The following is a 57,252-nucleotide window of genomic DNA, read 5'->3' on the forward strand; positions in this document are numbered from 1 at the left end:
GACCTGCGGGAAGCCGTTCTGCGCGAGGACCGAGGAGAAGTCCGCGAACCAGGTGTCGGCCTGGTCGGGCAGCGCCCGCGAAACCCCCAGCAGGACCTTGGAGTTGCGGACTTCCTTGCCAAGCGTCGGCAGGGTGGTCACGGCCAGCGCCGAACCGATCAGCCAGGCGACCAGAAGCATCGCGACGACGTTGACCAGCGCCCCGCCGGTCGCGTCCAGGGCTCGCGCGGGGGACCAGACGATGTACCGGCGCAGCTTGTTGCCGAGGTGGGTGGTCAGGGCCTGGCCCACCGAGGCGCACACGATGACGACCATGACGGCGACGACGGCGGCGGTCGTGCTCACCTCGGAGTTGTCGGTCAGCGCGTCCCACAGCACGGGCAGCGTGTAGACGGCGACGAGACCGCCGCCCAGAAACCCGATCACCGACAGGATGCCGACGACGAACCCCTGGCGATAGCCCACGATCGCGAACCACACGGCGGCGACCAGCAACAGGATGTCCAGCACGTTCACCGGTTCGAGCCTCGCCTCATCACTTCGCGGTCACCCAGGTCCGCCGGGGGGCCGGTCCCCCGCGCGGCGGCGGTCGGATACGGCGCCCCCGGGAAGACACAGCACGACGGACACCCTGTCATGACCGCCAGTCGAGCGGGACCAGCTTCTCGTGGTCCCAGGGGCGCTCCCACCCCGCGTAGTGCAGCAGGCGGTCGATCACACCGGCCGTGAAGCCCCAGACGAGGGTCGATTCGACCAAGAATGCCGGACCTCGGAAGCCGCTGGGGTGGGTGGCCATGGCGCGGTGGGCGGGGTCCGTGAGATCCGCCACGGGGACCGTGAAGACCCGGGCCGTCTCGTTCGGATCGACGACTCCGACCGGGGTCGGCTCGCGCCACCAGCCCAGCACCGGGGTGACGACGAAGCCGCTCACCGGAATGTACAGCCGGGGCAGCACACCGAAGAGCTGTACGCCCGCAGGGTCGAGGCCGGTCTCCTCCTCGGCCTCGCGCAGCGCGGCCCGCAGCGGACCGTCGCCCTCCGGGTCACCGTCGTCCGGGTCGAGGGCGCCGCCGGGGAAGGAGGGCTGACCGGCATGGGATCTGAGCGAGCTGGACCGCTCCATGAGCAGCAGCTCCGGACCGCGCTCGCCCTCGCCGAACAGGATGAGCACGGCGGACTGGCGCCCGGCCCCGTCCTCCGGCGGCAGGAAGCGGCTCAGCTGGAGCGGCTCGACGGTCTCCGCGGCCCGCACCACGGGGCCGAGCCACTCCGGCAGTCCCTCCTTGGCCAGGGCCACACCCTGGGTGTCGCTCGCTCGTGTCATCGCCGCCCCCGTTCCGCACTGATCAACGCCCGACGCCCTCCACTTCGTTCCGTCATCCGGCGCCCAGCGGCGGCGCCGGCCGGCCGCCCGCGTCCAGATAGGCCTGCGGCGGATTGAGCCGCTGGCCGGGGAAGCCGCCCTTCTCGTACTTGAGCAGCTTCTTCGCCTTCTCCGGGTCGGTCTCGCCCTCGCCGTACGCCGGGCAGAGCGGCGCGATCGGACAGGCGCCGCAGGCGGGCTTGCGCGCATGGCAGATACGGCGGCCGTGGAAGATCACGTGGTGCGACAGCATGGTCCAGTCGCTCTTGGGGAAGAGCGCGCCGACGGCCGCCTCGATCTTGTCCGGCTCGGTCTCGTCGGTCCACCGCCAACGTCGTACGAGCCGCTGGAAGTGTGTGTCCACGGTGATGCCGGGGCGCCCGAACGCGTTCCCGAGGACGACGAACGCGGTCTTGCGGCCCACTCCGGGCAGCTTCACCAGGTCTTCGAGCCGGCCGGGCACCTCGCCGCCGAACTCCTCCACCAGGGCCTTGGAGAGCCCTATCACCGACCTGGTCTTGGCCCGGAAGAAGCCGGTCGGGCGGAGGATCTCCTCGACCTCCTCGGGGTTGGCGCCGGCCAGGTCCTCCGGGGTGGGGTATTTCGCGAAGAGCGCCGGAGTCGTCTGGTTGACGCGGAGGTCCGTGGTCTGCGCGGACAGCACCGTGGCGACCACGAGCTGGAAGGGGTTCTCGAAGTCCAACTCCGGGTGGGCGTATGGAAAGACCTCGGCGAGTTCCCGGTTGATCCGCCGGGCGCGCCGGACGAGGGCGGTGGGTGACTCACTCCTGGGTGAGGCTTTCACCGGAGCGGCGGCCGTCTCCTGGAAGGTCTTCTCCGGGACGGCCTTCTTCTTTACGGCGGCGGTCTTCTTCGCGGCGACGGCAGCCTTCTTCGAAGCGGCTGACTTCGTTGCGGCCGCGGACTTCTTGGCCGGCGCCGCCTTTTCGGCGAGAGCCGCCTCTTCGACCGCTTCTGCTTCCGCTTCCGATGCCACTTCCGCTGCCGCCTTCTCGCCCGGAGTCATCACCTTTGCCGGAACAGCCCGCTTCGTCACTTTCGCCGCCTTGCCGCCGCTTTCAGGGCCCTGTTCGCCCACAGCGGAACCACCACGTACTGCCACCCGCCCAGCCCCCTTGGCCTGTGCTCTCACCGGCGATTTGGACACCCGACCAGCCTAGAGCCCACCACCGACATCCGCCCCGGACCCCGAAGATCAGCCCCCAATTGGACCCCTGCCGCTTACCCCGGGACACCTGTGCGGCATCCTTGTGACAGATCACACTGTTTGGACCGTCCGGCAAGATGGGGAACACGGTCCCCTGATACCAAGGGGAGCAACCTCCCCTGAGCAGGTCGACAAGGAGAGAACTCGTGGACGACGTTCTGCGGCGCGCCCCGCTCTTCGCGGCGCTCGATGACGAGCAGGCCGCGGAACTCCGCGCCTCCATGAGTGAGGTGACCCTCGCCCGCGGGGACTCCCTCTTTCACGAGGGCGACCCGGGAGACCGGCTCTACGTGGTCACCGAGGGCAAGGTGAAACTGCACCGCACCTCCCCCGACGGCCGCGAGAACATGCTGGCGGTTCTCGGTCCCGGTGAGCTGATCGGCGAGCTCTCCCTGTTCGACCCGGGCCCGCGTACCGCCACCGCCACCGCGCTGACCGAGGTCAAGCTGCTCGGTCTCGGCCACGGCGACCTCCAGCCCTGGCTCAGCGCCCGCCCCGAGGTGGCCTCCGCGCTGCTGCGCGCGGTCGCCCGTCGGCTGCGCAAGACCAACGACGCCATGTCCGACCTGGTCTTCTCCGACGTGCCCGGCCGGGTCGCACGCGCCCTGCTGGACCTGTCCCGCCGTTTCGGCGTGCAGTCCGAGGAAGGCATCCACGTCGTCCACGACCTCACGCAGGAGGAGCTCGCCCAGCTGGTCGGCGCCTCCCGCGAGACGGTCAACAAGGCCCTGGCCGACTTCGCCGGCCGCGGCTGGCTGCGGCTGGAGGCGCGTGCGGTGATCCTCCTGGACGTCGAACGGCTCGCCAAGCGCTCGCGCTAGCACCGACGACCTCGAAGGGCCCTGCCGACCCCGGCGGGGCCCTTCGAGCGTCGCCCCGGAAATGGAGCTGCCCCCGCCGGCCGTCCCGGGCACAGTGATCCCATGGCCGAAACGCTGCACCGAAAAGGGCTCGACGACCAGGGCTACCTGGCCCGCGAGGGCTCCCTCGCGCGCGTGCCGCACGCCTTCCGGCCGGTGGTCGCCGCCGCGCGGGACCGACTCCTGGAGGTCTTCGGGGAGCGGCTGCACAGCGCGTATCTCTACGGGTCCGTGCCGCGCGGCACCGCGCGTGTGGGCCACAGCGACCTGGACCTGCTCCTCACGACCCACCAGGAGCCGACGGCGGCCGACCGCGCCGACGCCGGACGGCTCGACCGGGCGCTCGACGAGGAGTTCGGGCAGGTCGACGGCGTCGGCACGCTGCTCTTCGGCCGGGAACGGCTGCTGAGCGAACCGGAGAGGTACGACCTGGGCTGGTTCGTCGCGTGCCTGTGCACCCCCCTGCTCGGGGAGGACCTCGCCGAGTACCTGCCCCGCTACCGCCCCGACTCCGTACTCGCGCGAGAGACCAACGGCGACCTGGCACTGCTCCTCCCCCGCTGGCGCGAGCGCGTCGCCGGCGCCCGGGACACCGAGGAGGCCCGGCGGCCCCTGGTGCGCTTCATGTCCCGGCATCTCGTCCGCACCGGCTTCACCCTGGTCATGCCCCGGTGGAACGGCTGGACCAGCGATCTGCGGGAAATGGCCGACGCGTTCGCGCCGTACTACCCGGAGCGGGCCGGGCAGCTCCGCGCGGCGGCCCTCCTCGGGTCCGAGCCGACGGGGGACCCGGACGTCCTGCGGTCGTACGTCGACGATCTCGGCCCGTGGCTCGCCGGCGAGTACGCGCGCGTGCACGGCGTGAAGGCCCTACGCCCGGACTAGGGTTTCCGCTTCGCTCGCGCGGGGAACCCCGTCGCGTCGTCGGAATCGGCTGTGGGGGAAGCGCGTCGGTGCCACGCCCACGCCTGCCGCGTGCCGCCTGCCGCCTGCCGCCTGCCGCCTGCCGCCTGCCGCGGACGACGGGCGCCTGGGTAGCGGGGACTAGATCAGGCCGTGTCCCTTGAGGTAGTCCAACTGAGCCCGTACCGACAGCTCCGCCGCCGGCCACAGTGAACGGTCGACGTCCGCGTAGACGTGGGTGACGACCTCTTGCGGGGTGGTGTGGCCGTTCTCGACGGCCGTCTCGACCTGGGCGAGCCGGTGGGCCCGGTGGGCGAGATAGAACTCGACGGCACCCTGGGCGTCGTCCAGGACCGGACCGTGCCCCGGCAGGACCGTGTGGACGCCGTCGTCGACCGTGAGGGAGCGCAGCCGGCGCAGCGAGTCCAGGTAGTCCCCCAGGCGGCCGTCGGGATGCGCCACCAGGGTCGTACCGCGCCCCAGGACGGTGTCACCGGTCAGGACGGCCTGATCGGCCGGGAGATGGAAGCACAGGGAGTCCCCGGTGTGCCCGGGGGTCGCTACGACGATGAGCTCCAGGCCGCCGACCCGGATCACCTCCCCGGGGCCCAGCCCCTCGTCCCCGAGCCGCAGCGCGGGGTCCAGGGCCCGGACGTCGGTGCCCGTCAGCCCGGCGAAGCGGACGGCGCCCTCTGCGTGGTCGGGGTGCCCGTGGGTCAGCAGGGTGAGGGCGACCCGTCGGCCGGCCTTCTCGACGGTGTCGATGACGTTGCGCAGGTGCCCGTCGTCCAGGGGCCCCGGGTCGATGACGACGGCCAGGTCGGAGTCCGGCTCGGCGACGATCCAGGTGTTGGTGCCGTCCAGGGTCATCGGGGAGGCGTTGGGCGCCAGCACGTTGACGGCTCGGGCGGTGGCGGGCCCCGTCAGTGCCCCGCCCCGCGGCTGCCCAGGAAGCGCGGCTGCGTCGGTCATACGGGAAAACCTTTCTGCGGGCGGGATCCTTCGCGGCCCCGACCTACCGGAGCCATCGCGTCGGCCACACGGGGGCACTTCTTCGTCGGACCGGCTCCGGCGCGACCCCGGCCGACCGCGCCCGTCCCGTCAACCACCCCGCGGGAGCCCTTCCCCAGGTCACGCTTCTCTCGCCCCGGCCCCAGCGGAGCCACCTCGTTCGTCACGCCGGCGCTCCCCCCGTGGGGATGTGCTTGGTGAACTCCTCGTGGCCCGGCCAGGTCAGCACGATCTCGCCGTCCGCCAGGCCGGCCCGGGCGAGGACGGCCGTCAGGTCGCGCTCCGGGGCAGCGGCGAGCGCCTCGGCCGCGCTGCCGTACGGGATCAGCCCGCGCAGGGTCGCGATGGTCGGCGGCATCATCGTCAGCTCGCCCTGGTCGTACCCGGCAGCCGCCTCGGCGGGCGCGATCCACACCGTGTGGTCGGCCTCCGTGGAGGCGTTCCGGGTGCGCTGGCCCTCGGGCAGCACGGCGACGAAGAAGAACGTGTCGTAGCGGCGGGACTCGAACTCCGGGGTGATCCAGCGGGCCCACGCCCCCAGCAGGTCGGAGCGGAGCACCAGGCCCCGGCGGTCGAGGAACTCCGCGAAGGAGAGCTCACGGGCGACGAGCGCGGCCCGGTCCGTCTCCCACTCCGCGCCCGTGGTGTCGCCGACCACCGCGTCGGGGGCCGGCCCGGCGAGCAGGACGCCCGCCTCCTCGTAGGTCTCCCGTACGGCGGCGCAGACGATCGCCTGCGCGGCCGGCTCGTCGACACCGAGCCGGTTCGCCCACCACGCGCGCGTGGGGCCCGCCCAGCGGACCTGGTGGTCGTCGTCGCGCGGGTCGACGCCCCCGCCCGGATACGCGTACGCGCCTCCGGCGAAGGCCATGGAGGCGCGTCTGCGCAGCATGTGGACGGCGGGTCCGCGACCGGTGTCCTTGAGCAGCAGTACGGTCGCCGCGCGCCTGGGCGCGACCGGGACGAGCGTGCCCTCGGCCAGCGCGCGGATGCGCTCGGGCCACTCCGCCGGGTACCACTGCCCATTCGCCATGGGCGGAGGCTATCCCGTGGCGCGCGGATGTTCGAGAGGCAACAACGCGTGCCCCGGGAGCGCGCTTACGGCTGCGCCAGCTCCACCTGGATCTCGACCTCGACCGGCGCGTCCAGCGGCAGCACGGCCACGCCGACCGCGCTCCGCGCGTGCACGCCCTTGTCGCCGAGGACCTCGCCGAGCAGTTCGCTGGCGCCGTTGACGACACCGGGCTGGCCCGTGAAGTCCGCGGCCGAGGCGACGAACCCGGTGACCTTCACCACGCGCGCGATCCGGTCCAGGTCGCCGGTGACGGACTTGACGGCCGCCAGCGCGTTCAGCGCGCAGGTGCGGGCCAGTTTCTTGGCCTCCTCCGCGGTGACCTCACCGCCCACCTTGCCGGTGACCGGGAGCTTGCCGTCCACCATCGGCAGCTGGCCGGAGGTGTAGACGTACACACCGCTCCGCACGGCCGGCTGGTACGCGGCGAGCGGCGGGACGACCGCCGGCAGGGTCAGACCGAGTTCGGCCAGCCGGGCCTCGACGGCGCTCATGCCCTCTCCCGCTTGAGGTAGGCCACCAACTGCTCGGGGTTGTTCGGCCCCGGCACGACCTGGACGAGCTCCCAGCCGTCCTCGCCCCAGGTGTCCAGGATCTGCTTCGTGGCATGGACCAGCAGCGGCACCGTTGCATATTCCCACTTCGTCATACGGCCGACTTTAGCCGCTGCCCGATCACCGTCCGCGCCGCCTTTGTCCACAGCCTCCCGCTTGACTTGAGCGGGGACTGGTTACGCTCGAAGGCGTGAGCAGGTTCCAAGTCGTCAGTGGCAAGGGCGGTACCGGCAAGACGACGGTGGCCGCGTCCCTCGCGCTGGCCCTGGCCACGGAGGGGAAGCGGACGCTTCTCGTCGAGGTCGAGGGTCGCCAGGGCATCGCGCAGCTCTTCGAAACGGAGGCGCTGCCCTATGAGGAACGCAAGATCGCGGTCGCTCCCGGGGGCGGGGAGGTGTACGCCCTCGCCATCGACCCCGAACTGGCCCTTCTGGACTACCTCCAGATGTTCTACAAACTCGGCGGCGCGGGCCGGGCCCTGAAGAAGCTCGGGGCGATCGACTTCGCCACCACCGTCGCGCCCGGTCTCAGGGACGTACTCCTGACCGGCAAGGCGTGCGAGGCGGTGCGCCGCAAGGACAAGGGCGGGCGGTTCACCTACGACCACGTGGTGATGGACGCCCCGCCGACCGGGCGCATCGCCCGCTTCCTCAATGTCAACGACGAGGTGGCGGGCCTGGCGAAGATCGGCCCGATACACAATCAGGCGCAGGCCGTGATGCGCGTGCTCAAGTCGCCGCAGACGGCCGTGCACCTGGTGACGCTGCTGGAGGAGATGCCCGTCCAGGAGACCGCGGACGGCATCGCCGAACTGCGGGCGGCGCAACTGCCGGTGGGCCGGATCATCGTGAACATGGTGCGCCCGGAGGTCCTCGACTCGGCCGCCCTGGAGCTCGTACGGACCGTTCCGCGTACGGCCGTCGCCAAGTCGCTGTCCGGCGCCGGGCTCGGCGGGGCACGGCGCGGGGGGAACGCCGAGAAGCTGGTGGACCCGCTGTTGCGGCAGGCCGAGGAGTACGCCGCGCGGTACACCCTGGAGCACGAACAGCGGTCTGTCCTGGCCGGGTTGGACCTGCCGTCGCACGAACTGCCGCTGCTCGCCGAGGGCTTGGACCTCGCGGGCCTGTACGAACTCGCCACCGAGCTGCGGAAACAGGGGATTTCATGAGTCCGGACCCGGCCCAGAAGCACGACAGCGCCCACCGGCTCTCCTCCGCGCGCGTGCTCGACGTCGATCCGCTGCTCGACGACCCGAAGACCCGCATCGTGGTGTGCTGCGGCTCGGGCGGGGTCGGCAAGACCACCACGGCGGCGGCTCTCGGGCTGCGCGCCGCCGAGCGGGGCCGCAAGGTCGTCGTGCTCACCATCGACCCGGCCCGCCGGCTAGCCCAGTCGATGGGCATCGACTCGCTGGACAACGTCCCGCGGCGGGTCAAGGGCGTCGAAGGGAACGGCGAACTGCACGCCATGATGCTCGACATGAAGCGCACCTTCGACGAGATCGTCGAGGCGCACGCGGACGGCGAACGGGCCACCGCGATCCTCAACAACCCCTTCTACCAGTCGCTTTCGGCGGGCTTCGCGGGCACGCAGGAGTACATGGCGATGGAGAAGCTGGGCCAGTTGCGGGCCAGGGACGAGTGGGACCTGATTGTCGTCGACACCCCGCCGTCCCGCTCGGCCCTCGACTTCCTTGACGCGCCGAAACGCCTCGGCTCGTTCCTGGACGGCCGGCTGATCCGGCTGCTGACCGCGCCGGCGAAGCTCGGTGGACGGGCCGGCATGAAGTTCCTCAACGTCGGCATGTCGATGATGACCGGCACACTCGGCAAGCTGCTCGGCGGCCAACTCCTCAAGGACGTCCAGACGTTCGTGTCCGCGATGGACACCACCTTCGGCGGGTTCCGCACCCGCGCGGACGCCACGTACAAGCTGCTTCAGGCGCCCGGGACGGCGTTCCTGGTGGTGGCGGCGCCGGAGCGGGACGCGCTGCGCGAGGCCGCGTACTTCGTGGAGCGGCTGGCGGCCGAGGAGATGCCCCTGGCCGGGCTGGTGCTCAACCGGGTCCACGGCAGCGGCGCCACCCGGCTCTCGGCCGAGCGGGCACTCGCCGCCGCGGAAAATCTTGAGGAGCCCCGCATTGTCGATCAGGAGGGCGGGAAAGCTGGACTTCGTAACTCTCCCGACCTGTACGGCAGTTCAGATTCCCCAGCCAGTCCGCCGCCCGCTCCCGCCGAAGGCTCCCCCGCCCCCGCGGACGACGAGCGGTCCGACGCCGAACGCTCCGTCGACCGTCTCACCGCGGACCTGCTGAGACTGCATGCCGAGCGCATGCGGCTGCTCTCCCGCGAGCAGCGCACGCGTGACCGTTTCACGGCGCGCCACCCCGAGGTGGCCGTGACCGAAGTGGCCGCACTCCCCGGCGATGTGCACGACCTCACCGGTCTGCGGGACATCGGGAACCGGCTCGCGACCGGTCGGCCGGAGCTGCCCGGGACAAGCCTCTGACGCGTGCCGGTGCGTACCGGTCCGGCATGGCCGCCCACGCTGGAGCCGGGCACGGCGGTGAGCCTGCCGTACTGATCCCTGCCGTGCGGATCACTGCCATGCGGAACCTGCCGTGCGGACGCGCGCCGACAGAACGCGTGCCACCACGCGGACCCGGCACGAGCGACGCGGCACAGGCGGACGCGTGCCCCGAGGGATGTCCGTCCCCGAGGAGTGAGCCCGGGGGATCGGCCCTTGGGGGACGCCCAGGGGGATCGACCCCCGGGAATCGGCGCCCGGCGACCGGCCCTTGGGGCGGTCAGCCCACCGCCGCGTAGTTCTCGTACACCTCGTCGTCGTCGAGGGGCAGGATGCCGACCCCTCGTTCGTACTCCGTACGCGCGGTCTCCAGAAGCCGGCGCCATGAAGTGACAGTGGGCCGCCTGCGCAGCAGTGCGCGACGCTCCCGTTCCGTCATTCCTCCCCACACGCCGAACTCGACGCGGTTGTCGAGCGCATCGGCGAGGCACTCCGTACGCACCGGACATCCGGTGCACACTGCCTTCGCCCTGTTCTGCGCTGCTCCTTGAACAAACAGTTCATCCGGATCGGTAGTGCGGCAGCCCGCCTGCGCACTCCAGTCGGTTACCCAGCCCATACCGGCGCCGTCCTCTCCCGAATCGAGGCTCCCCCACGGCGGCAGCGGCATATTCACCGCCGCCAGTTGAGGACGTTACGGAAGGTGGGCACAGCGCAACACCCCCTTCGGGCCCAATCTTGAATGGCCCGAACGGACTATGGGTAAGCGGCAGATCACCCGGGGGAGTGAGCTGGCGACATATGCGACTTCCCTGACGTTTCGGGACAGTTGCCTTGCGCCACAAGGGACACCGGGTGACACAGAAGGCGGATTCGGACACGCCTCCCACAGAAAAACGGGAACGACCGGAACGATTCGGGGTCGCCGGACGTATTGATACGTGGCCGCACTGCTGTGACAGTTGGGAGCAGCTTAGGCCAAGGCATATACGCGTGTCCGGCGAATGAGAACGTAGGCTGCCCTCATGCCAAAGAAGCGCTCGGGCGGTGGCCTGTCGCCAACGCAGCAGGCCGCCAAGTTCCTCGGTGTCAGTGTGCTCGCCGGAGCCGTCATGGCCGGAATCGCCATGCCGGCCGCAGGTGCGCTGGGACTCGCGGCCAAGGGGTCGGTCCAGGGGTTCGACGACATCCCGGACAGTCTGAAGAGCCCACAGCTGAGCCAGCGGACCACGATCCTGGACAGCAAGGGGAACCAGATCGCCTCCGTCTACAGCCGCGACCGCACGGTGGTGGAGCTGAAGGACATCTCGCCGTACATGCAGAAGGCGATCGTCGCGATCGAGGACTCGCGCTTCTACCAGCACGGCGCGATCGACCTGAAGGGCGTCCTGCGCGCCGTCAACAAGAACGCGCAGAGCGGCGGGGTCTCCCAGGGCGCGTCCACGCTCACCCAGCAGCTGGTGAAGAACTACTTCGTCGAGGAGGCCGGTGACGACCCGACGAAGGTCGCCCAGGCCACCCAGCAGACCCTCGGCCGCAAGATCCGCGAGCTGAAGTACGCGATCCAGATCGAGGAGAAGCTCGGCAAGAAGAAGATCCTCGAGAACTACCTGAACATCACCTTCTTCGGCGAGCAGGCCTACGGCGTCGAGGCCGCCTCCCAGCGGTACTTCTCCCAGCCCGCCCGGAGCCTGAACCTCCAGCAGTCGGCGCTCCTCGCCGGCATCGTCCAGTCGCCCACCCGCTACGACCCGGTGAACGACGAGGCCGAGGCCAAGAAGCGGCGCAACACCGTGCTCCAGCGGATGGCCGAGGTCGGCGACATCTCCCAGGCGGACGCCGACAAGGCCAAGGCGACGGCGCTGGGCCTGAAGGTCAGCCAGCCGAAGAACGGCTGCATCACCGCGGTCAAGGGCGCCAGCTTCTTCTGCAAGTACGTCGAGAACGTCTTCCTGAGCGACCCCGTCTTCGGCCGGACCAAGGAGGCCCGCGCGAAGGTCTGGAACCAGGGCGGCCTGACGATCCGTACGACGCTCGACCCGCAATCCCAGGCCTCGGTGCAGTCCTCCCTCAAGGACCACATCTACAAGTCGGACAAGGTCGCCGCGGCGTCCACCCTGGTGGAGCCCGGCAGCGGCAAGATCCTCGCGATGGGCCAGTCGAAGCCGTACGGCTACGGCAAGAACGAGACGGAGTACAACTACTCGGTCAACGCCGACATGGGCGGCTCCAACTTCGGCTTCCCGACCGGTTCGACCTTCAAGCCGTTCGTGGCGGCGGCCGCGCTGGAGCAGGGCAAGTCGGCGACTCAGGAGTACTCCTCGCCGTACCAGATGGACTACCCGAGCCCCGTGCAGACCTGCGGCAGCACCCCGTGGAAGAACGACCAGAGCTACACGGTGGAGAACGAGAGCAACTCGGAGCACGGTCCCTACCGCATGAAGGAGGCGATGGCCAAGTCCGTCAACACCTACTTCGTGCAGCTCATCTCCGACATCGGGCTCTGCCCCGTGGTCAACATGACCGACAAGCTGCACGTGGTGCAGGGCAACGGCACCAAGCTGCCGGAGAGCCCCTCCATCGCGCTCGGCGCGGTGGGCCTCTCCCCGCTGACGATGGCGAGCGCGTACGCCACCTTCGCCGACCGGGGCATGTACTGCTCGCCGATCGCGATCGAGTCGATCACGCAGAAGGTCGGCGACAAGCAGAAGTCGCTCCAGGTGCCCAAGTCGACCTGCTCCCGCGCGATGAGCGAGACGACGGCCGACACGGTCAACACCCTGCTGCGCGGAGTGATCGACTCCGGCACGGGTACCCAGGCCGGCCTCACCGACCGCGAGAGCGCCGGTAAGACGGGTACGACGGACGAGCGCAAGAACGCCTGGTTCGTCGGCTACACCCCGAACCTGGCCGGCGCCGTCTGGGTCGGCAGCCCCAAGCAGAACGTGAAGATGGTCGACATCAGCATCGGCGGCGTCTTCAACCCCCTCGTCTACGGCGGTCAGGTTCCGGGCCCGATCTGGAAGGACGCCATGACCGGCGCTCTGGAGGGCAAGTCGGCGCAGACCTTCCACCTCGTCGACATCCCCGACCCCGGCAAGAGCAAGGGCGGCAGCGGCGACGGCAAGAACTCCGACAACGGGGGGAACACCAACGCCGGCACCGACACCGGCGGCGGCTTCATCGGCGGCCTGACGACCAACGGCACCACCACCGGCACCACGAACGGCGGCACCGACCCGACCCCCACGTTCTCCTTGCCCGACGGCTTCATCCAGGGCACGACGAACGGCGGAAACCGAGGCAACGGAAACGGCGGCAACCGGGGCTAGGGGCTGGTCCCGTCGCCCACCCCGTTCCGTTCACTTCGTTCTCTTCGTCTACGACGATGGGGGCGCCCCTTACAGCAGGGGCGCCCCCATCGTCGTAGACAACCCGCACGAGTCGCACAGGACGCACGGCTCGCACGCATCGCACGGGTCACATGGGAACAGGTTCGGGCGGGCGGGCGTGCCGGTGCCTGCCCCGGTATCTGTCTGGGACCCGGTGCCTGACCAGGAAAACGGGCTCAGCCGGCGAGCAGCTTCTTGACGACCGCGGCGACGCGACCGCCCTCGGCCTGGCCGGCCACCTTCGGGTTCACGATCTTCATGACGGCACCCATCGCACGCGGCCCCTCGGCACCGGCCGCCTTCGCCTCCTCAACGGCCTGGGAGACGATCGAGGTCAGCTCCTCGTCACTGAGCTGCTGGGGCAGGTACGCGGCGAGCACCTCGCCCTCCGCCTTCTCCTGCGCCGCCTGCTCGGGCCGACCACCCTGCGCGAACGCGTCCGCGGCCTCGCGGCGCTTCTTCGCCTCCTTGGTGATCACCTTGAGGACCTCGTCGTCGGAGAGCTCACGCTTCTCCTTGCCCGCGACCTCCACCTTCGTGATCGCGGTGAGCGTCAGCCGGAGCGTCGAGGAGCGCAGCTTGTCGTGCGCCTTGATGGCGGCGTTGAGGTCTTCCTGCAGCTTCGACTTGAGCGTGGTGGTCATGGCCCGATTCTCGCAGGTACGGGAGGACGGATGCCCGCCGATTAAAAGCGCGCGGGGATGCGGTGCAGTGGAGGGCGGAGTGCGGGACGGGGCCGGCGGAGGAGGTGGGCGCCGTGGGGCGGCGGCACGACGTCCGCCGGGAGACCGCGGGCTAACGTCCGCCCCGGGAACGGGATTTAAGGGGCACCGGGAGGTGAGCTCCGGCCCGGGTCTGACACGATGGCGGTATGCGCGCGCTATACGGAGTACCCCTGGGAATTGCGGCGGCCGGCGCCGCCGGTGTGGTGTATGCGGCGGGCTTCGAGGTCCGCTCCTTCCGGCTGCGACGGGTGACCGTCCCCGTCCTCCCGGCCGGCATGCGCCCACTGCGAGTGCTCCAGGTCTCCGACATCCACATGGTCGGCGGCCAGCGCAAGAAGCAGCGCTGGCTGCGCTCACTGGCCGGCCTGCGGCCCGACTTCGTGATCAACACGGGCGACAACCTCTCCGACCCGGAGGGCGTCCCGGAGGTCCTGTACGCCCTCGGCCCGCTGATGGAGTTCCCGGGCGCGTACGTCTTCGGCTCCAACGACTACTACGGCCCCAAACCCCGTAACCCCGCCCGGTACCTGTTCGAGAAGGCCGCGGGCCGCCACGGCCTCAACGGCAACGCACCCGCCGAAGGCGTCATCCACAACCCGTGGGAAGACCTGCGGGACGGCTTCGACTCGGCGGGCTGGCTCAACCTGACGAACACCCGGGGCACGCTGAAGATCGAGGGCGTGTCGGTCGAACTGACAGGCCTGGACGACCCGCACATCAAACGCGACCGCTACGCGCGCGTGGCCGGCGGCCCGTCCGAGTCCGCGGACTTCTCGATGGGCGTGGTGCACGCGCCCTACCTGCGCGCGCTGGACGCCTTCACGGCGGACGACTACCGCCTGATCCTCGCCGGCCACACCCACGGCGGCCAGCTCTGCATCCCCTTCTACGGCGCCCTGATCACCAACTGCGACCTGGACACCGACCGGGTGAAGGGCCTCTCCCGACACACGGCGGAGGGCCGCACCTCCTACCTCCACGTCTCGGCAGGCTGCGGAACGAACCGATACACCCCGGTCCGGTTCGCCTGCCCGCCGGAGGTCACCCTGCTGACGCTGGTGCCGCGGGCGTAGGAAGCCAGGGAACGGCGGGCGGGGGTACAAGGGGTACGGGGAACTGCGGGGAAAGCACGGGGCAGGCAGGCACAAGGGTCGCCGCAGCGGATTCAGAGTCCGAGTGGGGCCGCCCCCATGCCGGCCATGGAGCCCCTGGGACCATGCGGCGGCCCTGGCCCGTCGAGCGGTCACTCCCGCCTCCCGGGTAACCCACACGGCCTACCCATATCGCCCCTTTTGCCCGACCGCCCTAGCGTGAAGGCATGACGGCCCCGATACCCAGGGACATCCCGGACCTCCCCGCGCTCCCCGGAATGCCCTCGCCGCAGTCCTCATTCGTCCCCGCCACGGCGGTGGTGCCCCCCTGCGCCCGCCCGCTGACGGCGGTCTTCCGCCTCCTGGTGGCCCTGGCCGCCGGGGCGGCCGTGAGCATCGACGTGCTCCTCGGCAGCCCGGTCCGGGTACTGACCTACTTCACGATCCAGAGCAACATCCTGCTGGCCCTCGTCATGCTCCTCTCGGCCCGCCGGGCATGGACGGCCCGCCGCCCCCTCCCCTCGGCCGTCACCGGCGCCACGCTGCTCTACGTCATGATCGCGGGCCTGGTCTACCACCTGCTCCTGGTCCACGGCGCGAGCCCGTTCTCCCTCACCGGCGGCACGACGCCCCCGACCGGCTGGCAGGCGATCACCAACCAGGTCCTGCACACGGCGACCCCGATCGCGGCGGCGCTGGACTGGCTCCTGCTCACCGCCCCCGGCCGGCTGCACCTGCGCCAGGCCGCGAGCTGGCTCCTCTACCCCGTGGCATACCTGGCAGTCTCCCTCGTCCGGGGCGAACTGATCCTCCCCGGCACCCCCGGCCGCTACCTCTACCCCTTCCTGGACGTGGACCACCACGGCTACAAGCACGTCCTCGGCAACGCCCTCCTCCTCGGCCTCGCCTGCTACGCCCTCGCCATCCTCCTCATCGCCCTCGACCACACCCGCCCCAACCCGGTCCGCCACCGCGCCAAAACCGGATTTCGTCTCCAGCCACCAGTGGGCTAAAGTAAACGACGTCGCAGCGACAAGTTCCACCAGCAGCGACATCGGGGTGTAGCGCAGCTTGGCAGCGCGCTTCGTTCGGGACGAAGAGGTCGTGGGTTCAAATCCCGCCACCCCGACAGCTGAAACACCAGGTCAGGCCCGGTGCTGAGAGATCAGCACCGGGCCTGATTTGCATTCCGGGTCTGCTTTCGGAGCCGTTTGGGAACCGACTGCGGGGGCAGCCACCGGCGGCTCTCAACAAGTGGCGTTCCGCCTTCGAGTAGGCCGCGCCGGCGCCTGTGCCAGTGCCAGTGCCAGTGCCAGTGCCAGTGCCAGTGCCAGTGCCAGTGCCAGTGCCCCGGGAGCGTAAACCCCCACGGCTCATGCCGAGGAGTCCACGGACGGTACGACGATCGCCATGCACCCGTGGGCTCGTTGAACGCCCCGCAGCTCGCACTCCCGACCCGCTTCGGGGGCGTAGCCGACCGCGCCCGTCGGACAATCCCGAGCTCGCTCTCACCGCCCGCGCTCAAGGAGTGGCGCCTGATCACCATGTCCGAGCAGAGGGGGTGGCAGGGCGGAGATCGCTGACGCGGAACGTCTACCTGGGGCTCGGCCATCACCCGGACCCATCCCCCACGGGCCTCGGTTCGCAACCTGTCGTGCATGACCGCGGCCCCGAGCGGGGTCCTTCGGCACAGGTCCGTTGAGTGGACGGTCAGTCAGCTTCTCTCATCGGGCACGCACAACGCACTCCACTCGTCCGGATGACAGCTGGCTCTCGCTCAACCGGCGCGTTGCGATGGGGCGCATGTGGTTGCGGCGGAGTGACTCCGGGCCTCGGCTGCCCCCGTTCGGTCAGCTTCACGCCATGGTGGGAAGCGGATTCCGCAGCGACGCAAGATCACAGCTATCTTGCCGAGTCGTATCTGTTACCAGCGAGGCACCGTGAGTGAGCAGTCGAGCGTTGTTGCTCGCTGAGCAACGGGCCGTTCGGGGGAGGAAGCGGTGGCGGTCGACAGCAAAAGGTATGCGCAGACAACTGCCCCTGGGCTGGAAGCGGCCGCCGGGGCGATCGCCGCGTCGGGCATCGGGGCCTGCGCTGGAGTCGGTGCCGCCGTGGCGCAGGCGCTGCGGGTCGAGGGCGAGACGCTGACGACCTTCAAGAAGCGGGTCGATGATCTCCTGACCCAGCTGGAGGAGTCGAAGGCCGCCCCGCGCAGGATCGCGGGCGGTGCCCTGCCGACGGGACGGCTCGGGAGCTTCGACGAGGCCGACGCGCTGCACGCCTCCTACACGCGTGTGCACTCCCGCTTGGAACGGTTGTCCAAGATGCTGGCGCTGCAGATCGAGGGGCTGGTCGTCACGGTCGACGCGTCGAAGAGCGGCTACCACAACCTTGACGACGACATCCGCGACCGCTTGAACCGGATCCGGGTCGAGGCGGACGAGTTGATCTCCGGCGAGGCGGCTCCGGGGGCGAGGGCACACACCAGCGGCGCGTCGAACGGATCGGCCCGCGACCAGCGGGGCTTCCAGCCGGCGGATGAGGAAGCCCGTGGCCTGTGATGGCGGTGCCGAAGTCGGGGATGAGCGGCAACACGGTGACCGCGGCGGGGAAGGCGGGCCAACTTTCATGGCTGACTGGGGCAGTCGGGCCCGGCGGATGGTCAAGGAGACCCGGTTCGTCACCCACGATCCGGAAGAGCTGTGGGCCATGGTCGAGCCCGCGGACGGTGCGACGGCAACGGAGCTGGGCGACCTCCTGACTCAGGCCGCCAAGACGATCAAGGAGATCGGTGGCGACCTGCGCACGCACAGCAGGGCGGTCGAGTGGGACGGCGAGGGCGGCGAGGCGTTCCGGACGTGGTGCGACCACGCCGCGCTGGCCACGCTGAACCTGGGCGACTACAGCGAATCCGCAGGCAAGTGGCTCGGCCATGCCGCGGACACGCTCCACGAGGTCAAGCCCCAGCTGAAGATCCTGCGCAGGCAGAGCGCCACCGCACGGTCGGTGCTCGACGCGCACGCGGCGGAGGCGACGGGTGTCGGCAACCACGACGGCGGTCCCTCGGCCACCGAGGTGAAGACGGCCAAGACCCGGTACGCCAATGACAGCGCCGACGCCGCCGGCCTGATGATCAAGCTCGCCCAGTCGTACACGGCCTCGACCGAGCAGATCGACGCGCTGGAGGCGCCCGAGTTCCCGAAGCTGCCGGAGCGGTTCGTGCCGACCAGACTCCGCGGCGAGACTCCTGTCCCCGTTCCGGCCGGGAGTGGGGGCGCAGCGCGGGGTACGGTCACCGGAGGCGAGACGTCTGGGCGCAGTGCGGTCGTCAACACCCGCTCCAGCGAGCTCAGTTCGGTGCCGCACACCTCCACACCTCACCACCTGGCGCGTGTACCGGATGTGCCGGATGAAGTACCGGGCGACTATACGGACTCGACGAACACGGCGATCGACAGCGTCGGGACACTGCCATCCGCTCCAGCAGCGGAGGCCCCCGGAGTAGCTCCACCCTCCGGAACCGGTGGTCCGGAGGGTGGAGCATCGTCGCCGACTGGTCTGATCCGTCGTGCGTTCGAGGGTGCCGGGACGCTTTCGCCGAGCCCGGGTGTGGGCGCAGGCGCAGGCCGTACCTCCTACGGCGGCCGAAGCGCGCTGCCCATCGTGTCCGGGCAAAGTGCGTCCGGGAGCGCGCGCGCACCAGGCCTTGACCTGCCCACATTTCCCATCTCCGGTGCTGGCACGGGCAGTTCGCGTACGCCAGGGCGAGGACTGACCAGCCCCACGGGAGGCAACCCCGCGGGCGACAGGGGCGCCGGCGGCATCACCGGCGGCCGCCCCACCTCGCCTGCCGCGCGGCGATCCACCGGTGCGATTCCCCGCGGAACGGTCATCGGCGGTACCTCGAACCAGCAGCGGCCTCCCGTAGGCCGTGGTGCCATGACCGGAACCACGAGCCCAGCCGCCACGCCGGCGCGTACCGGACAACGCACGACAGCCGGAGAGGGAGCCGGGAGCGGACCGAGGCCACCTGCCCAGTCCGGCGGGATCGTCGGCGGGCAGCCGAGGCAGGCTCCGCAGCGCGGGAGGACCGCCTTCACGTCCGGGGGCGAGGGACTCGTACGGGGAGCCAACGCTGACGCCACACCGCTGCATGCCGACCACACCGGGCGCGGCGGCTCCCCTCCTGCCCAGCGTCACGCCGACCGCTCCACGCGTGACGAACGCAGCCGTATCCGTTCGAACCGTCCGGCGGAAGACGGTAGCGGCCAGGGGCCGGGCGATCGGCCCGTTACCCCACGAGCAACTGACTGAGCACGGCCCGTCCGACGAGCAGCCGCGACGAACATCCCCGACGAAAAGGACGACCATGCGCACCCGCAGCAAGCAGCCCAGACGACGTCATTTCGTCGTGCCAACTGTCGCAGGGATCCTGCTGGCAGGCGTCGCCGCGACGCCCGCGCAAGCTGACTCCATCCGCGACCGGCAGTGGCACCTCGACGCCATGCGGGCCGAGCAAATGTGGAAGACCAGCACGGGCAAGGGCATCACGGTCGCGGTGATCGACAGCGGCGTCCAGGACAGCATCCCCGACCTGCGCGGCCAGGTCGTGGCGGGCAAGGACTTCTCCAAACACCCCGGGGACGAACACACGGACTACGACGGCCACGGCACCGGCATGGCCGTCCTCATCGCCGGTACCGGCGGCCGAGGCGCCGCCGACGGCTCCTACGGTCTGGCTCCAGGCGCGAAGATCCTTCCGATCCGCACCCCGGACTTCATCGAGCAGAGCCGTACCGACGGCAACCCGGACGACTACCCCACCTACATGGCCAAGGCCATCCGGTTCGCCGCCGATTCGGACGCCCAGGTCATCAACATCTCGATGGGAAGTACGGCCCACTCGAAAGAGCTGACCAAGTCCGTCGCCTACGCCCTGTCCAAGGGCAAACTGATCTTCGCAGCAGTGGGCAACACCGGCGACGCCCTCGACGAGCTGGAGTATCCGGCGGCGACTCCCGGTGTCGTGGGCGTCGGGGCGATCGACAGAAACGTCAAGGCGACGAAGGAGTCGCAGCACGGCCCCCAGGTCGACCTGGTCGCTCCTGGCGAGGGCATGGTCGCCGCATGCCTCGAAAGCGAGACAGGGGTGTGCGAGACGCGCGGCACCAGCGATGCCACGGCCATCGCCTCCGCCTCCGCCGCCCTGATCTGGTCCAAGCACCCCGGCTGGACCAACAACCAGGTCCTGCGGGTCATGCTCAACACCGCCGGCAAACCCCAGAGCGGCAAGGAACGCACCGACTACCTCGGCTACGGCGCCGTACGCCCCCGCATCGCACTGACGCATCCCGGCGACCCCGGGCCCGCGGACAAGTATCCACTCGCCGACCTCGAACTCACGGCCGCCGGTTCGAACTCGCTTACCTCGAAAGCCTCTGAGTCCACAGGCACCGGTGCTCCGGCGAAGCACGACGGCTCCGCTTCTGCAGCCTCCGCTCATACGGAAGGCGGTACCTCATGGGTCGCGGTGGGCATCAGCGGCTTGTTGCTCCTTGGAGCCGCGATCACGGTCGCCGCTGTCGCCCGCAGGCGCCGGCCAGGACCTGGTGTCGTCTGAGTACAGCTACTCAGACGCACTGGTGGCCGATACGGATGAGGCCCGAGATGCGGTGACGCTACTGTGCTTCTCGATCACCAGAGCGTTGCGGTCGCTCTGTGTCAATCGCTGGGCGGCGTAGGACAAAAAACGGGAGGGTCACGCATGGCGTGGGAGGAGTGGGAGCAGCTCAAGGCCACTGCGCTCGACCGGCACTCCGCGCAGATGCGGCTCAACTCGCTACCGATGGATCGGGAAGGTGGCGGCACGAGTGGCGCCCGCACCCCGTCCCTCAAGTTGAGGTCCGACAGGAAGGCGTGGTCCGCGGCCGGCGAGGGTATCGGCGAGCTGCGGGACACCGCGGGCAAGGCGCGGACGGAGTTGGAGGACGGCCAGACCGGGCTCGACACGGGTCCCGGGTGTCTGACCGCGGCAGCCCAGAAGGGTGTGTACGACTCCTGGGAACGCCGGGTCAAGGACATCAGCGAGTTGTGTGACGGCCTCGCCGACGTGTTGGAGAAGGCGGGCAACGACCAGCTGAGGACCGACGAATCGATCAAGGCCGAGATCACCAAGCTGAGGGTCCGCTTCGAGGGTGGGTCCGTCGCCATGGGCCCGCGCAAGGGGCGGTGATCCTGAGCCATGGACCTCAAGACACTCAAGGCCGTCAAGCCGACCGAGTACACGCAGACAGCGGATGGATACCGCGCGGTCAGCGACATGGGCGACCTGGCCAAGAACCGCATCGACAAACAGATCACCTCGGCCCTGCAGAAGGCCAACGAGGGGGAGGCGACGGACGCGGCCCTGGAGCAGCTCCGCAAGCTGTCGGAGAACTTCCATTACGCCCAGGTCGAGTGCGGCCTGATCAGTGGAGCGCTCAACGGCTTCTCATCCGAGATCGTCGCCCCAAGACGCCGCTTGCTTGAGGCACTGGAGGACGCCAGAGCGCTGTCGTACACCGTGGAGGCAGACGGCCGCGTCGCGTACCCCGCTGGGGGCGAGAACGGGTTGACCGGTGACGAGGTCCCCGGCGGGACGGTTACGGGCGTCACTGGTCGATACAGCCCCGGACTGAACGCGGACACTCCCGGCCTGCACAGCGCGAACCCGCACCGTGCGAAGGCCCAGGACATCGCCGACCGTATCGCTCACGCCGTACAGGAGGCCACGGAGATCGACGACCGGTACGGCAAGGCGCTGGTAAAGCTCAAGGCGGCACCGGGACTGACGGTCAGCACCGGGACGTGGACGGACGTGGCTGCCGATGCCGACGTGGTCAGCTCCGCCGCGAGCGAGTACATCAAGGATCGCATCCCGCTGGACAAGTCACCCGCTGGCCGAAAGAAATGGTGGGACAGCCTCAGTGATGAGGAACGCGACGAATTCAAAAAAGCGTTCCCGGAAATTATCGGCAACCTGGACGGTATTCCGTCCAGGGTACGGGACGAGGTCAACCGCGATAACCTGGATATTTTGATCGGCAAGCTGGCGGGTGAAGGCGACGAAAAGGCCAAGACTCAGCTGGACGCTCTGAGAAGCATTCAGCAACAGTTGCAGGGCAACGCCGCAAAGCAGTTGGTGGACCCGAAAGAGCCACCCATGTTTCTGTTGGGGATCGGTGACACAGGGCAGGGTCGGGCCATTGTCGCGTTCGGGAACCCAGATACGTCGAGGAATGTGTCGGCGTACGTCCCCGGTCTCGGCACCGCTCTGGACACGGACTTCGCCAGGAATGATGTGAAGCGAGCCTATGACACGGCAGTCGATGCCAGGGGCACGGATCCGTCCAGTGCGTCCATCGTGTGGCTGGGTTACGACGCGCCTCAACTCTCCGCACCAGCGGACCCGGCAACCCTCGTGTCCGATACGGACGTCACGTCTTCTCATGACGCGGAGAAAGGTGCTTCGTCCTACAACTCATTCATGGGCGGACTCGCGGTGACGAACGATCATAAGGATCCGCACCTTGTCGCGATCGGGCATTCGTACGGTTCTCGCCTGGTAGGGGCCGCGACGCAGGGGCCAGGGGGGATCCCAGGCGCCGATGACATCATTCTTGTCGGGAGTCCTGGCACGGGCGTGGACAAGGCTGAAAGGCTCGGAGTCGGCAAGGATCATGTTTTTGTGGGTGCGGCCGAGAACGACCCCGTCAGTCACCTTCCGTCCAAGAAGGAGGCCATCGCTGGTACCGCCGGATTTCTTGGAGGCGGCCCAGCGGCGGCGTACCTCTTCGGGGACACCGCGGATCAAGGTGACGACGACATCTGGTTTGGCAAAGACCCGGCCAGCGAGGCGTTCGGTGCCAGACGGTTCAAGGTGTCGGACGGGCCGATGCCAGTGATCGACGGGCAGGGACCGACGCCGGCACATTCCAACTATTTCGACCCGGCCAAGGACAAGGACCCCGTATCCGCTGCGAACATCGCAGCCATTGTCGCGGGCCGGCCCGACCTCGTGACGTGGGATGTATATCGATGAATATTCGCGCTGCGGCCCTCATCGCGTCAATCCTCGTCGTTTCTGGATGTGGTCTCGTCGGAGTCGGCGGAGGCGAAGGAAAGAAAACAGGGGCTACGGAGGAGACAAACATGAACATGCAAGAGGCGGGCGATCACGCAGAGAGCATCATCGACACGGCCCTCAAGGCGATCAACCCGTCAGTCGGGGTCATGCGGGGGCCGTCGAGCGACTCCAGCTGCACCGACTTCAAGAACGAGGGCACCGGCACCGGCTCGGTGACCCGACGACGCTATGTGCTGACGGTCATCTCAGCGGAGCGGCGTGGCAGTTTTCTCGGTGTTGTGGAGCGTCACTGGAAGAAACTCGGCTACAAGATCACGTCGGTGCGAAACAGTTCCGACATGCCGGCGATCTTCGCAACCGCGCCCGACGGCTTCGAGATCAGCCTGGAGTTCGGTTACAAGGGCCAGGCCGGGTTCCATGTCACCTCCCCGTGTGTCACCGAGTCGAAGGTTACCGAAGCGCCCAGGAAACCTCTGGATCCAGGCTCCCCAGAATCCAAGGGACTCCCCTACATCCACTCGGATTTCTGGTCGGCGCGCACCCCGATCGCCTCTTCCTCACCGGAGTCGTCCGTGGGAGAAGGGTGATGCGGGGCCAGGCGTGCTGCGTACGCGGGCCCGCTACGAGTGCGTAAGAGGAGAGGCGCTCCGACTCGCCCAGGCCTTCCCGGAGAGAGTGCTACCGGACGGGCCCGAACCAAACCGGACCGCACCGCACCGCACCGGACGAGCCCGAACCCGACCACCCCGCCCCACCTGTCCCCCATAACGCCCAACAGCCATTCCAGCCCGCCCCCACCCCCGCCCCCGTCGTCAAGCCGACCCCCCCCGCCACGATGCCCGACAGGGTGAGGGTGAAGAAGGCCACGCCCCAGAGCAGGGCGTGGCGGATGCAGCGGTATTTGGTCCAGGCGATCTGGGACAGGGTTGCCAGTTGGCTCAGGTCTCTGGATACGGGGTCGGTTCGGCGGACCGTCTGTTCCAGGTAGGCGAGGGACTGCGCCAGTCGCGCGTCGCCGAAGTAGTGGGCGCGGGAGTGGTGGGGTGTGCCGAGGCGCGGGGTGACCGCCAGGCCCAGGAGGACGAGTGCCGGTACGCAGGCGGCGCAGCCCACCCACAGGAGCAGCTGGGGAACGACCGGGTACTGGCTGGGGGCGACGATGCCGCTGCCGATCGCGCCGAGCAGGGCGGTGAGGGCCGCGCCCAGGGACGCGAGCAGGAGGCCGGCCTTGCTGTCGGCCCTCGCGAGTTCCTCGCGCGCCTCGGCCAGGAGGACTCTGGCCAGTTCCGCGCCGCGGTCGGCTGCCGCGTAGGTGTCCGGGCTCGTACCGTCGTCGCCTGCTGGTGTGGCCATGCCTTTCTCCCTCTTTCCGTCCGCGTGGGGCGACCGCCCCGGTGTGCGGGGCGGTCGCATGGTCGTGATCGTGGTGCACGCGGGTGTGTCAGACCGCGGCGGAGCGGCGGAGTTCGTCCTCCAGCGCGTTCACCGCTTGGCGCACCCGGATGTTCATCGCCGCCGTGTGTTCCCGGAGCGCCGCCTCCGACTCCGCGCGGCTGCGCCGGACCTCCTGTTCGACGGTGTCCTGGGAGATCTCGAAGTTCGCCATGGCGCGGCGCTCGGTGAGCCGCACCTCCTCGGCGTGGATCGTGACGGCGCTGTTGCTCTCGGCGGTGAGCATCCGGTCGTACGCGGTCTCGCCGCTCAGGTACTTCACGAGCACCGGGAGCACGTCGATGAGGACGAACAGCAGACGGATCAGCCAGATGCCCACGAACAACACGGAGTTGCCACTGGCGAGTTGATCGAGTGCCCGCATCCGTTCCAGGACACCGATCTCCTTCTGTTTGGCCCGTTCCTCGGCGAGCCGTTGCTCTATGCCGGCGGCCCGAGCCTTGAGGAACGTGCCACGTGAGGAGGTCAGGCCGGCCTCGATCTTGGAGATGTCGCTGTTCATCCCCGCCAGTCGCGTCTCGTTCTCGCTCGTGCGGTGGGTGGTCCGGTACTCCCGTGCCTTGTCGCGCAGGCGCACACACTCGGAGCTGCGCTCGTACAGGCCGGTCGCGGCTATGCGGATCAACCGGGCGCATTCGGACCGTACTTGGGCGTCGATGGCCTCCTGTCGAGCGGTCTCCTTGTCCACCCGCTGCTGGAGAACGGCGGCGTCCGAGCGCAGCGCGACGAGTTCGTCCGCTCGTCCGCCAGGCGTCGCGCGGAAGGAGAGAACGTACGACGTGTCGCAGTGCGCCGAGGGGACGTCCCGCGTCGTGGACGGTACGGGGTTGCAGCGGACCAGGTTGGTGCGCAACTGATCGATGGTGCCCGTGCGTTCGTCCGCGACACGCTCCTCGATGGCCGTCTGGAAGATGCGCAGCACCAACGGCTCGGCGATCACCGCGCCGAGCATCAGGGCGATCAGCAGACGCATCAGGACGGGCCCGATCCGTTGCCGCGCGTTCGGCTGGGGTGTGACCAGCCAGCGGTCGAGGTTGAGGACGAACAGCATCCAGATGACCGTGGGCACCAGGGCCAGGAGGGAGAACCCGCCGAGCACCTCGCTCGCGAAGTTCCACATGGAGAACGCCGCGACGACGGCGGTGCCCAGCACCACTCCGCCGAGGGCCGTGTACTTGTTCCGCTCGTACCTGACCCGGCCCAGCAGTTCCTCGTCGACGCCGGTCAGGGCCCGCAGTCGTCGTGCGGCGCGGAAGTCGGAGCGGCGGTGGGCGCGGCCGGCGGCATGTCCCCTGCCGGTGGTGCGCGCGGCGAAGCCGTGCACGGGACGTACGTCGGTGGTGCCGTTCGGGGTGCGCGCGGCAGCCGTCTCGCCGGCGCCCGGGTCCTCCGCCGTGCCGGGAACCCTCGCTCTCGTCAGGAAGTCAGTCAACGAGATCGTCCTCATCCTTGACGAAGCCGCCCTGGGCGTCACGCGAGCCGTCGCGGGCCGTCGGTGTGCGGCCGGGGCCCGCCGGTCCGGACTCGACCATGCGGGCGGTGTCCGCGGCGGCCATGACGCCGGCCGTGCCCGGTCCGCCCGTCTCCTGCAATACCCGGTCCAGGACCTGGTGGTAGTCGACGTACTCGCTGCCGCCCATCTGCCGGAGGAGCGTCAGCAGCATGTCGCGACGCAGCTGCGCGTCCGCCGTCTCCAGTGTCTGCGCGTGCGCGCGCTCAGTGGCCTCGGCGGTGTGGCGGCGGCCGGACTCGGTCTCGCTGATCCGATGGATGCGGGCGGCCACCTCGGTGACGTCGATCTCCTTCCGCGCGATGCCGAAGGCGTCCACGTGGTCGGAGCCCTGGGAGAGCAGTTCCGCGACCTGGCGGGCGTCCTGGGTCTCGAAGTCGCGCTGTCCGCGCTGGAGTTCCCAGGAGCGTCGCTCGTCTCGTACCTTCTGCTCCCAGTTGCGCAGGTCGTCCGAGGCGTGTACCTCGGCGGAGACGAACTCGACGCTCATGCCCGCGACGCGCGGTGGCACGATCGCGCTGTACGCGGTCATACGGTGACTTGCCTCGGTGCGCACCGCGTTGATCTCCTCCACGCGGTGCCCGGCGCTCACCCGGGGCAGGTCGCTGTCGCCCATCAGGTAGGCGCGCAGCGGGACTTCGACGTCGATGATGCCCTGCCGGGCGATGATGACGGGGTCGGTCACCTGGCAGGTGAAGGTGGCCCGCAGCGTGAAGTTGTCCGCTTCGCTCACCGAGGGCAGCGGACGCTCGACGTCGACCAGGCGGGCCCGCGTGTCGACCAGGCTGACCGAGGAGGCGTCGAGGACGTCGGGATGGGACGGATCGAACACCATCCCCTCGGGAAAGGTGCGGTAGTTGCCGCCGATCCGGAAGACGTAGACGGAGCCTGGCGGCAGCGGCGGCACGTCCTCACGGCGGCGGCGCCGAGCCAACCAGCCGGCCTGGACGGTGGCCAGGATGTGCTCGGCTATGACCGGGTAGCTCACTTGCTTCGGCCTCCTTGGACGTAGGGAGAGGGGGCGTTGGACGCGAGGGGCGGGGTGGGGCGCCGGGGGTCTGACGGTGCCCGGGAGCGCAGCGATCCGATGAGCACCTCGGCCAGTCGCTGGGCCCCCGGCATCGCGTACGCGGGGTGCTTCAGGGCCACGGACAGGTGGCGGCGGAGCGCTGCCCACTGCCGCGCACTCATCTCGCTCCGCATGGCGTCGCCGAGTTCGCGCACGGCGGCGGTGACGGACGGGTCGTCCCGCAGCTGCACCAGCGTCCGGCACAGCGCGGTCACCGCCCGGCTCCGGTTGCTGCTGTGCAGGACGTCCGCCCACAGTGATCCGAGCTGGCGTGCGCTGCCGGGGACCGCGCGCAGCAGGGCGGCGGTGAGGGGCTCGACGGTCTCCAGCCGGGTGGCTTCGAGGAGTTCGAGGTCGGTCCGCAGCGCGGTCGACCGCTCCCGCGACCCCGGGGCCGTCCGCGCGGTGACGGTCCTGACGTACCGGAGGATCAACAGGGCGCGTTCCGGGTCCTGTTCGGCGGTCTGCAACAGCAGGACGAGGGAGCGGCGGGCGGAGAACGCGACCCGCTCGCCCCGATTGGCCAGGAACCAGAGCCAGTTGAGCGCGTCCAGGCGGTAGAGCGAGCCCAGGCGTCCGGTCAGTGCCATGGCCGCCGTCACCGCCCGCCCGGCACCCCGGTTGTCCACCCAGCTCTGCACGATGGACAGTGCCTGCGGGGCGAGGTGCTCGACGTTGCACATGAACTGGAGCGTCAGCGCCGCGGTCACCCGCTGGCTGGTCACGCCGTCGGACCACACGGTGAGCAGGTTCTCGTCGACCTCGGCCAGCGCGTACTGGGCCAGGAGCGCGACCCCGCGGGCCACCTCGGTCCGGGTGGCGAGGTCTCCGAACAGCGCCAGCTCACTCAGCCACTGGCGCAGCGGATACCAGAGCGCGTAGCCGTACAGGTCGTGCAGCTCCCCGATGACGAGTTCACGGACGCGCGGCGAGGTGAAGACCAGGCTGCGCTCGCTCCGCCCGGCGTCCCGGCCGGGGCCGAGCCGGCGCTCGGTCGTCACGAGCCCCGCCGCCCGCTCCCGCCAGCGGGCCCGTGACTGGTCGGCCATCGCGCCGTACAGCGGCGCTCCGCCCGAGCCGTCCGACGCCGCGACCGGGATCTCCCCGCTCTGCTCCCAGTTGCGCACATGAACGGCGAGAGCGGCGCAGCCCTTCTCGAACGTCCGCTCCGGGATCCCCTCCAGGAAGGCCAGGGCGGCGAGGGGCAGGAGGTCGTCCGCGGTGGGTTGTCCGCCGAACCACGCCCGGACCCGCTCCTTGTGCCGGTCCCGCAGGGTGTCGAGGGCCGCCTCCGCGCCCTTCTCGGACAGGGCGACGGCCGCCGCGACGACGTCCGCGGGCCGCCGCTGCTCGCCGACGCGGGCGAGCAGTTCCGTCTCGGTGTCCGGCTCGATGGCGGTGCGCGGCAGCTCTGCGGCGCAGTGCCCGAACAGTTCCACCGGGTCGGGGGCCTCCCACGGAACGCAGTGGTCGCGCAGGGCCAGCCGCCGACGGGCGGTGTCACCAGTGGTGACCACCAGGTAGGAGCCCTTGCGGGCGAGTTCCTCGCTCAGCCTCCCGATCTCGTACGCCTGCACGGCCTCGGGGCGCAGTTCACCGACGTAGTCGAGGATGACGTACCCCTGGCCCGGTCTGAGGTCGCGGGAAGCGACCAGCTCGGCGAGGGCGTTGGCGGGCGACAGGCTGCGCAGGGTGGCCTTCCTGCCCAGCATCTTCCTGAGCAGGGCGAGAGAACCGGCGCCCCGGCCGCAGTTGTCCTGGCCGGTCAGTACGACGAGCGCGTTGTCGCGCAGCCGGCTGAGCGCGGTGTCGAAGCAGGGCTGCGGCGGGAGGTAACACCGCAGGGCCCGGTCCGTCTCGTCGGGCTCGATGGTGCCGGGAGTGAGTCCGGGCGACGCGGCGGCGCCGAACCCGAAGGCCGCTCCGGCGGCGTCGACGACACCGTAGAAGTTGTTGTTGACGAGCTGGTGCACACGGCGCAGGTCGTCATAGCCCCGGTCGTCGTCCGCCCGCTCGTCCGACTCCTTGGGCCGTTCGGCGGCGTCGTTCCTCGCGGGATCCGGCTGCGGGCCCTCCCCCTCGGCCGCCGGTACGCGTCGGTCCGGGTTCTCGGGCGCGACATCCTCGTCGTAAGCGGGGACGGGCGGTACGGCCGAACCGTCGTCCGGGGCGGCAGCCTCAGTCACGAGGTGTCCCGAAGCCGAAGACCGCGCCCCGGGCGTCCACGGCGCCGGCCACGTTGGTGACGTTGATCTTCTCGGCCCGGTAGTCGTTCCTGAAACCGGTCCCGCCGTCGGATCCGCCCGCGGCGGCCGGCCTGAGCCGGTCCGCCGCGGGCTCCCCCCGCACCGGAGCCACGGGCTTCCCCGTCTCCGTGGTTCCGGGCTCGGACGAGGCGGCGAGCGGTACGCCGAGCGTGGGTACGCGCAGCCAGGCCGTCGCCTCGTACTCCTTCACCTGGACGGCGACCCGGGTGAACTCGTCGCCGGACAGGGTCGTGTGGCCGCCGACGACCGTGGACCGGAAGACCTCGTCGGAGAGCAGCAGCACCAGGGCGGCGGCAGGGTGCGCGGCCAGGGCGTCGTACAGCTGAGGTGCGTTCAGCAGCCGGGCCGTCGCCACCACGGCCGAACCGGCGAAGCCGTTTTCGGCCAGCTCCACCAGGCCCTGGTGGATGACGGCGCGTAGCCGCATCCGGGCCTCCGGCACGCGCTGGGAGTTGTGGACGCCCAACTCGCTGACGAGGTGGCGGACGTAGTCGTCGACCAGCCGGGGCTCGGTGCCGTCCAGGGGACGCACCGCGAGCTGCTCGTCGCCCTTGCGCTGGATCTGCCACCGGGCACGGTCGAGACCGGCGCCTCGGGCGGCGCGATCAAGGATCCGCGGCAGGTCGTGCTGGATTTCGGACTGCCCGCGGTCGTTCTTTCCGCCGTAGGCCTGTGCGTCCACGGCTATACACATGCAGGGGTGGAACCCTGACCACTCAACCACCCGATCATTCCTCTCTGGGCAGGCTGTGGGCGAAGACTGCCCACGAAGTGCTGTCCGAGAGGCTAGGAGAGGGCGCGCGAAGTGATCCCGTATCACTACGGGTTGTCGGCAACGACTTTGGCGAATTCGAGCAGTTTCGGAACGTCACAGATGGTTATGCTGCGGTAACTGCGCTCCACCAGCCCCATGGCGGTCAGACTGGCCAGACTCTTTTCGGCCGTGTTGAGGGCGAGGCCGGCCAGCGACGCGAGTTCTCCCTGGGTGAGCGTCACGCCCAGGTCGCACCGCGTGCCGTCGCCGTCCCGGGTGGCCGGCGCGTAGGCCTGGCTCAACTCGGCGAGGACCCTGGCCAGCCGGGTCAGCGAGTCGTAGGCCCGGAAGTCGATCCGGCGCCTGTTGGCCCAGCGCAGTCGTGCGCACAGCATGTGGAGGATGGCGCGCATGGCGTCCGGGTGGCGGCTGAGGAAGTTCTCCAGCGTCCGCACCTGGATGATCTGGGCGGTCACGTCACCGCACGCGACCACCGTGCCGGACCTGGGCCGCTCTTCGAAGGCCGCCATCTCGCCGACGAGGTCACCCGCGATGCGGACGGCGAGCAGCATGTCGTAGCCGCTCTCGGAGCTGGCGACGACTTTCACGACACCGCTCGTGATCAACAGCACGTGGCGGCTCTCGTCTCCCTGCTGCAAGAGGGGCCGGTGCGGTGGATAACTGATCGGAGTGCCCTGTCCGAGCAGTTCCGCGCGCGTCGTACTCCGCAACCGGCCGAGAAATGTGGACTGCAGCCACGTGTGATGCACCAGGACCCCCGACAATCTCGCTCAGCGCCGCGACGCGCCGTGCAAATGTCTGCCCATGCTGCCGCCGTGCCGTGTTCCGGCATACCGGGGTGACAAGATGTGGCCGGTTTCCTTGCTTCATTGCCAAGTCTGATCGAATGACCGTTCTCAGTAAGCACAAAATCAGCGCGAGTCGATCTTTTGTGACCGGTTTCTCTATCGCGGATGTCGCGCAGGAAAGCGCACCGGAACTGGAGCGGTCCAGCGGCGGCCGGCACGGTGTGCCGCGCGTCGGCGACCGGGGGGGAAAGCCGTTCCGCCCCGGCGGTACGGCCGGACGGTCGCGCCACGGCTGCTACCCGCCGGGCGGCGACGGACAGGCCGCCCACCGGCCGGGATGACCGCCACACCGTTCGGCTCCGGTCCCTCCCCTCGTGCGGACCGGTGCCGAACGGTGCGGGCGGCGGCGTGAGCACGGTCCGAGCGGGCCGTGTCACGGGTCTTGGGCTCACCCGTCGCCGGCTCGCGGGATGAGACCGTCGCCGTACTCCGGTGATCTCCGCGGGGGCGGCGGAAGTTGACCGAGAACGTACGGCGTACTGGGCGGGCTCCCCGGGAGGGGGAGGCGATGAGCTGGAGGGCGCTGTCCGGAGCCTGTTCCGGCGGTGCGCCGTTGGGTCGTGATCCTGCCAGTTCGGGCCCGCGCCAGGGAGGTTCCGGTCTTCCGGCGCCCGCTTCGCCGCAGGTCAGCCGTATAAAGTGAGTTTTCCGGTCCGGATGCCAGGTGGGGAAGTTAGGGGTGGGACCTTGAGTTCCGACTCAGGGGCACGCACAGCCTTCGCGGAGCGGCTCGCGCTGCTCTACAAGGAGGCCGGCAACCCTCCCCTCAGACGAGTCGCCGACTCGGTCGTACGGCTTCAGCGCGTCGACGAACGCGGGCGCCCGGTGCGGGTCTCCGTGCAGCGGATCAGCGACTGGCGGCGGGCCAGGAACGTACCGGCCCAGTTCGCGGCCCTCGCCGCCGTGCTGCACATCCTCATACCGGAGGCGCGCCGGGCGCGGCCCGCCCCGGTCTCGGCCGGGCTCTACGACCTGGCCGAATGGCAGCGGTTGTGGGAGCTGGCGGTCGCCGGTCCGGTCGGTGAGCGGCCCGCCGGATCCGCCGAGGAGGGCGAACTCTCCCCCGCTGAGACCTCCGTCGTGCCCGGCGGGGTCTGCCCCTACCGGGGGCTCGCCTCGTACCGCAGCAAGGACGCCCGGTGGTTCTTCGGACGGGAGCGCAGTACCGACGCCCTCATCGCGCAGCTGCGCGCGGCGGAGAAGTCGGGCGGGCTGGTGATGCTCGTGGGCGCCTCCGGAGCCGGCAAGTCCTCCCTGCTGAACGCCGGTCTGGTGCCCGCGCTGCGGAACGGCGCCCTGGGCGACGAGGACGGCCGGGTGGGCGAGGTCGTCCAACTCGTCCCGGGCGCCGACCCCCTCGGGGAGCTGGCCCGGCGGATCTCCGGCATCCCGGACATCTCCGCACTCCTGAACATCCCCGGAAGCTCCGAACTCCCGCCCATGACAGGGGGTTTCGGCCTCCCCGAGGCCGCCACGCACACGGTGCACACGGCGACCACCGCGCCCTCCCCCTCCTCCCAGCCCGCCCCTTCCGCCTCCCCCACCCTCCAACCCGTCGTCATAGTCGACCAGTTCGAAGAAACCTTCACCCTCTGCGCGGACGAGGCGGAACGCCGGGACTTCGTCCGGTTGTTGCACACCCTGTCCACGCCTCCCGGGCTGGGGGACCCCGCGCCCGTCCTCGTGGTGCTCGGCATCCGCGCCGACTTCTACGAGCGGTGCCTCGGCTATCCCGAGCTCGCGGACGCGCTCCAGCACCGGCACATGGTGCTCGGGCCGTTGACGAGCGCCGAGTTGCGCGAGGCGGTGACCCGGCCGGCGAAGGCGGTGGGGCTGGAGCTCGAACCGGGGCTGGCCGAGCTGATCGTGCGGGAGGTGAGCGACGACGGGCCGCGCGGGGCGCACGACGCCGGTGTGCTGCCGCTGCTGTCGCACGCCCTGCTCGCCACCTGGCAGCGGCGCAAGGCGGGCCGGCTGACCCTGGCCGGGTACCGGGCGGCGGGCGGGATCCAGGGCGCGGTGGCGGCGAGCGCCGAGCGCGCCTGGTCCGGGCTGGACCCGGCGGCACGTACGGCCGCGCGGCTGCTGCTGCTGCGGCTGGTCCGGGTCGGCGAGGACACCCAGGCCACCCGTCGGCGCGGCACCCGGCGCCAGCTGGCGGAGGCGTCGACGGATCCGGGCAAGACGGAGGAGTCGCTCGAAGCGCTGGTGCGGGCCCGGCTGGTGACGCTGGACGCGGAGACCGTGGAGATCACCCACGAGGCGCTGCTGCACGCCTGGCCCCGGCTGCGCGAGTGGATCGACGAGGACCGGGGCGACCACCTGCTGCGCCAGCAGCTGGAGGAGGACAGCCACTCCTGGGAGGGGTCGGACCGCGACAGCTCCCTGCTCTACCGGGGGTCCCGCCTGGAACAGGCGCACACCTGGGCGGAGTCGGCCGGGGACACCTTCCTGACCCGCAGCGCGGTGGAGTTCCTGGCCGCGTCGGTGCGGCTGCGCCGGCGCACCGTGTGGATCTTCCGGGGCGCGGTGTCGGCGCTGGTCGTGCTGGCGATGCTGGCCGTGGGTGCGGCGGTGGTCGCCTGGGAGCAGCGCAACGACGCCGTGTTCGAGCAGGTGGTCGCGGAGGCGGACCGGGTGCAGTACACCGACCCGTCGCTCTCCGCCCGGCTCGACCTGGTGGCGCACCGGCTGCGGCCCGGCGACGAGGGCGCCCGCAACCGGCTGATCTCGATCGTGAACGCACCCCTGGCCACCCCGCTGCTCGGCCACACCGGCGCCGTCTACCTCACCTCGTTCAGCCCGGACGGCAGGACCCTCGCCACCGCCAGCTACGACCGGACCGTACGCCTGTGGAACGTGGCCGACCCGACGCGCCCCAAGGCACTGGGCAAACCCCTTACGGGACACACGAGTTGGGTGAGCACGGCGGTCTTCAGCCCCGACGGGCGCACCCTCGCCAGCGCCTCCGACGACGGCACGGTCCGGCTCTACGACGTCTCCGACCCCGGCCGCCCCAGGTTCCTCGGCACCGCGCCGGCCGGCCACGACGGCACGATCTACCTGCTCGCGTTCAGTCCGGACGGGCGGACGCTGGCCTCCGCCGACGAGGATCACACCGTACGGCTGTGGGACGTCGGCGACCCCGACCGGCCGAAGGCGCTGGGCACGCTGCGCGGGGGCGACGCGGCCGTGCGGTCGGTGGCGTTCAGCCCGGACGGGCACACCCTGGCCGCCGGGGGTGACGACGACCTGATCCGGCTGTGGGACATGGCGGACCCGCGGCACCCGGAGAAGCTGGGCGTACCCCTCACCGGGCATACCGGCGTCGTCCACTCCGTGGCGTTCAGCCCGGACGGCCGGACCCTGGCCAGTGGCAGCGCCGACGACACCGTACGGCTGTGGAACGTGGCCGATCCGGCGCACGCGGCGGCGCTCGGCGGGCCGCTCACCGGGCACACCGGGCCCGTCTGGTCGGTGGCGTTCAGCCCGGCCGGGGGGATGCTGGCGGCGGCGAGCGCCGACAGCACGGCGAGTCTGTGGAACGTCGCCGACCCGGCATACTCCTCGCAGGTCGGCGAGCCCCTCGCGGGCAGCAGCGGCGAGATGTACGCGCTGGGCTTCAGCCCCGACGGCAGGACGCTCGCCACCGGGACCGGCGACAGCAAGGTCCGGTTGTGGTCGATCCCCACGTCGGACATGATCGGCCGGATCGGGGCGTTCCGCCCGGACGGCCGGGTGCTCGCGACCGCCGCGGTCGACGAGAAGGTGCGGCTCTGGGACGTGGGCGACGGCGGCCGTCCGGTCGCGCTGAGCAAGCCGTTCACGCCCGGGCGCGGCGACGTGAAGGCGCTGGTGTTCTCGCCCGACGGCCACACCCTCGCGCTGCTCACGGGCGACCGCGCCGTGCAGCTGTGGAACGTCACCGACCCGGCCCACCCCGTGCCGTACGCCCCGCCCGTCGCGCTGCGCACCCGGTTCGCCGGGCCGGACGCGCTGGCCTTCTCGCCGGACGGCCACACCCTGGCGACCGCCTACGAGGACCGCACGATCCAGCTGTGGGACGCCGCCGACCCGGCCCGCCTCGCCCGGATCGGCGCACCGCTCACCGGCCACAAGGGGTACGTGAACACGCTGCTGTTCAGCCCCGACGGCCGGACCCTGGCCAGCGGCAGCGCCGACGACACCGTACGGCTGTGGAACGTGGCCGATCCGCACCACGCCGGTCCCCTCGGCGCACCGCTCACCGGCCATCTCGGCCCGGTCAACGCGCTCGCCTACAGCCCGGACGGCCATACGCTGGCCAGCGGCGGCGACGACAACTCGGTCCGCCTGTGGGACATCACCGATCCGGCGCGGGCGGACCCGCTGGGCTCGCCGCTCACCGGGCACACCGAGGCGGTGGTGTCGCTGACGTTCAGCCCGGACGGCCGGACCCTCGCCAGCGGCGGCAACGACAACACGGTCCGCCTGTGGAACGTCTCCGTCCCGGCCGCCGCCACGCCCATCGGACAGTCGCTGAGCCCCAACGCGAAGACCGGCAACTTCCTCTCGTTCAGCCCCGGAAGCCATCTGCTCGGGGTGTCGAGCGGCGCCGACACCGTGCGGCTGTGGGACCTCGACGCGGACCGGGCGATCCGCCGGATCTGCGCGACCACCAGGGGCGTCCTGACCGCGGAGAAATGGCACGAGTACCTGCCCCGGCTGTCCTACGACTCCCCGTGCGACGACTGAGGCGTCCGTGATCCCGCTCACAACTCCGCTGTGGGGCGCAACAGTCGGCCCCCACCGCCCCAACTGCCTTGTTACTGTTGGCTACGGCCCGATCGCTGGTGCATCCCCCGTCGCCAGCGGTCGGGTCTTCACATGTCCGGTCGCTTCCGACTACCGAGCCCGGAAAGGGCGGTGGGGTCCGGCATGAGCCGACGCGTCGTCGTCGTCACCGCCGTGCACGCTCCGGCGGCGCGCTTCCTGCCCGAGGCGTACAAGTCGCTGCGCGCACAGGAGTTGCCCGAGGGCTGGGAGTGGCACTGGGTCGTCCAGGAGGACGGCCGCTCGGACGAGGTCGCTCCGTATCTGCCCGACGACTCCCGGGTGACCTTCCGGCAGGGGCGGCCGGGCGGCCCGGGGGTCGCCAGGACCATGGCGCTCGCGCACGCCGACGGCGACCACGTGAAGATCCTGGACGCCGACGACCAGCTCGCACCGGGCGCGCTCGCCCGCGATCTGGCCGTACTCGAAGCCGACCCGGCGATCGGCTGGACCGTCTCCCGCGTCCTGGACCTCCTGCCGGACGGCTCCACGGCCGGTTTCCCCGGGGACCCGCTGGAGGGGCCGGTCGAGCGCGGGACCGTACTCGACTCCTGGAAGGCGAACGGCTTCCGGGCCCCGGTCCACCCGGCGACCCTGTGCGTACGGCGGGAGTTGCTGCTGGCGCTCGGCGGCTGGATGGCGCTGCCCGCCTCAGAGGACACCGGGCTGCTGCTGGCGCTCAACGCGGTGAGCCGGGGCTGGTTCTCGGCGGAGGTCGGGCTGTTCTACCGCAAGTGGGAGGGGCAGATGACCGGCCGGCCCCCGCACCTGGATCCCGTCGAGCGGGCGGCCCGGATGGCCGTGGCCGAATCCAGGGCGCGGGCACTGGCCAACCTCGCGTGGACGCACCCGAGTTGAGCGCGGCCGGGCGGCGGCGCTGTCAGCGGAGCGTCTCCGCGTCCACCCGCGAGAAGACGAGGTCGCACTCGCCGGTGACGGGTCCGTGCAGGCGTACCGCGATGCCGGGCGTACCGCTGAGGGCCGCCGGGTAGCTCGCGGGGGCGTAGTCATTGGGCAACCGGTAGACACGGAAGCCCGCGTCGGTCATGGTGCCCAGCAACTGCCGCACCGAATAACCGAGTTGCGTCATACGGTCGGGGGACACCTCTACGGTGATCTCGGCGTCGGGGCGGAGCCGGTGGAGCACGGGTGCCAGGCCCCGGACGACCGCGCCCTCGGCGCCCTCCACATCGATCTTGATGACGCGGGCGGCGGCGAGTTCGGCCGGTTCGAGGAGTTCGGGCAGCGGGCGGGCCCCGGCCCGGAAGGTGGACTCCGCCGGGCCCTCGTAGGGGACGATGCTGTTGGCGCCCGTGTTGTGCGAGCTGGCCAGGACGAAGGTCAGCGTCTCGGCGCGGTCGGAGACGGCCGCGTTGACGGCCCTGATGGTGTCGAAGCCGTTGAGCCGGGCCTGGCGCAGCAGCCGCTCGTGGAAGACCGGGGATGCCTCGACGGCGACCACCCGGCCCTGTGCGCCGACGAGTTGGGCGGCCAGGACGCTGAAGGCGCCGACGTTGGCGCCGACGTCGACGAAGCAGTCCCCGGGGCGCAGGCGCCGCTGGAGCCAGCTCGTCATATGGGGTTCCCAGACCCCGAAGAGATACAGGTACCGCTGGATCAGGTCCTCGGTGTCGACCGCGAAAAGGGCCCCCGAGCGGGTCTCCACGACACGGCGGCGCGGACGGTCGCGCAGGCGGGGGTCGAGGAAGCGGGCGGCGAGCAGCGACTTGGCGAACGAGCCCGGGGCGTGGCGGACGTACCGGCGCCCGAGCGTGACCAGGACCTCCGAGAGCGGACCGCTCATTCGCCGACGGTGATGGCCTGGGAGGGGCAGCGTTCGGCCGCGTCCCGCACCTCGGGGTCGTCGTCGCCGTCCTCGCGGCCGGGGACGACGGCTCCGAAACCGTCCACCACGGTGAAGACGGACGGAAGCCGGTAGACACACTCGCCGGATCCGTAACAGAGTTCCGGGTCGATGGAGACCTTCACGCGTCCACTCCACTCCAGTCGCGGCACACCTTCCCCGCTTGACTGCCCGCCGTGGCCCGCGCCGAATCAGCCCTGTTCGCGGCCGGCCGCGCCGAGCCACCGGGCGACCGTGCGCGCGGTCGTCTCGTCGAGCCGCTCGGCGAGGGTCTCCACCGCCGCCCAGTCGTCCGGCGTGAGGTCGTGGAGCCCCGCCTTGCTCAGGCCGGCCCTCAGCACCTGCTGCCGGCGGTCGCTCATCCGCTCCGCGAGCACACTCGGCCCGGCGGAAGCGACGGAACCGGCGGCACCCGCGGAACGTTCGGCGCCCGCGGCGCCTTCGCCGGGCGCCGGTCCGGAGGCCGGTGGCGCCTCGGGGGCGGCGGGGCCAGGGGCGGCGTAGCGCTGCCAGACACCGTCCCGCGGACCCCAGAGGGTCACGGTGAGATCGTCGCCGCGCGCCCGTACGGTGTGGGCCATCTCGCCGAGCGCGTACTGCACGGGGGCCCGGTAGGGGGACTCCGCGCACACCTGCCAGGAGGACGAGGAGGGCCGGTAGGCCATCGCCACCCAGCGGGGAGCGCCTGGCGGTCGCGGACTCTCGGGCTGCGTCTGCATGGGCTTCACCACACCGTTCACCCCTTGCTCGGTCCTGGGAACCACTGCCAAGCAGTGCCACCACTGTCCGGCGACCATAATTGACGGTCCGTCAGATTTCCAGAGCGACCGCGAGCGGAGCCGGTCCGACGGCAACCCCGCCGCGCTTCTGGTGAGTTCACGCCCGGCGTGCCACCCTGCCCGCGCCGCGAGCGGACGGACGGCGGAGCCACAGCACCCGCACGACACCCCCACGGAGCGGACGAGGAGCGGACGATGACCACCACAGCGGAGGCCCTCAGCGAACGGCACGGGGCCCGCGCCCGCAGCGCGCACCTCCGCGCCGAGGCCGCCTGCCGGCACGCAGGCATCGACCCCGCCTCTGCACCACCCGTCCCGGACTCCCTCCCCGCGAGGGCCGCGGGCGCCCTGCGCCTGTCCGCGGGGTCACTGGCGGCGCTCGCGTCCGCGCCCGCCGGCTCCGACCCGGCGGCGGCGGCCCGTTGCGCCCGCAACGCCGCCGCGGCGGCGGCCCTGGCCGCCCAGGCGGCGGCCGGACCCACCCCCACCCCTGCCCTCGGTACCGCCCTCGCGGCCTCCCGCGCCGCCGGTGCCGCCGCCACCGGGGTCGCGGCCGGCCGCGACCCCGGCCTGAACAGCGCCGCCGAGGAAACCGAACGCCTCGCGGTCACGGCGGCCCGGACCGAGGGCTGGCTACCGCCCGCGCCGAACGCTGTGGACGGGGCCGCGACCGCCGGGTGACCACCACCGGCCGTCCCCCGACCGGGCGTTGTGGAATGACCGGGCCCGGACACAGCTCCGCGACCGGGCACATGAGCCGACGGAGTCTCTCCGCCATGCTTCGGACGTCATACGTCAGGCGTCATGTGTCACACGGTCGCGGGGGGCCGGAGCGCGGGCCGCCCCGACGCCTGAGCGTCGGCCGGCGGCCCGGATGTCAGTTGATCGTGCCGATGTACGACGGGCCGGACTCCGGGTCGGCGGGAGCCGGCGCGGGAGCGGGGGCCGGGGTGGCGGCGGGCGCCGCGGGAGGCGCGTCGTGGCAGGTGAACCCGAGGCGGGTCAGGGCGCGGGTCACCTCGAAGGCGGTGAAGTCGCGACGGTCCTGGCGGGTGATCACCTCGCCCACCTGCTTGACCGGGAAGAGGCGGCGGCCGATGACGGCGCAGTGAGCGGTGACGGGCTCCGGCTTGATGCCCTTCATCATCTCCTCCACCTCGCTCTTCGTCAGATCGAAGGGGTAACGGGCGATCACGCAGCGCATGGGGGCCTCACCAAGGGGGTTCGAACGGAAGAACGGGAGGAGAGGGAGGATTTTCTCCGGGTGAAACTAAAGAAAGCGGGAAAATGAACGGATACGAAAAGGGGCCCGCACCCAAGGTGCGGGCCCCAGTTTCGCAGTCTCGCGTGCTTAGGCGGGAACGATGTTCTCCGCCTGCGGGCCCTTCTGGCCCTGAGTGATGTCGAAGGTCACCTTCTGGCCTTCCTGCAGCTCGCGGAAGCCCTGGGTGGCGATGTTCGAGTAGTGAGCGAAGACGTCGGCGCCGCCGCCGTCCTGCTCAATGAAGCCGAAGCCCTTTTCCGCGTTGAACCACTTCACAGTACCGGTGGCCATGTCATAACTCCTGAAAGCAGTGCTGGAGACTCGCACTTTACGAGCCTCCTACTTACAGAAGTGATCACCAACCCGGGAACCGGTAGTAAAGGTAACCACAACTGCAACTGGCGCCAGCCTAGCACGGAACGATTTGCCGCGCCGAAGGAAATGGCCGGGAAAAGCTTCGTCCGAAACCGGCGGAATTTCTGTATCGCCGACATCAGATTTTTGACCGGTGCCCCTCCACCCCGTCGGCCGAGCGGCGTGACTCCCCGCCGACGCGCGGATCCCCGTCCGGCCGCTGACGGCCCGCCCCCGGAAGCCCGTCCCCGGGCTCTCCCCCTCCTGAAAAGCCAGCCACTTGCGAGGAATGTCTGTTACGACGGGTGAAGATATTCGGCCGACGAAGATCCGCCCAAGGCTCCCGGCACCCCCTTCAGGGGCCGAGAACCAGCACGTGAAACGGGTCCGCACGGGGCGGATTCGGTGCTGTTCGTGTCCCCCGTCACGTCCTGCCGGCCCCAGAAACGGAAGGACGCCAGGGGCTCGGGCCGCCTCCGACCTCCCGCACCGGCTTCCACTCCGGCCCCCGCACGGCTTCTGTCACTGGTTCCAGCTCTCGTCGTACGGGTCGTGCGGTGTGGGGACCGGGGTGGCGCGGGTGACCTGGAGGTAGGGGACGGGGCCGTTGTTGACCGGGTCCCTGGTCTCCCGGGCGGTGTAGGTGCCGGTGACCTGGAGCCAGGTGTCGGGCTGGAGCACCGGCGGGATCTTTCCGGTCAGGCCGATCTTGACGGGCTGGGCGTCGGCGGCACAGCAGTTGAGCGCCATGCGGACGAGGTAGGGCGTGCCCTTCCGGTCGAGGGCGACGAAACCGGTGACCCTGACCTGCCGCCGGCCGATGGAACGGCCGTGGTCGTAGACGGCGCGGCCCGCGTAGTCGACCAGGCTCATCGGGAGCGGGTCGCTCGCCGGAAGCTTGGCGTAGCCGTAGGGCTGCTGGAGGGCTGTGCCGCTGCGGACGGCGCTGTAGGAGCCGAGCGCGGGCGGGGCGATCAGGATCAGGGCGAAGAGGGGGAGGACGAGCAGCCAGGAGATACGGGGTTCGCGGTGGGAGTGGCCGTGGCCGTCGTCCCCCTCGTCGTCCCCATGGTCTTCCCGGTGCTCGGCCGCGTGCTCGGCAACGTGCGCGTCGCCGTCCGCGTGGGCCGTCCTCGGAGTGCGCCACTCGTACCACGCCGTCGCCAGCGCGGCCACGATCAGGACGGCGCCGGAGAGCAGCAGCAGCGGTTGCAGGCCGGCCTTGACGTAGCGGAGGTAGAGGTCGGTGAAGCCGGCGTGCAGCAGGGCGGCGCCGAGCAGGAACAGGACGGCCGCCTGCGCCTGCCGGTTCACAGGAGCACCGCAGCGGTCGCGACCGCGCCCGCGATGGCGAGGACGAAGGTCACGGGCGCGAACCGCAGCGCGAAGCCGCGGCCGAACGTGCCCGCCTGCATCGCGAACAGCTTCAGGTCGATCATCGGTCCCACCACCAGGAAGGCCAGCTTGGCCGTGAGCGAGAACTGGGTCAGCGAGGCCGCCACGAAGGCGTCCGCCTCCGAGCAGATCGACAGCAGTACGGCGAGGACGGCGAGGGCGAGGACCGACACCGCCGGGTTGTCCGCGGCCGTGCGCAGCCAGCTCGCCGGAGCCACCGCCTTCAGCGTGGCCGCGGCCATCGCGCCCAGCACCAGGAACCCGCCCGCGTGCATCACGTCGTGCCGCACCGACCCCCAGAACGCGGCACCCTTGCTCTGGCCGTCGTAGCTCCCCTTCTCGGGCAGGCGCAGCCAGTCCGTGCGGCCGACCCGCTGCCACAGCCAGCCCATCACGCACGCCACCAGCAGGCTCGCCGCGAACCGGCCGAGGACCATCTCCGGGTCGCGCGGGAAGGCGACGGCGGTCGCCGTCAGCACGATCGGGTTGATCGCCGGCGCGGAGAGCAGGAACGCGATCGCCGCCGCCGGTGTCACCCCCCGGCGCACCAGCGCCCCGGCCACCGGTACGGACGCGCATTCGCAGCCGGGCAGGATCGCGCCCGCCAGCCCGGCGACCGGCACCGCCAGCGCGGGCCGGCCGGGCAGCGCGCGGGCGAAGAACGACGCGGGCACGAAGACCGCGATCGCCGCCGACAGCAGCACACCGAGCACGAGGAAGGGCAGCGCCTGGACGACCACGGCGACGAACACCGTCATCCAGCTCTGCATCACCGGCGCGGAGAGCGCCCTGCGGACCGAGCCCTGGGCGACGACGACCACGAGCAGCACCATGACGAGGACGAGCGGCGAGTTGAGATGCCAGCCCTCCCGGTCAGGGTCCTTACCGCCCTGGCTGCCTCTGCCGCCTCCGCCGGCTTCACGGCCTCGGCCGCCGTCGGTCTCCCGACTGCCCTTGCTGATCTGGTTCTTCGGGTTCTTCGGCCCCGCCCCGGGGCCGGTGACCGGAGGCGCGCCGGTGTTCGGGGCGGGTCTGGTGATGGCCACGGGTGCGGTACCTCCGACGACTTGGTCTCCCTCTCCATGCATACGCCGGACTTGACCCCCTTGTTCAGCCGAACACTGGAACCACCCGGTGCCTTGGGGCAGTCTTTTCCCTCGTGGCGAGCGTTCCGTACCAGAGTCCCTATCCGAGTGCGCCGGGCGACGCGCCCGCGCACATGGTGGTGTGCGGCGACGACGGGCTCGCGCACCGTCTCGCCGCCGAGCTGCGCCATGTCTACGGCGAGCATGTCACGCTCGTCGTGCCGCCCTCCGAGGCCACCGCCGGGCCGCCCGTCGTCGGCCGGGCGCGGGCCGCCTCGACGGCGCTGCGCGACCGGGTCACCGCCGCCGTGGGCCGCACCAACGGGGCCGGCACGACCACCCCCACCGGTCCGCAACCCGCCCGCGGTGAGCGGGTGTTGGAGGCGAACCAGGTCACCGAGGCGCTGCTCGCCGAGGCCGGTGTGGAGCGGGCCGCCGCGCTGGCACTCGTCTACGAGGACGACGAGACCAACATCCGCGCCGCCCTCACCGCCCGCCGGCTCAATCCCCGGCTGCGGCTCGTGCTGCGCCTCTACAACCGGCGGCTCGGCCAGCACATCGAGGAACTCCTCGACCAGGCAGCCGCGTTGGCGACCGGCGACGGCTCGGGGTCGGGGGCGGGCGCCGGGTTCGACGCCTCGACGACCGTCCTCTCCGACGCCGACACCGCCGCGCCCGCGCTCGCCGCCACCGCGATCACCGGCACCAGCAAGGTCGTACAGACCGACGGCCTGCTGCTGCGCGCGGTGGAACGGCCGCCGCCGCAGCCCGGCCAGGTCGCCGTCCCCGGACTGGCCACGCTGGCGCTGCTCTCGGCGACCAGCAGCGACCCGGCCGGCGCGGACGGTTCCGAGGGCATGGGCGAGCAGGGGCCGCGGCTGCTTCCCGACGCGGCGGCGGTCGCGGCGGCCACCGGACGCGGCACGGTCGTCCTGGAGCAGGTGTCGTACGCCGGGCCGTCGCTGTCCGGCGGGCGCGGTCGCGGTGTCGTACCGGCCTTCTCCTCGCTGTTCTCGCGCCGGCTGCGCTGGTCGCTGGCGGGCATGGTGGGCTGCGTGGTCGCGCTCGCGGTCGCGCTCTGGCTGGTGACCGGGATCCACCCGCTGGGCGCGTTCTATCTGACGCTGCTCGACCTCTTCGCGATCGACGACCCCGCGATCGGGGCGCCGCTCGGCCGGCAGATCCTCCAACTCCTGTCCGGACTGGTCGGGTTGCTGCTGCTGCCGGTGCTGCTGGCCGCCGTCCTCGAAGGCCTCGGGACGTTCCGCACGGCGTCCGCGCTGCGCAAGCCGCCGCGCGGACTGAGCGGCCATGTCGTCCTGCTCGGGCTCGGCAAGATCGGCACCCGGGTGCTGACCCGGCTGCGCGAACTGAACATCCCGGTGGTGTGCGTCGAGGCCGACCCCGAGGCGCGCGGCCTGGCCACCGCGCGGCGGCTGCGGGTACCGGTGATCCTCGGCGACGTCACCCAGGAAGGAGTCCTGGAAGCCGCCAAGGTGCACCGGGCCAGCGCCCTCCTCGCCGTCACCAGCGCCGACACCACCAACCTCGAAGCCGTCCTCTACGCCCGCTCGGTCCGCCCCGACCTCCGCGTCGTCCTGCGCCTCTACGACGACGACTTCGCGACCGCCGTGTACCGCACCCTGCGGGCCGCGCACCCCGGCGCCCTCACCCGCAGCCGGAGCGTCTCGCATCTGGCCGCGCCCGCGTTCGCCGGGGCGATGATGGGCAGGCAGATCCTGGGCGCGATCCCGGTCGAGCGGCGGGTGCTGCTCTTCGCGGCGATGCGGGTGGCCGGCCATCCGCACCTGGAGGGCAAGACCCTCGCGGAGGCGTTCCAGGCGGGGTCGTGGCGGGTGCTGGCGCTGGACACGGCCGGGCGGGAGGCCACCGAGGACGTACGGGGGGCGGGGCTGGTGTGGGATCTGCCCGACACGTACGTCCTGCGGGGCTCGGACCGGGTGGTGCTCGCCGCCACCCGACGGGGGTTGGCGGAGCTGCTGGGCCGACGCCCCCGAAGCGGCCCGCGCGGCGCCTGAGCCGGGCACGGCCGGGCGAGCCGCGCGTGGCGGCTCAGCCGGGTGTGGCGGCACAGCCGGGTGTGGCGGCACCCGGCGCCGGAGCCGGTTGAAACGGTTGATCCTGCTGGAACCGCTGTAACCGCTGGGGCTGCTGGGGCTGCTGGGGCTGCCCGATATCGGGGCCTAGGCGGGCTCGGTTCTGCTCAAGTGGCGGTCTGCGAAGTCGAGTTCGAGCCTGACCTGCTTGATCCGCTCGTCCACGACCAGTGAGCCGTGGCCCGCGTCGTACCGGTACACCTCGTGGGTGGCGCCCCTGGCCTCCAGGCGGCTGACGTAGTTGTCGATCTGGCGGATCGGGCAGCGCGGGTCGTTGACGCCGGCCGAGATGTACACCGGCGCCTTGACCTGGTCGACGTAGGTGAGCGGGGAGGACGCCGCGAAGCGGTCCGGGACCTCCTCGGGCGTGCCCCCCAGCAGCGTGCGGTCCATCGCCTTCAGGGCTTCCATCTCGTCGTGGTACGCCGTCACGTAGTCGGCGACCGGCACCGCCGCGATGCCCAGCGCCCACGCGTCCGGCTGGGTGCCGACGCCGAGCAGGGTGAGGTAGCCGCCCCAGGAGCCGCCGGTGAGAATCAGCCGGGCCGGGTCGGCGAGACCGGAGGTGACCGCCCACTCCCGGACCGCCGCGATGTCCTCCAGCTCGATCAGGCCGACGCGGTGCTTCAGGGCGTCCGTCCAGGCCCGGCCGTAGCCGGTCGAGCCGCGGTAGTTGACGCGGACGACCGCGTACCCGTGATCCACCCAGGCCGCCGGGCCGGCCGCGAAGGAGTCGCTGTCGTGCCAGGTCGGGCCGCCGTGGATGTCGAAGACGGTCGGCAGGGGGCCGGTGGCGCCGGCCGGCTGCTGCACCAGGGCGTGGATCCGGCCGCCGGGGCCCTCCACCCACACGTCCCGCACCGGGACCGATCCCGGGGACTTCAGGCCGGGCGGGTCCAGCACCACCGCGCCGGTGGTGGAGCGCACGGCGGACGGCTCGGCGGAGGACGACCACAGGAACTCCACGCTGCCGTCCGGCCGGGCCGTCGCCCCCGACACCGAACCGCGCGGGGTGGGCACGCTCACCAGCTCGCGTGCGGCCAGGTCGTAGCGGAACAGTTCACTGCGGGCCTCGAAGCTGTGCGCGATCAGCAGCGCCGAGCCGTCCGGGTACCACTCGGCGCCGACGTCGCCCGGCAGGTCGAGCGCGAGGTCGGTCTCGCCGCCGCCGAGGACGTCCCACACCAGCGGCTCCCAACGGCCGCGCCGCTGATGGCCGATGAGCAGCCGCGCGTCACCGGCGACGGGCGCGAAGCCGAGCACCTCGAGGCCCGACTCCTCGGTGCCGCCCCGGGTGTCGTCGAGCTCGGCGACCGGGCTGCCGTCGGGGCGCAGGACGCGCAGCGCGGAGTGCATCGCGTCACCGTGCTCGGTGTGCTCGATCGCGATCAGCGAACCGTCGTAGGAGAGGTCGCCGACGCCCGCGGACTCGCGGTGCCGGTAGATCAGCGCGGTCTCCTCGCCGGTGCGGGCGAGGTGGATCGTCGTACCGTCCTCGTCGGTCGAGCGGCCCACCACCGCCGTGCGGCCGTCACGGCCCAGGGCGAGACCCGCCGGGTAGGACGGCTCCAGGCCGGGCACGGCCGGCTCGTCCGGGCCGCCGCCGAAGGGCTGGCGGCGCCAGACGCCGAACTCGTCGCCGTCCTTGTCGTCGAACCACCAGATCCACTCCCCGTCCGGGGTGAGCACACCGTCCGTCGTGCCGTTCGGCCGGTCGGTGACCTGGCGCTGTCCGCCGCTCGCCCGGTCCCAGGCGTACAGCTCGTAGGTTCCCGTCGCGTTGGACACGAACAGGGAACGGTCCGGTGCGTCGTCCGCCCAGTCGGGCAGGGACACCCGGGGCGCCCGGAAGCGCTTCTCCCAGTCCGGCATCTCCTCGGCCGGCACCTGCTGGTCCGGCGAGTCGGACCCGTTGCTCTCAGTCATGCCCCCATACTGCCCGCCCGCGGGCGCCCCGCGAACCGCTTCCGACCCCCCGGCCGGACCCTGGCCCGGAGCCCCGTACCGTGGACGGCGTGTACCGGTTTCTGCTGACACCTCGCTGGTGGGGCATCAACGTCTTCGTGCTGCTCGCCATCCCCTTCTGCGTCTTCATGGGGTCCTGGCAGCTGAGCCGGTTCGAGGCGCGGGTGCGGGACAGCCACGACGCCACCCGCCAGGTCGAGTCGGCGCGCACGGAGGCGGCACGGCCGCTGGCCCGGCTGCTCCCCGTCGACAAGGCCACCTCCGGCCGCCAGGCCACCGTCACCGGCCGGTACGCCCGACAGCTCCTCGTCCCCGACCGCCAACTCGACGGTAAGAACGGCTTCTACGTACTGACTCTGCTGCGCACCGACGGGGGCAAGGCCCTGCCCGTCGTGCGGGGCTGGCTGCCCGGCCGGGCCGACGCGTCGAAGGCACCGGCGGCGCCGGCCGGCGAGGTCACCGTCACCGGCGTCCTCCAGGCGTCCGAGACCCCGGGCGACAACGGCGTCAGCGCGCAGGGCGGGCTCCCGGCCGGCCAGACCGCGGCGATCAGTTCGGCCTCGCTGGTCAACCTCGTGCCGTACCCCCTGTACGACGCCTGGATCACGCTCAACAAGGGCGAGTCCGGGATGACGGCCGTACCGGCGACCGTACCCGCCGGCACGGGCCTGGACCTGAAGGCGTTCCAGAACCTCGGGTACACCGGCGAGTGGTTCGTCTTCTCCGGCTTCGTCGTCTTCATGTGGTTCCGACTGCTGCGCCGCGAGGCGGAGTTCGCCCGGGACGCCGAACTGGGCCTGGTGCCCGAGGACCAACCGGTGGGTGTCTGACGGCACACGGCCCCCGCGCCGTCGCCGACGACCAGCACCGTGCGACCCGCGGCTCATCCGCTACGACGCCGCCAGCACCCCGGTCCGGTAGACCGTCCCCGCGCACGCGCCGGTCACCGTCGCCGACACCGTGGGCGAGCCCGCGTCCGGCGTGTGGGAGACGACGACACTGCCGTCGAGCGTGCCGTCCTCGGTGAGCAGCTGGGTGGTGGTGCCGGTGTCTCCGCCGGTGGAGGTGCCGGTGGTGGCGACGGGGTCCTCGCTCGGCGTCGGAGTGGGCGTGGCACCGCCGGTGTCGCCGCCACCGGTGCCGGCGCCGCCGCCGCTGGTCGGGCAGGTCGACGAGGGCACGAAGGCGAACTTCACGTCGTAGGCCGAGCCCGGGGCCAGCACCAGCCGGGAGACCTCGGTGGAGGGATCGGGCAGGCCGGCCGCCGCGTCACCGGCGGTGTGCTGCGCCACCGTGATTTTGGTGGCGTCCGCCGCGCCCTGCGCGAGGGTGCTCACCGTGCCCGCGCCGCCGACCGTGCAGCTGAGCCCGGAGACATTGGTGACCCGGAACGAGCCGTAGACCGTGCCCGCCGCGTCCGGGGCGTCGACGGTGGAGCTGGAGGTGCCCAACTGGGCGCCGGTACAGACCGGGACGCTCGCCCCAACGGTGGCCGAAGGACCGGCGGATGGGCCGCCGCCGGGGCCGGTCGACCTGCCCTTGCCGGTGTCCTTCTTGCCGTCGTCGCCCGGGTTCGCGGCGTGGCCGCCGGTGCCGCCCGTGGTGCCGGCGTCGCCGTCCGGTCCCTTGCCCTGGCTGGTGCCGCCCTGGGCCTGCGAGCTGTTGCCCACGATGGACGGATCGGCGTCGGAGCCGGCCGCGTTGGAGACGTGCAGCAGTGCCGGGATCGCGGTGCCGAAGAAGAGGGCCGCGGCGGCCATGCCGACGACCGCCTGCCGTTTGCGGGCCCGGCGCGCGGGCACCGCCTTCCGCAGCTGGTCCAGGGTGCCGTCGCGCGGCTCCACCTCGTGGACGGCCTGGTGGAGCATCCTGCGCAGGGCCAGCTCGTCCGGGTCGAGCCCGTCGGGACCCGGCCCGTCGGGGCCGTGGTCGTCGAGGCCGTGGTTCACAGTTCCGTTCCCAGCGTGCGATTCGTTCTGCTCTTGCTTGCGCGCCCAGGCCGGTTCGGGCCGGATGGGACCCTCCTGGCGTTCGGGCGGCCGGGCTCCTTCGGTGTTCTCGCTCATGCCGTGGCCTCCATCGCGATCCGGAGCGCCGCGATACCACGCGAGCCGTACGCCTTCACCGAGCCCAGCGATATGCCGAGCGCCTCGGCGACCTGCGCCTCCGTCATGTCCGCGAAGTAGCGCAGCACCAGCACCTCGCGCTGGCGGCGCTGGAGTCCCTTCATCGCCTTGATGAGGGAGTCGCGCTCCAGCAGGTCGTAGGCGCCCTCCTCGGCGCTCGCCATGTCCGGCATCGGCTTCGACAGGAGCTTGAGGCCGAGGATGCGGCGGCGCAGCGCGGAGCGGGAGAGGTTGACGACGGTCTGCCGCAGGTACGCGAGCGTCTTCTCGGGGTCGCGGACGCGCTTGCGCGCCGAGTGGACCCGGATGAAAGCTTCCTGCACGACGTCCTCGCAGGAGGCGGTGTCGTCGAGGAGGAGCGCCGCGAGGCCCAGCAGGGAGCGGTAGTGCGCCCGGTAGGTCTCGGTCAGATGGTCGACGGTGGTGCCGGCCACGACGGTGTCGTCGACGCCGTCACGCTGGTTCGGCACGCGGGCCGGACGCGCCGCGGGCATGGGCGCGATCACCGGCATGCCGCCGGACGAACCGGGCATGCGGGGGCGTAGTGCCGGGCCGCCGCGCTGAGCGGCGGGAAAGTCGAGTACCTGGGCCACGCACGTTGGACACGCTCACCCCCCTCGGGGTTGTACGCGCCGCGCATCCGTTTCATGTCGGTCGGACCGGGCCCCCGCCCTCTTCCAGGCAGCGCAACCGTCAGTGCGTCGAACGCCCTCATGCCTACCCGCTCTTCCCCTGTGTCCTGAACGACCGGGGCGTCCCCACGCCCCAGAGCGTCTGCACGTCCCCTTTAAGAGCGTTCGCAAAGACGCTCCCCGCACCCCGTTCGGTTGCGGGGGGCGGGGAGAAAAATCTTCGGACGCGGAACGGCGTGTATCAAGTGGTCCGACCATCGGTCCGGCCACCGTCTCACACAGATCTTACAAACGAATCGGCCCCGGGCCAGGACTTTTTCTCGCCGGACGGGCCGCCGACGGGCGGCCGACGAGCCGCTGAAGTATGCGACCTGGCCGCGGACGAACTACGGACGGGCCGCGGACGCGCCGCGCGCGACAGCCGCCGCGCCGCCGCTCCTCACGGCCGCTCGGCGGCGACCAGCTCGGCGATCTGGGCGGTGTTGAGGGCCGCCCCCTTGCGTAGGTTGTCCCCGCACACGAAGAGCTCCAGCGCGGTCGGATCGTCCAGCGCGCGCCGCACCCGGCCCACCCAGGTGGGGTCGGTGCCGACCACGTCGGCGGGGGTGGGGAACTCGCCGGCCGCCGGATCGTCGAAGAGGACGACACCCGGCGCGGTGGCGAGCGTCTCCCGGGCCCCGGCGACGGTGACCTCGCCCTGGAAGCGGGCGTGCACGGTCAACGAGTGGGTGGTGACGACCGGTACGCGTACACAGGTCACGGCGACCGGCAGCCGGGGCAGCCCGAGGATCTTGCGGGACTCCTCCCGCACCTTCATCTCCTCCGACGACCAGCCGTCGGCACGCAGCGAACCGGCCCACGGTACGACGTTCAGCGCGACCGGCTCCGGGAACGGCCCGGTGTCGTCACCGACCGCCCGCCGCAGGTCGCCGGGTTTGGTGCCCAGTTCCGTACCGGAGACGAGGGCCAGCTGCCGGCGCAGGGTGTCGACGCCCGCGCGGCCGGCCCCGCTCACCGCCTGGTAGGAGGAGACGACCAGCTCGCGCAGCCCGAACTCGGCGTGCAGCGCGCCCAGGGCGACGATCATCGACAGGGTGGTGCAGTTGGGGTTGGCGATGATCCCGCGCGGCCGGACCCGCGCCATGTGCGGGTTGACCTCGGGCACCACCAGGGGCACGTCCGGGTCCATGCGGAAGACGCCCGAGTTGTCGATAACGACCGCGCCCCGGGCGGCGGCGACCGGCGCCCACTCCGCGGCGACCTCGTCGGGTACGTCGAACATGGCGACGTCGACCCCGTCGAAGGCGTCCTCCGTGAGGGCCGCCACCTCGACCTGGGCGCCGCGCACGGTCAGCTTGCGGCCGGCCGAGCGCGGGGAGGCGATCAGCCGGATCTCGCCCCAGATGTCCGCGTGCTGGGACAGGATCTGGAGCATGACCGTGCCGACGGCCCCCGTCGCGCCGACGACCGCGAGCGTCGGGCGCCCGGTCTGTCCGGTGGGGGCCATCAGCGGCCGGTGCCCCCGTAGACGACGGCCTCGTCGCTGTCGGAGTCGAGCCCGAAGGCGGTGTGCACGGCGCGGACGGCCTCCGAGACGTCGTCGGCGCGGGTGACCACCGAGATACGGATCTCGGAGGTCGAGATCAGCTCGATGTTCACGCCCGCGTCGGTGAGCGCCTCGAAGAAGGCGGCGGTGACGCCCGGGTTGGTCTTCATGCCGGCGCCGACCAGGGAGATCTTGCCGATCTGGTCGTCGTAGCGCAGCGACTCGAAGCCGATCGTGAGCTTCGCCTTCTCCAGGGCGTCGATCGCCCTGCGCCCCTCGGTCTTGGGGAGGGTGAAGGAGATGTCCGTGAGGCCGGTGGAGGCCGCGGAGACGTTCTGCACGATCATGTCGAGGTTGACCGCGGCGTCGGCGATGGCGCGGAAGATCGCGGCGGCCTCGCCCGGCTTGTCCGGCACGCCGACGACCGTGACCTTGGCCTCGGAGGTGTCGTGCGCGACACCGGAGATGATGGCCTGCTCCACCTTCTGGTCCCCTTGCTGCTGTGTCCTGCGGACGGGCGGCGTGCTGCTGACCCAGGTGCCCTGGAGCCCGCTGAAACTGGACCGCACGTGGATCGGGATGTCGTAACGGCGGGCGTACTCCACACAGCGGTGGAGCAGCACCTTGGAGCCGGACGCGGCCAGCTCCAGCATGTCCTCGAAGGCGATCCAGTCGATCTTCCGCGCCTTCTTCACCACCCGCGGGTCGGCGGTGAACACACCGTCGACGTCGGTGTAGATCTCGCACACCTCGGCGTCGAGCGCGGCGGCGAGGGCGACGGCGGTGGTGTCGCTGCCGCCGCGGCCGAGCGTGGTGATGTCCTTCTTGTCCTGGCTGACACCCTGGAACCCGGCGACGATGGCGATGTTGCCCTCGTCCAGCGCGGTGCGGATGCGGCCCGGGGTGACGTCGATGATCCGCGCCTTGTTGTGGACCGAGTCGGTGATGACGCCTGCCTGGCTGCCGGTGAACGACTGGGCCTCATGGCCCAGGTTCTTGATCGCCATGGCCAGCAGCGCCATGGCGATACGCTCCCCGGCGGTCAGCAGCATGTCGAACTCGCGCCCGGCGGGCATCGGTGACACCTGTTCGGCGAGATCGATCAGCTCGTCCGTCGTGTCGCCCATCGCGGAAACGACGACGACGACCTGGTGGCCGTTCTTCTTCGCTTCCACGATCCGCTTGGCGACGCGCTTGATGCCCTCGGCATCGGCTACGGAGGAGCCTCCGTACTTCTGCACGACAAGGCCCACGTGCGCTCCTCGCTCAATCCGTCTCTTTCCGCACGTACGCAGATGTACCGCGGTCGGGCTCAGTCTAACGAGCGGCCGGAATCCACCCGGGGGCTACCACATCGTGAGATGTCCCGCTCACTCCGTGATCACCGGGGATTCCGGGCCGCCCCGGCGACGGGCCTGCCCCGGCCGCGTCCCGCGCGCGGACCGTGCGCGGGGTCACTGCACCGTGCGCAGCCCCAGCGGTTCCGCGATCTCCTCGGCCATGACCTTGCCCGCCTCCGACTCCAGCGCGTCGTCGCCGAGGTCCTGGTCGGTGTCGAGGCCGTCCAGCTCCTCCAGGGGCTGGTTGAGGCGGACGTGGGCGACGAGCGACTGGAGGGCGCGCAGGGTCGCGGACGCGGTGGAGCCCCAGTTGGAGAAGTAGGAGAACTGCCACCACCACAGGGCCTCGGTGGTGCGGCCGGCGCGGTAGTGGGCCATGCCGTGGCGCAGGTCGGCGATGACGTCCGCGAGGTCGTCGGAGATACGGGCGGCCACCCGGGCCTTGCTCGGCTCGTAGGGGTCGAAGACCTCCGAGTACACGTCGACCGGCTCCAGCAGCGTCGCGAACCGCTCGCGGATCTCGTCGGCGTCCGGCTCCGGGCCCAGATCGGGCTCGTAGCGATCGTCCGGGACGATGTCCTCGTGCGCGCCGAGCCGGCCACCGGCCAGGAGCAGCTGGGAGACCTCGAGGAGGAGGAAGGGCACGGCCGAGTCCGGCTCGTCGCCCTTCGCCACCTCGGTCACCGCGACGAGGAAGCTCTCGACCTGGTCCGCGATCTGGACCGCGAAGTCGTCCGGGTCCTGGCTCGTGGCATGCAGCGTGGCGTCAGACATCTAGGAGTCGTCTCCCCTCGAAGGCGCGGCCGAGAGTCACCTCGTCCGCGTATTCCAGGTCGCCGCCCACTGGGAGGCCGCTGGCCAGGCGGGTGACCTTGAGGCCCATGGGTTTGATCATGCGGGCGAGGTACGTGGCCGTCGCCTCGCCTTCGAGATTCGGGTCCGTGGCCAGGATCAGCTCGGTCACCGTGCCGTCCGCGAGCCGGGCCAGCAGCTCCCTGATCCGCAGGTCGTCGGGGCCGACGCCCTCGATCGGGCTGATCGCGCCGCCCAGGACGTGGTACTTGCCCCGGAACTCACGCGTCCGCTCGACCGCGACCACGTCCTTCGGCTCCTCCACCACACAGATGACGGTGAGGTCGCGGCGCGGGTCGCGGCAGATCCCGCACAGCTCCTCCTGGGCGACGTTGCCGCAGGTCGCGCAGAAGCGGACCTTGGCCTTCACCTCAAGGAGGGCGTGCGCGAGCCGTCGCACGTCCGTCGGCTCCGTCTGGAGGATGTGGAAGGCGATCCGCTGCGCGCTCTTGGGACCGACGCCGGGGAGCCGCCCCAATTCGTCGATGAGGTCCTGGACCACGCCTTCGTACAACGGACTGCCTTCCTGGAGTCTTTCTCTGCGTACGGTAGTTGGCCGCGCCCCGTCTTAGAAAGGCAGGCCGGGAATACCGCCGCCGCCCAGGCCCTGCGCCAGCGGGCCGAGCTTCTGCTGCTGGAGGGTCTGCGCGTTCTCGTTGGCCGCCTGGACGGCCGCGACGACCAGGTCGGCGAGGGTCTCCGTGTCGTCGGGGTCGACCGCCTTCGGGTCGATCCTCAGCGCGCGCAGTTCGCCGGAGCCGGTGACGGTGGCCTGCACCAGGCCGCCGCCCGCCTGTCCTTCGACCTCCGTACGCGCCAGCTCCTCCTGCGCCCTGGCCAGGTCCTGCTGCATCTTCTGGGCCTGCTGGAGCAGCTCCTGCATGTTGGGCTGGCCACCACCGGGAATCACGATCAGCTCCTGGTTCGTAAGGCTGTCCGTACTGCTGCCGCGCGGGTGTCCGCGCGGCTTTCCGGACGGCTGTCCGGGCGGCTTGTTCCGCCTGGCACGAGCCTACGTGTTCCCGGCTGCCGTCGCCCCAGCACTCTTTCGAGTGAGATGTTGCCGAGTCCTATACCTGATCAAGACCCATGTCCGGGAGGAAAAGTGGCGAAACCAGGGCCTTAGCCACCCATTGGGCGGTAGGAAGGGGGCCGCACGTCAGCGTCAGATGTCACACCACGTCACCGCGCGCAGCGGGTCGTAGCCGGTCACAGCTGGTCGCAGTGGGCCGTAGCCGGTCGCGATCGGTCACGTTTTGTCGCGGTTTACCGCAGTCGGTGGCGCGGCGGGTCGCAGGGGTCGTAGTCAGTCGTGATCAGTAGGGAGTGCCGGGTGGGTCAGCCGGAGATGCAGCCCGAGGGACCGCCGCAGAAGGACGGGCGGGGCGAGGGCGCGGCCGGGCTGCGGCCGGGCGATCTGACCGGGCGGGCGTTCCCGCCCGGGGACTGGGGCGAGCCGGCCCAGCGGCTGGACGAGCTGTACCGGTGGGTGGAGCGGGGGGCGCTGGAGACGGCGGCCTGGTACCTCGCGGACCGGGCGTGGAAGCGGCGGGGGGCGCGGGCGCTGCGCGCGGGCGCGGCGCTGGGTGCGGTGACGGGCGCGACGCTGCCGCTGCTCGGCCTGACCGGGCTGGTGGGCGGGGTCGCCGCCTGGGGGTATCTGGCGCTGCTGCTCGCGGTGGCGTGTGTGACCGGGGACCGGTTCTTCGGGCTGACGTCGGGGTGGATGCGGGACGTGGCCACGGCCCAGGCCGTGCAACGGCGGCTCCAGATGCTCCAGTTCGACTGGGCGTCGGAGAGCGTCCGGGAGGTGCTCGGGCCGGCCGACGGCACGGCGGGCGAGGCCGCCGAGCGGTGCGTCGGGGTGCTGCGCCGGTTCTCGGAGGACGTCACGGAACTCATGCGGGTCGAGACGGCGGAGTGGATGGTGGAGTTCCGGACCGGTTCGGCGCCGCTCGGCCTCCAGTCGGCGCTGCCGGTCCAGGGGCGGCCGGAGGGGTCGGTCGTGCAGGGGCGGTTCCCGATGCCGCCGGGGCCGGGCACCCGCCCGAACATGCCCCGGCAACGGCCGCCGGAGCCACGGTGATCACCCCGACCTCGTGTACGTCAGCTCCTCCCCGTCGGTCGTGTCGACGCGCTGGAGCGTGCCGTCCGCCAGCAGGCTGATCTCGGTCGGCCGGCCGGGGGTGCACGAGGAGGGCGGTGTGCCCGAGGTGACGTTCGAGGCCCCGAACTCCAACGGGCCGTTAGAAGTGGGCTGTTGGGTCAGCTCGGCCGCGAACTCGCAGTGGTACGAGGGCCCTTCGGCGACGAGCGTGAGGACGTCCTCGCCCACCTTGCCCTGGCGGATGGTGAGTCGGCGGGTGTTGTGCCCGGCGGCGTTGTCGATGACCGAACTCCAGCTCCCCAGATAGGCGTTGGGCACGCCGGCGCCGACGGTCCCGGTGGACGACGGCGCGGCGTTCGCGTCCTCGGGGCCGGTGGGGGACGCGGGCGGCGCGGTGGTGGCGGGGCTCTTCGAGACGGTCGTACGGCCGCCGTCGTGGGTCTCGCCGCCGTCGTGCAGCAGCGCGTAGACCGACCCGCCCGAGCCGAGCGCGACGACCACGGCGACGACGACCAGCAGCGCGGTGGACCGCCCGCTCCGGCGCGGGTCCTCGTCCGAGGCGGCACCGCCGTACGGATACCCGTAGGCGGCGGGTCGCGGGTCCCGCGGCGGATATCCGTGGCCGCGGCCGGGCTGGGGGTGCTGCCGCGCGGCCCCGTACGGGGGGCTGCCGCCCGCCGGCCGCTCCCCCGCTGCCGCTCCTCCCCCGGCCGCGCCCGGGACCACCGTGGCCTCGTATCCGCGGAACGTGCTCCCCTGCTTCCCTGCCGGAGCCTGCTCGGCGAATCCCTGCGGGGCCGCTACGGCGGGGAGGTCCTCGGGGAGGGGCCCGTGCTCGGGGGACGCGTGGGGGGAGGCATAGGGGGACGCGTGGGGAAATGTCTCGCGGGATGCCTCGCCAGGGGGCGGTTCCCCGCCGGGACCGAAGACCGGGGCGGGACCGGAGGCCGGGGCGGTGGTCGTCGGGTGGGCGGTGGTCGTCGGGTCCCCGGGGGCCGGGCCGAACTCGGTTCGTGGGTCGGGGACTTGGGCCGCCGCTGTGGTGGAGGACGTGTCGGGCTCGGTCGTCTCTGGCACGGGTCGCGTCCCCGCCGGCTCCGTCCCCGCTGGCTCCGTCCCCGCCGGTTCCGTTTCCGCCGGTTCCGTCCCCGCCTCGCCCGGCGGGTCCTCCGTGTTCAGCAAGTGCACGGCGTGGCGGCCCAGTTGGGCGACGAGGGAGGCGGGGAGCCAGGGGTCGTGGGCGCGGCCTCCCGAGACCGTGTCCTCCGCGCCGGTGCGGGTCAGGATGTGGTCCGGGGTGGGGCGGGCGGCGGGGGCCTTGCGGAGGCAGTCGCGGACCAGGTCCGCGATGCTCTCGGGGACGCCGGTGAGGTCGGGTTCCTCCTGGGCGATGCGGAACATCAGCGCGTGGACGCTGCTGTCGGCGGTGCCGAACGGCAGCGTGCCGGTCGCCGCGTAGACGAGGAGGGAGCCGAGGCAGAAGACGTCGCACGCGGGGGTGACCCGGTCGCCCCGTACCTGCTCGGGGGCCATGAAACCGGGCGATCCGACGAGCGAGCCGGTGCGGGTGAGCCCGTCCCCGTCCGCCGTCTCCAGGGCCCGCGCGATCCCGAAGTCGATGACCCGCGGCCCGTCGATGGTCAGGAGCACGTTGGACGGCTTGAGGTCGCGGTGGATCAGCCCGGCGGCGTGGATGTCCCGGAGCGCGTGGGCGAGTCCGGCCGCGAGGATCCGTACCGACCGTTCGGGCAGCGCCCCGTGATCGTGGCCGACGATCTCCTGGAGGCTGGGGCCGGCCACGTACCCGGTCGCCACCCACGGCACGTCCGCCTCGGTGTCCGCGTCGAGGACGGGCGCCGTCCAGTACCCGCCGACCCGCCGCGCGGCGGCGACCTCCTGCCGGAACCGTGCCCGGAACTCCTCCCGCGCGGCCAGTTCCCGGCGCACCAGCTTGACGGCGACCGTGCGCCCCCGGTCCGACCTGGCCAGGTAGACCCGGCCCATGCCGCCGGCGCCGAGCCGCGCGAGCAGCCGGTACCCGCCGATCCGGTGCGGGTCCCCCGTCTCCAGCTTGTCCACGACCGCGCCGCCTCCCCGAATCCCCCGATACGCGCCTGTGCGACAGAGCGAGAATAGTGCGGGGACGTCACCGGGTGAGCCGGGCGATCTCCACGGTTCCGTAACAGGCGGCCCGCCCCGGCCGGGCCCCCGCCGGGCTCCGTACCGCGCCACCCCCGACAACC

Annotated in this window: 50 protein-coding genes and 1 tRNA gene (1 of these 51 cut by a window edge); 20 read left to right on the top strand and 31 right to left on the bottom strand. The window is 71.3% G+C overall.

Features of this window, described 5'->3' with window-relative positions:
- The 3 genes from ABZT12_RS00995 to nth form a co-directional block, all read right to left on the bottom strand.
- A protein-coding gene (locus ABZT12_RS00995; protein WP_356375165.1) for a MarP family serine protease crosses the window boundary here: on the bottom strand, window positions 1-516 show its 5' end (the start). 684 nt of this gene lie to the left of the window's left edge; the window shows 516 of its 1,200 coding nt (coding positions 1-516); it begins with the start codon at window positions 514-516; its stop codon lies beyond the left edge, outside the window.
- 118 nt (window positions 517-634) lie between these two features.
- A complete protein-coding gene (locus tag ABZT12_RS01000; RefSeq protein WP_356375169.1) occupies window positions 635-1,324 on the bottom strand; it encodes a CoA pyrophosphatase in 690 nt (229 codons plus the stop codon).
- Window positions 1,325-1,376: 52 nt separating this feature from the next.
- Window positions 1,377-2,390, bottom strand: coding sequence for an endonuclease III (gene nth, locus ABZT12_RS01005; RefSeq protein WP_356376666.1), 1,014 nt, complete (start codon window positions 2,388-2,390; stop codon window positions 1,377-1,379).
- 347 nt (window positions 2,391-2,737) lie between these two features.
- On the opposite strand from nth, the gene ABZT12_RS01010 reads away from it, so the two are divergent.
- Together ABZT12_RS01010 and ABZT12_RS01015 are read left to right on the top strand one after the other, a co-directional pair.
- Window positions 2,738-3,412, top strand: coding sequence for a Crp/Fnr family transcriptional regulator (locus tag ABZT12_RS01010; RefSeq protein WP_356375172.1), 675 nt, complete (start codon window positions 2,738-2,740; stop codon window positions 3,410-3,412).
- A gap of 102 nt (window positions 3,413-3,514) precedes the next feature.
- On the top strand, window positions 3,515-4,336 hold the full coding sequence (locus tag ABZT12_RS01015; RefSeq protein WP_356375175.1) for a nucleotidyltransferase domain-containing protein: 822 nt from the start codon (window positions 3,515-3,517) through the stop codon (window positions 4,334-4,336).
- A 159-nt stretch (window positions 4,337-4,495) separates the two neighbouring features.
- Here ABZT12_RS01015 and ABZT12_RS01020 read toward each other — a convergent pair whose 3' ends face one another.
- From ABZT12_RS01020 to ABZT12_RS01035, 4 genes are all read right to left on the bottom strand, one after another.
- Window positions 4,496-5,326 carry an MBL fold metallo-hydrolase gene (locus ABZT12_RS01020; protein WP_356375178.1) on the bottom strand — a complete coding sequence of 277 codons (831 nt, stop codon included), beginning with the start codon at window positions 5,324-5,326 and terminating at the stop codon, window positions 4,496-4,498.
- Window positions 5,327-5,528: 202 nt separating this feature from the next.
- The gene (locus ABZT12_RS01025; RefSeq protein ID WP_356375181.1) at window positions 5,529-6,398 is read right to left on the bottom strand and encodes an NUDIX hydrolase; all 870 of its coding nucleotides are present in this window, start codon (window positions 6,396-6,398) and stop codon (window positions 5,529-5,531) included.
- 65 nt (window positions 6,399-6,463) lie between these two features.
- Entirely contained in the window at window positions 6,464-6,931 is a 468-nt protein-coding gene (locus tag ABZT12_RS01030; protein ID WP_356375184.1) for a RidA family protein, read from the bottom strand.
- Window positions 6,928-7,086 carry a DUF4177 domain-containing protein gene (locus ABZT12_RS01035; RefSeq protein WP_073492664.1) on the bottom strand — a complete coding sequence of 53 codons (159 nt, stop codon included), beginning with the start codon at window positions 7,084-7,086 and terminating at the stop codon, window positions 6,928-6,930. The genes ABZT12_RS01030 and ABZT12_RS01035 overlap by 4 nt, the downstream gene beginning before the upstream one ends.
- Window positions 7,087-7,181: 95 nt before the next feature.
- On the opposite strand from ABZT12_RS01035, the gene ABZT12_RS01040 reads away from it, so the two are divergent.
- Entirely contained in the window at window positions 7,182-8,159 is a 978-nt protein-coding gene (locus ABZT12_RS01040; RefSeq protein WP_356375187.1) for an ArsA-related P-loop ATPase, read from the top strand.
- Window positions 8,156-9,499, top strand: a complete 1,344-nt coding sequence (locus ABZT12_RS01045; RefSeq protein WP_356375190.1) for an ArsA family ATPase — start codon at window positions 8,156-8,158, stop codon at window positions 9,497-9,499. The genes ABZT12_RS01040 and ABZT12_RS01045 overlap by 4 nt, the downstream gene beginning before the upstream one ends.
- 298 nt (window positions 9,500-9,797) lie before the next feature.
- Here ABZT12_RS01045 and wblA read toward each other — a convergent pair whose 3' ends face one another.
- A complete protein-coding gene (gene wblA / locus ABZT12_RS01050) occupies window positions 9,798-10,136 on the bottom strand; it encodes a transcriptional regulator WblA (protein WP_356376670.1) in 339 nt (112 codons plus the stop codon).
- Between the two features lie 406 nt (window positions 10,137-10,542).
- Between wblA and ABZT12_RS01055 the strand changes: the two genes are divergently transcribed.
- Complete coding sequence (locus ABZT12_RS01055; RefSeq protein ID WP_356375193.1) at window positions 10,543-12,849, top strand: transglycosylase domain-containing protein; 2,307 nt, start codon at window positions 10,543-10,545, stop codon at window positions 12,847-12,849.
- A 236-nt stretch (window positions 12,850-13,085) separates the two neighbouring features.
- Here the strand turns inward: ABZT12_RS01055 and ABZT12_RS01060 are convergent, their stop codons facing one another.
- Window positions 13,086-13,553 (bottom strand): GatB/YqeY domain-containing protein, encoded by a 468-nt coding sequence (locus ABZT12_RS01060; RefSeq protein ID WP_356375195.1) that lies wholly within the window; start codon window positions 13,551-13,553, stop codon window positions 13,086-13,088.
- A 227-nt stretch (window positions 13,554-13,780) separates the two neighbouring features.
- On the opposite strand from ABZT12_RS01060, the gene ABZT12_RS01065 reads away from it, so the two are divergent.
- From ABZT12_RS01065 to ABZT12_RS01105, 9 genes are all read left to right on the top strand, one after another.
- Complete coding sequence (locus tag ABZT12_RS01065) at window positions 13,781-14,707, top strand: metallophosphoesterase (RefSeq protein WP_356375198.1); 927 nt, start codon at window positions 13,781-13,783, stop codon at window positions 14,705-14,707.
- A gap of 245 nt (window positions 14,708-14,952) precedes the next feature.
- Complete coding sequence (locus ABZT12_RS01070) at window positions 14,953-15,738, top strand: Pr6Pr family membrane protein (RefSeq protein WP_356375201.1); 786 nt, start codon at window positions 14,953-14,955, stop codon at window positions 15,736-15,738.
- A gap of 42 nt (window positions 15,739-15,780) precedes the next feature.
- Window positions 15,781-15,854, top strand: a tRNA-Pro gene (locus ABZT12_RS01075).
- A gap of 871 nt (window positions 15,855-16,725) precedes the next feature.
- Entirely contained in the window at window positions 16,726-17,286 is a 561-nt protein-coding gene (locus ABZT12_RS01080; RefSeq protein ID WP_356375204.1) for a hypothetical protein, read from the top strand.
- Between the two features lie 67 nt (window positions 17,287-17,353).
- Window positions 17,354-19,039: a hypothetical protein gene (locus ABZT12_RS01085; protein ID WP_356375207.1), complete on the top strand. Its 1,686-nt coding sequence runs from the start codon at window positions 17,354-17,356 to the stop codon at window positions 19,037-19,039.
- Between the two features lie 97 nt (window positions 19,040-19,136).
- On the top strand, window positions 19,137-20,345 hold the full coding sequence (gene mycP / locus ABZT12_RS01090; protein ID WP_356375210.1) for a type VII secretion-associated serine protease mycosin: 1,209 nt from the start codon (window positions 19,137-19,139) through the stop codon (window positions 20,343-20,345).
- A gap of 144 nt (window positions 20,346-20,489) precedes the next feature.
- Window positions 20,490-20,957 carry a hypothetical protein gene (locus ABZT12_RS01095; RefSeq protein ID WP_356375213.1) on the top strand — a complete coding sequence of 156 codons (468 nt, stop codon included), beginning with the start codon at window positions 20,490-20,492 and terminating at the stop codon, window positions 20,955-20,957.
- A 9-nt stretch (window positions 20,958-20,966) separates the two neighbouring features.
- Window positions 20,967-22,805 (top strand): alpha/beta hydrolase, encoded by a 1,839-nt coding sequence (locus ABZT12_RS01100; RefSeq protein ID WP_356375216.1) that lies wholly within the window; start codon window positions 20,967-20,969, stop codon window positions 22,803-22,805.
- Window positions 22,806-22,915: 110 nt separating this feature from the next.
- Complete coding sequence (locus ABZT12_RS01105; RefSeq protein WP_356375219.1) at window positions 22,916-23,437, top strand: hypothetical protein; 522 nt, start codon at window positions 22,916-22,918, stop codon at window positions 23,435-23,437.
- A 91-nt stretch (window positions 23,438-23,528) separates the two neighbouring features.
- Here ABZT12_RS01105 and ABZT12_RS01110 read toward each other — a convergent pair whose 3' ends face one another.
- From ABZT12_RS01110 to ABZT12_RS01135, 6 genes are all read right to left on the bottom strand, one after another.
- The gene (locus tag ABZT12_RS01110; protein ID WP_356375223.1) at window positions 23,529-24,203 is read right to left on the bottom strand and encodes a Pycsar system effector family protein; all 675 of its coding nucleotides are present in this window, start codon (window positions 24,201-24,203) and stop codon (window positions 23,529-23,531) included.
- Between the two features lie 88 nt (window positions 24,204-24,291).
- On the bottom strand, window positions 24,292-25,734 hold the full coding sequence (locus tag ABZT12_RS01115) for a DUF4407 domain-containing protein (RefSeq protein WP_356375226.1): 1,443 nt from the start codon (window positions 25,732-25,734) through the stop codon (window positions 24,292-24,294).
- Window positions 25,727-26,800, bottom strand: coding sequence for a hypothetical protein (locus tag ABZT12_RS01120; RefSeq protein ID WP_356375229.1), 1,074 nt, complete (start codon window positions 26,798-26,800; stop codon window positions 25,727-25,729). The genes ABZT12_RS01115 and ABZT12_RS01120 overlap by 8 nt, the downstream gene beginning before the upstream one ends.
- The gene (locus tag ABZT12_RS01125; RefSeq protein WP_356375232.1) at window positions 26,797-29,067 is read right to left on the bottom strand and encodes a hypothetical protein; all 2,271 of its coding nucleotides are present in this window, start codon (window positions 29,065-29,067) and stop codon (window positions 26,797-26,799) included. The genes ABZT12_RS01120 and ABZT12_RS01125 overlap by 4 nt, the downstream gene beginning before the upstream one ends.
- On the bottom strand, window positions 29,060-29,842 hold the full coding sequence (locus ABZT12_RS01130; RefSeq protein ID WP_356375235.1) for a hypothetical protein: 783 nt from the start codon (window positions 29,840-29,842) through the stop codon (window positions 29,060-29,062). Before ABZT12_RS01130 ends, ABZT12_RS01125 begins: the two co-directional genes overlap by 8 nt.
- Before the next feature lie 125 nt (window positions 29,843-29,967).
- The gene (locus ABZT12_RS01135; protein WP_356375238.1) at window positions 29,968-30,672 is read right to left on the bottom strand and encodes a Crp/Fnr family transcriptional regulator; all 705 of its coding nucleotides are present in this window, start codon (window positions 30,670-30,672) and stop codon (window positions 29,968-29,970) included.
- 756 nt (window positions 30,673-31,428) lie between these two features.
- On the opposite strand from ABZT12_RS01135, the gene ABZT12_RS01140 reads away from it, so the two are divergent.
- Window positions 31,429-35,505, top strand: coding sequence for a hypothetical protein (locus ABZT12_RS01140; protein ID WP_356376673.1), 4,077 nt, complete (start codon window positions 31,429-31,431; stop codon window positions 35,503-35,505).
- A gap of 183 nt (window positions 35,506-35,688) precedes the next feature.
- A complete protein-coding gene (locus ABZT12_RS01145; RefSeq protein WP_356375241.1) occupies window positions 35,689-36,441 on the top strand; it encodes a glycosyltransferase in 753 nt (250 codons plus the stop codon).
- A 22-nt stretch (window positions 36,442-36,463) separates the two neighbouring features.
- On the opposite strand, the gene ABZT12_RS01150 is transcribed toward ABZT12_RS01145, so the two are convergent.
- From ABZT12_RS01150 to ABZT12_RS01160, 3 genes are all read right to left on the bottom strand, one after another.
- Window positions 36,464-37,387: an FkbM family methyltransferase gene (locus ABZT12_RS01150; protein WP_356375244.1), complete on the bottom strand. Its 924-nt coding sequence runs from the start codon at window positions 37,385-37,387 to the stop codon at window positions 36,464-36,466.
- Window positions 37,384-37,572: a ferredoxin gene (locus tag ABZT12_RS01155; RefSeq protein WP_356375247.1), complete on the bottom strand. Its 189-nt coding sequence runs from the start codon at window positions 37,570-37,572 to the stop codon at window positions 37,384-37,386. Before ABZT12_RS01155 ends, ABZT12_RS01150 begins: the two co-directional genes overlap by 4 nt.
- Before the next feature lie 66 nt (window positions 37,573-37,638).
- Window positions 37,639-38,166, bottom strand: a complete 528-nt coding sequence (locus ABZT12_RS01160; RefSeq protein ID WP_356375251.1) for a hypothetical protein — start codon at window positions 38,164-38,166, stop codon at window positions 37,639-37,641.
- Between the two features lie 255 nt (window positions 38,167-38,421).
- Here ABZT12_RS01160 and ABZT12_RS01165 point away from each other — a divergent pair, with 255 nt between their 5' ends.
- Window positions 38,422-38,907 carry a hypothetical protein gene (locus tag ABZT12_RS01165; protein ID WP_356375254.1) on the top strand — a complete coding sequence of 162 codons (486 nt, stop codon included), beginning with the start codon at window positions 38,422-38,424 and terminating at the stop codon, window positions 38,905-38,907.
- A gap of 196 nt (window positions 38,908-39,103) precedes the next feature.
- Here ABZT12_RS01165 and ABZT12_RS01170 read toward each other — a convergent pair whose 3' ends face one another.
- From ABZT12_RS01170 to ABZT12_RS01185, 4 genes are all read right to left on the bottom strand, one after another.
- Window positions 39,104-39,430: an SCO5918 family protein gene (locus ABZT12_RS01170; protein ID WP_356375257.1), complete on the bottom strand. Its 327-nt coding sequence runs from the start codon at window positions 39,428-39,430 to the stop codon at window positions 39,104-39,106.
- A 147-nt stretch (window positions 39,431-39,577) separates the two neighbouring features.
- Window positions 39,578-39,781 carry a cold-shock protein gene (locus tag ABZT12_RS01175; protein ID WP_019063123.1) on the bottom strand — a complete coding sequence of 68 codons (204 nt, stop codon included), beginning with the start codon at window positions 39,779-39,781 and terminating at the stop codon, window positions 39,578-39,580.
- A 585-nt stretch (window positions 39,782-40,366) separates the two neighbouring features.
- A complete protein-coding gene (locus ABZT12_RS01180) occupies window positions 40,367-41,158 on the bottom strand; it encodes a TIGR03943 family protein (RefSeq protein ID WP_356375260.1) in 792 nt (263 codons plus the stop codon).
- Window positions 41,155-42,285, bottom strand: a complete 1,131-nt coding sequence (locus ABZT12_RS01185) for a permease (protein WP_356375263.1) — start codon at window positions 42,283-42,285, stop codon at window positions 41,155-41,157. The genes ABZT12_RS01180 and ABZT12_RS01185 overlap by 4 nt, the downstream gene beginning before the upstream one ends.
- A gap of 173 nt (window positions 42,286-42,458) precedes the next feature.
- Between ABZT12_RS01185 and ABZT12_RS01190 the strand changes: the two genes are divergently transcribed.
- Window positions 42,459-44,363 (top strand): NAD-binding protein, encoded by a 1,905-nt coding sequence (locus tag ABZT12_RS01190; protein WP_356376676.1) that lies wholly within the window; start codon window positions 42,459-42,461, stop codon window positions 44,361-44,363.
- 165 nt (window positions 44,364-44,528) lie between these two features.
- On the opposite strand, the gene ABZT12_RS01195 is transcribed toward ABZT12_RS01190, so the two are convergent.
- The gene (locus tag ABZT12_RS01195; RefSeq protein ID WP_356375266.1) at window positions 44,529-46,367 is read right to left on the bottom strand and encodes a prolyl oligopeptidase family serine peptidase; all 1,839 of its coding nucleotides are present in this window, start codon (window positions 46,365-46,367) and stop codon (window positions 44,529-44,531) included.
- A gap of 89 nt (window positions 46,368-46,456) precedes the next feature.
- On the opposite strand from ABZT12_RS01195, the gene ABZT12_RS01200 reads away from it, so the two are divergent.
- Window positions 46,457-47,236: an SURF1 family protein gene (locus ABZT12_RS01200; protein WP_356375269.1), complete on the top strand. Its 780-nt coding sequence runs from the start codon at window positions 46,457-46,459 to the stop codon at window positions 47,234-47,236.
- Window positions 47,237-47,296: 60 nt separating this feature from the next.
- Here ABZT12_RS01200 and ABZT12_RS01205 read toward each other — a convergent pair whose 3' ends face one another.
- The 7 genes from ABZT12_RS01205 to ABZT12_RS01235 form a co-directional block, all read right to left on the bottom strand.
- Window positions 47,297-48,472: a hypothetical protein gene (locus tag ABZT12_RS01205; RefSeq protein ID WP_356375272.1), complete on the bottom strand. Its 1,176-nt coding sequence runs from the start codon at window positions 48,470-48,472 to the stop codon at window positions 47,297-47,299.
- The gene (locus ABZT12_RS01210; RefSeq protein WP_356375275.1) at window positions 48,469-49,065 is read right to left on the bottom strand and encodes a SigE family RNA polymerase sigma factor; all 597 of its coding nucleotides are present in this window, start codon (window positions 49,063-49,065) and stop codon (window positions 48,469-48,471) included. Before ABZT12_RS01210 ends, ABZT12_RS01205 begins: the two co-directional genes overlap by 4 nt.
- Before the next feature lie 538 nt (window positions 49,066-49,603).
- Window positions 49,604-50,671, bottom strand: a complete 1,068-nt coding sequence (locus ABZT12_RS01215; RefSeq protein ID WP_356375278.1) for an aspartate-semialdehyde dehydrogenase — start codon at window positions 50,669-50,671, stop codon at window positions 49,604-49,606.
- On the bottom strand, window positions 50,671-51,963 hold the full coding sequence (locus tag ABZT12_RS01220) for an aspartate kinase (protein ID WP_356375282.1): 1,293 nt from the start codon (window positions 51,961-51,963) through the stop codon (window positions 50,671-50,673). The genes ABZT12_RS01215 and ABZT12_RS01220 overlap by 1 nt, the downstream gene beginning before the upstream one ends.
- 201 nt (window positions 51,964-52,164) lie before the next feature.
- Entirely contained in the window at window positions 52,165-52,824 is a 660-nt protein-coding gene (locus ABZT12_RS01225) for a DUF5063 domain-containing protein (protein ID WP_356375285.1), read from the bottom strand.
- Window positions 52,817-53,416 (bottom strand): recombination mediator RecR, encoded by a 600-nt coding sequence (recR, locus tag ABZT12_RS01230; RefSeq protein ID WP_356375288.1) that lies wholly within the window; start codon window positions 53,414-53,416, stop codon window positions 52,817-52,819. Before recR ends, ABZT12_RS01225 begins: the two co-directional genes overlap by 8 nt.
- Before the next feature lie 54 nt (window positions 53,417-53,470).
- The gene (locus tag ABZT12_RS01235; RefSeq protein WP_356375291.1) at window positions 53,471-53,812 is read right to left on the bottom strand and encodes a YbaB/EbfC family nucleoid-associated protein; all 342 of its coding nucleotides are present in this window, start codon (window positions 53,810-53,812) and stop codon (window positions 53,471-53,473) included.
- A gap of 423 nt (window positions 53,813-54,235) precedes the next feature.
- On the opposite strand from ABZT12_RS01235, the gene ABZT12_RS01240 reads away from it, so the two are divergent.
- On the top strand, window positions 54,236-54,988 hold the full coding sequence (locus tag ABZT12_RS01240; protein WP_356375295.1) for an SLATT domain-containing protein: 753 nt from the start codon (window positions 54,236-54,238) through the stop codon (window positions 54,986-54,988).
- On the opposite strand, the gene ABZT12_RS01245 is transcribed toward ABZT12_RS01240, so the two are convergent.
- Window positions 54,989-57,088 carry a protein kinase gene (locus ABZT12_RS01245; protein WP_356375298.1) on the bottom strand — a complete coding sequence of 700 codons (2,100 nt, stop codon included), beginning with the start codon at window positions 57,086-57,088 and terminating at the stop codon, window positions 54,989-54,991.
- Between the last annotated feature and the right edge of the window lie 164 nt (window positions 57,089-57,252).

It is taken from the genome of Streptomyces sp. NPDC005423 (genome assembly GCF_040606415.1).
Classification (GTDB): domain Bacteria; phylum Actinomycetota; class Actinomycetes; order Streptomycetales; family Streptomycetaceae; genus Streptomyces.

Bases quoted from the DNA above. Each gene is read 5' to 3' on its own strand.
- ABZT12_RS01150 (WP_356375244.1), bottom strand. From the start codon at position 37,387: ATGAGCGGTCCGCTCTCGGAGGTCCTGGTCACGCTCGGGCGCCGGTAC.
- ABZT12_RS01130 (WP_356375235.1), bottom strand. From the start codon at position 29,842: ATGTGTATAGCCGTGGACGCACAGGCCTACGGCGGAAAGAACGACCGC.
- ABZT12_RS01085 (WP_356375207.1), top strand. From the start codon at position 17,354: ATGGCTGACTGGGGCAGTCGGGCCCGGCGGATGGTCAAGGAGACCCGG.
- ABZT12_RS01035 (WP_073492664.1), bottom strand. From the start codon at position 7,086: ATGACGAAGTGGGAATATGCAACGGTGCCGCTGCTGGTCCATGCCACG.
- ABZT12_RS01190 (WP_356376676.1), top strand. From the start codon at position 42,459: ATGGTGGTGTGCGGCGACGACGGGCTCGCGCACCGTCTCGCCGCCGAG.
- ABZT12_RS01055 (WP_356375193.1), top strand. From the start codon at position 10,543: ATGCCAAAGAAGCGCTCGGGCGGTGGCCTGTCGCCAACGCAGCAGGCC.
- ABZT12_RS01205 (WP_356375272.1), bottom strand. From the start codon at position 48,472: ATGAGCGAGAACACCGAAGGAGCCCGGCCGCCCGAACGCCAGGAGGGT.
- ABZT12_RS01045 (WP_356375190.1), top strand. From the start codon at position 8,156: ATGAGTCCGGACCCGGCCCAGAAGCACGACAGCGCCCACCGGCTCTCC.
- ABZT12_RS01015 (WP_356375175.1), top strand. From the start codon at position 3,515: ATGGCCGAAACGCTGCACCGAAAAGGGCTCGACGACCAGGGCTACCTG.
- ABZT12_RS01165 (WP_356375254.1), top strand. From the start codon at position 38,422: ATGACCACCACAGCGGAGGCCCTCAGCGAACGGCACGGGGCCCGCGCC.
- ABZT12_RS01140 (WP_356376673.1), top strand. From the start codon at position 31,429: ATGCCAGGTGGGGAAGTTAGGGGTGGGACCTTGAGTTCCGACTCAGGG.
- ABZT12_RS01095 (WP_356375213.1), top strand. From the start codon at position 20,490: ATGGCGTGGGAGGAGTGGGAGCAGCTCAAGGCCACTGCGCTCGACCGG.
- ABZT12_RS01175 (WP_019063123.1), bottom strand. From the start codon at position 39,781: ATGGCCACCGGTACTGTGAAGTGGTTCAACGCGGAAAAGGGCTTCGGC.
- ABZT12_RS01195 (WP_356375266.1), bottom strand. From the start codon at position 46,367: ATGACTGAGAGCAACGGGTCCGACTCGCCGGACCAGCAGGTGCCGGCC.
- ABZT12_RS01215 (WP_356375278.1), bottom strand. From the start codon at position 50,671: ATGGCCCCCACCGGACAGACCGGGCGCCCGACGCTCGCGGTCGTCGGC.
- ABZT12_RS01070 (WP_356375201.1), top strand. From the start codon at position 14,953: ATGACGGCCCCGATACCCAGGGACATCCCGGACCTCCCCGCGCTCCCC.
- ABZT12_RS01020 (WP_356375178.1), bottom strand. From the start codon at position 5,326: ATGACCGACGCAGCCGCGCTTCCTGGGCAGCCGCGGGGCGGGGCACTG.
- ABZT12_RS01145 (WP_356375241.1), top strand. From the start codon at position 35,689: ATGAGCCGACGCGTCGTCGTCGTCACCGCCGTGCACGCTCCGGCGGCG.
- ABZT12_RS01065 (WP_356375198.1), top strand. From the start codon at position 13,781: ATGCGCGCGCTATACGGAGTACCCCTGGGAATTGCGGCGGCCGGCGCC.
- ABZT12_RS01030 (WP_356375184.1), bottom strand. From the start codon at position 6,931: ATGAGCGCCGTCGAGGCCCGGCTGGCCGAACTCGGTCTGACCCTGCCG.
- ABZT12_RS01210 (WP_356375275.1), bottom strand. From the start codon at position 49,065: ATGCCCGGTTCGTCCGGCGGCATGCCGGTGATCGCGCCCATGCCCGCG.
- wblA (WP_356376670.1), bottom strand. From the start codon at position 10,136: ATGGGCTGGGTAACCGACTGGAGTGCGCAGGCGGGCTGCCGCACTACC.
- ABZT12_RS01025 (WP_356375181.1), bottom strand. From the start codon at position 6,398: ATGGCGAATGGGCAGTGGTACCCGGCGGAGTGGCCCGAGCGCATCCGC.
- nth (WP_356376666.1), bottom strand. From the start codon at position 2,390: ATGACTCCGGGCGAGAAGGCGGCAGCGGAAGTGGCATCGGAAGCGGAA.
- ABZT12_RS01225 (WP_356375285.1), bottom strand. From the start codon at position 52,824: ATGTCTGACGCCACGCTGCATGCCACGAGCCAGGACCCGGACGACTTC.
- ABZT12_RS01000 (WP_356375169.1), bottom strand. From the start codon at position 1,324: ATGACACGAGCGAGCGACACCCAGGGTGTGGCCCTGGCCAAGGAGGGA.
- ABZT12_RS01100 (WP_356375216.1), top strand. From the start codon at position 20,967: ATGGACCTCAAGACACTCAAGGCCGTCAAGCCGACCGAGTACACGCAG.
- ABZT12_RS01110 (WP_356375223.1), bottom strand. From the start codon at position 24,203: ATGGCCACACCAGCAGGCGACGACGGTACGAGCCCGGACACCTACGCG.
- ABZT12_RS01105 (WP_356375219.1), top strand. From the start codon at position 22,916: ATGAACATGCAAGAGGCGGGCGATCACGCAGAGAGCATCATCGACACG.
- ABZT12_RS01160 (WP_356375251.1), bottom strand. From the start codon at position 38,166: ATGCAGACGCAGCCCGAGAGTCCGCGACCGCCAGGCGCTCCCCGCTGG.
- ABZT12_RS01060 (WP_356375195.1), bottom strand. From the start codon at position 13,553: ATGACCACCACGCTCAAGTCGAAGCTGCAGGAAGACCTCAACGCCGCC.
- ABZT12_RS01170 (WP_356375257.1), bottom strand. From the start codon at position 39,430: ATGCGCTGCGTGATCGCCCGTTACCCCTTCGATCTGACGAAGAGCGAG.